The following is a 54,553-nucleotide window of genomic DNA, read 5'->3' as shown; positions in this document are numbered from 1 at the left end:
GCGTCGCCCTTGGCGGGCGAGGACAGCACGAACGGCTCGATGTCGATGGGCGGTTCGGCCTCGGGCTGGTTCTGCTGGACGCGGTAGAGCATGGGTGCCAGCCATTTGCGCATGAGATCAGCTCCTGTGAACGAGTTGACGCAGGTGATGGTGAAGTTCGGCGGAGATCTCGCCGTGGTGCCGCCAGAGCCGGAGGTAGAGCAGTGCTCTCTCGGCGTTCCGCACATCGGTCAGGCTGAAGATCTGGTCCGTGATCTCCCGTACGGTCGGCCGCTCGCCGTAATAGCGCAGCCATTCGTTCAGCAGCAGGTCCCAGGACTCGGGCACCACCAGGCGCCCCTCTTCCTCGTAGCTGAGCGCGTTGCGCCAGAGCATCACCAGAGAGGGATGGGGATCGAGGTCACTGGGATGCGGCCGCTCGGGGCTCGAGACGGGCAGCGCGGCCAGTCGTCCGAAGGCGAGGGCGGCGCCGCGACGACCGACCGCTCCTCCGTCACGGACCCAGTCAGCGAGATGGTTCATGATGGTGGGCGCGGTGTTCCTGCGATAGAGGTAGGCGATGGACTGGGCCACGTCGCGGTGGAACTTGACGCCCCTGCTCAGGACCAGGGTCCTGAACGCGGCGAGGGCTTGGTCGGGTGCGGAGAGGCCGACGGACGAGGCGTAGGCGCGGATCGCGATCGCTTTCTTCGCGTCGTTGCCATGGATCATCGAATCGAGATGGAGGTGGACGCGGCGGGTCATCGATGGGTTCTCGGCGGCGGCTTCCAGTGCCAGGGCAGCGAGTTGATGGTCCCGGGGTCGGCGGGAGCGGCTCCACACCTCCAGGAACCGTTCGTTGACGAGGGAGAAGTCGAAGGTCGCTAGCTTTCCGACCGCGTGCCCGACCTTGATCCTCGTATGCCAGGATCCCTCGCCGCCGAGCCAGATCAGCCAGTCGACCAGCGAGTCGCGGATGGTCGGCTGGTCCTCCCAGATCACGCGCAGCATGACGGCCGCCAGCTCGGGGCGTCTCAGCCTGATGCTTCGCCCGCCGCCGGGCCCGGCGGGTGTGGCCTCGGCATCCACGTACTTCAGCCAGGCCGGCAGGTTCTCCCAAAGCTGGACCGATTTCGGCGAATGATCACGACGCCACTTCTCGTCGAGCCGTTCGGCCAGGGCCAGGGCCGCGCCGGAGATTTCCGCCTCGGGCAGACCGTGAAGTACGGCGATGCTGGTCATGAAGCACCGGCCCAGAGTCGGCCTGCGCTTTTCGAGGTTCTCGCCCACCTTCGCGCGCATTCGATGGAATCGCTGGTTCAGCATGGTCTCGATGGGGCTGCCGGACTCTATCGTGGCGGCCACCTGCCTGACCAGTTCGACCACCTGCCAGGGCGCGGAGAGGACGCGGAGCTCCTCGTCCAGAATCTGCTGATCGTCTGCGGCAAGCCGTGCGCCCGATGCCTGAACGGACAGATGCTTGGTGAAGATCCGGCGGTTCGGCGGTGGGTCGTGTTCGATCACGGGCGCGATGGAGGACTGGATGTGCTCCGGCACCAGGACGATCATCCTGTAGTCCGCGTTGACACCGGCACGCTTGAGACTCGTGGTCACCCTGTCGACGGCATTGGGCGTATCGACCAGGTCCAGCAGATAGCCGTGACCCGATTCCAGTTTCCAGTCGCGGGGGTTCGGCGTGCTCGCTCCGTACGGCATGATCCAGCTCACCCTGCCACCCCAGTCGAGTAGCGCCGCCAGGGCCGTGGTCGCCTTTCCCGTCTCTGCCGCTCCACCGAGCAGGATCAGGCGCCGGCTGTCGAGCAGCCTGCCTATTTCGGTTTGTGACTGGGTCGGTACCAGCGTTCGCCGTAGGTCCGCGATCTCGGTTTCCGTCAGTTCGTTGATCGTCGCTGTCGGTTGTGGCCGCCCCTGGCCTATGTGGATGTCGCCCTGGGCGAACCAGAGGTTTCCCTTCTTGACGCGGTTGCTCACGCGGCCGCTCAGGTCCCGGGTGCCGGGGCTGGACAGTTCGTCGGCGTACAGGTCGTCCAAGCTCTGCCGACGTTCCTGCCACTCCTGCCGGGAGGTGGCCATTTGATGACGGATTGGTTGGTTGTCGGGTTCCTGAAATGTCTCGTCCTCCTCCTCGGGCGAGGCGTCCTCGACCAGCGGTTCTTCCGGCTGCGAGGCTTCAGGGCCCGATTCCTCAGGCGGGGAGTCGCTCATTTCTTCCTCCGCTCAGGGTCATGAGTGAGGTTGATGTTTCCTTGCGCGAAAAAGATGTCGCCTTTGTTGACCCGGTTCTTGATCGATCCGCTGCCCGACGGAGGTGTGGACGGGGCGTCGTCGCTGGGCAGCGGGGATTCCGGAGGCTCCATGTCGTGGACATCGAAGTGCGGCACGTACAGGTATGCCGGGTACTTCTGTTTCTTCTCCGCCACCGCAACCTCCAGGAACTCCGACGGCCTGGGCCGCCCTGGGCCCTGTGACACGTAGTCGCGAAACACCTCCCGCGAAATGATCAGCGCTAGGTCGGCGTCGCGGAAGATGTCGAGCGCGGCCCGGATCGGTGCCGAATCACGCAACCTCGCGGGCTGTACCGCGTGCTGCCCAGGCCACCCGGCCGCACCGTCCAACTGCAACGGTCCGACGTGGACGGCCAGCCGTATTCTCATCCGGGCCCAGGTGGGATCGGCGCGTCGGCTGTTGTGCGCCGCGATGGCCACATCCAGCTCGGTCAGGAACTGGTCGAGGAGAAGAGGAATCGTGACGAGAGGGCCCGGCTCGGCGGGAAGGACTGCGGTCAGCGAATCACCGCCCACCTGGCGCGACCACGACTCGTGGTCCAGCTGAACGCGATCCGCCGCCGTCTCGATAGCGCTGATCAGGCCGGACTGGAGGGTTCGCTGTTGGGCGTCGGTGCGGCCGCCGTAGTTCTCGATGTCAGCTGTGAGCAGGACGTGGTAATCGTGCATGACCATGGCATCTCCAATGAGCGGGTGGGGCTCTAGCGTGAGGCACCATCCGGCGGGAGAAGCCTTAGAAATATGGCTTGGCGAGGAACGGGAGGTCGGCGAGCGCAGTCAGCCCTGCCAGGTCCTTCACCACTACGTCGCGGTGCCCTCGTCGGATGACCCCCTCCGCGGCCAGTTCGCGCAGCGCCTTCTGCGTCGTGATCTCCTTGGCGCCCACCAGCAGGCCCAGCTCGGCTCTCGTGAGCGGGATGCCTATGCTCACTCCGTCATCCGTGGCGCGGCCGTGCCGCGAGATCAGCGCGATCAGCACGCGTGCCAGGCAGATCTTCGTCTCGTACCCGGCGAAGTCGAGGCGCCGTTGATTGGCCCAACGCAGCCGCTCGGCCACAACCTGCGTCAGCGCCAGCGCCGCGGCCGGGCGCCGGGCCACGAAAGAGCGAAATACCGGGCCCTTGACCTGTTGGCAGACAGCGCGCCCGCAGGTGGTCACAGTCGCCGACCGCGGCGACCCATCCATAGCGGCCATATCACCCACGATGTCACCCGACACCCGAATCGCCAGGGTCGCCTCCACACCGTTCTCAACGCCTCCGGTCACCTTGACCAGCGCGTCCAACAGGATCCAAACCGATGTGCCGCGATCTCCCTGGCTGATCAGCACGTGCCCGGGTGGGAACGAGCGCAAGATCCCGAGCCCCAGGAGCTCCGAGCGCAGCTCGTCCGTCAAACGGTGCATGAAGGTGCCGGTCGGCCATCGGTTGGGTGCCAAAGTTTCCTCCAGCAGGCGATGTCTCACACATATGCCAGCCGGGTTGTCTCGGCAAGGGAGTAATACGTTCGCGGATCGGTGAAGCCTTTGCACGGGAATCCACCTGCGAGCGTCAGCGAGTCGGCGGGACTCCAGGAAAGGCCCGCCCCTTTTGTACGGTGTTCGTCCTGGTCGGCGACTAGAACCGCCAGCCAAGATCGCGTTCCCCCTGCAGGATTCGGACCTACGCACCAGACTCCGGAGAGGATAACAAGGCGGGCGATGACGCCGAGTTCATCATCAAGCTCGGCCGCGCCCTCGGCGTGATCCTGGTGCTGGCCACCCAGCGCCCGGACAAGGACAGCCTGCCCACCGGCATCAGCGCGAACGTCACCATCCGGTTCTGCCTGCGCGTCGCCGGCCAACTTGAAAACGACATGATCCTTGGCACATCCGCCTACAAGAACGGCATCCGCGCCACCGTCTTCCAGCCCAAGATGGACGCCGGTATCGGCTACCTGCTCGGCGCAACCGCGATGCCCAAGGTCGTGCGCACCGCCTACCTGGACACACCCACCACACAACGCATCGCCGACCGCGCCCACGCACTACGGGCCAGCACAGGAGCACTGAGCGGGCACGCCCTCGGCGAGACACCCGAGCAGCTCACGCCCACCTTCGACCTGCTCGCCGACATCCTCACTGTAGTCCCGCCGTCCGAGACCAAGGTATGGAACGAGGCAATCGTGGATCGCCTCGCCGAGTTGCGGCCCGACATCTACGGCGTATGGGCACGACTGGAGGGCGGCGCGAAGACGGCCCAGCTCACGACCGCGCTCAAGCCGTACGGCATCAAGACCATGCAGGTCTGGGGCACGCCGGAGGGCGGCGGCAAGGGCGCGAACCGCATCGACATCACCCGTGATGACATCGTCACCGCAGTCACCCAGCGCGACAGAGGCAAGGCGTCGTAACCCAGCCGATCGCCTCTAGACCTAGAGGCAGACCCCTCTAGGTCTAGAGGCCCACCTAGAGCCTGAAACGGCATCTGACCTGCGACCTAACACCTAGACCCTGACCTGCGGAAACTCCGGAAACGGCCCTGGAGGCCCACATGGCCACCGTCGTCGCCCTTCTAGCCCTCTGCCTACCGATCGTCACGTTCAGTTACATCGGGTTCTGTCTCGCCTCGCCCTGGGGCGTCTGCCTGCGATGCCGCCCCGGCGGCAAGAACCGCACCTGCCGTGCTTGCGACGGCACTGGCATGCGGCCCCGCCTCGGCTGGCAGCTCTACGTCTACGCCCGGCGCCTGTACCGCGACGGCACCCACTAACCCAGTCTCACGCGGAAGGAACCCGCCATGTCCGGCGAGACCACCATCACGATCATCGGCAACCTGACCAACGACCCCGAACTCCGCTTCACCCAGACCGGTACGGCCGTCTCCACCTTCACCATCGCCTCAAGCCCGCGTACCTACAACAAGCAGCTTGAGCAGTGGGAAGACGGCGAGGCCCTGTTCATGCGCTGCTCGGCCTGGCGCGACCTCGGCGAGCACATCTGCGAGTCCCTCACCCGAGGCACCCGCGTCATCGCCTCCGGACAGCTCCGGATGCGCACCTACGAGACCGGCGAGGGCGAACACCGCACCGTCTTCGAGATGACCGTTGACGAGATCGGCCCATCCCTGCGCTTCGCCACCGCCAAGCCCGCCAGAGCGGCCCGCAAGGCCCCTACCAGCCACAACAGCGGCGCACCCGACACGTGGGCCACCAGCGCCCCGACGGGCAACAAGCCGCCGTTCTAGCCACGCTCACGCGGCACCGGGATACGGCCTCGGCGACCAGCCGCCAAGCACAACCGCCGAGGCCACCCACCCCGATCACGAGGAAAGGCACTGCCAGCATGACACCGACCAGCACCCATCCCCACCACTACACCCGAACGACCGCACCACGCCCACACCTGCAAGACCTCAACCACCTCGGCCGGGGTCGGCTCACGCTCGACGCACACAGCGCCACCCCATTGGACGCACTCATCCACGTCCCTGCCGAGGGCTACCGCCCCCGGTTCCTTGCGGCCAAGGAGGCGTCCAATGGGGTGGCCTGACCTGACCCGCGCCGCCCTCAAGGCCGCCGCTCGTGGCTGGTGCGTCTTCCCACTCACCCCACGCGGCAAGAAGCCGTTGCGCGGCTTCACCGACTGGGAGCGACACGCCACCACCGACACCGACCGCATCGCCGCCTTCTGGCCACGCCAGCCGTACAACATCGGCATCGCCTGCGGCCCGTCCAGGCTGGTCGTGATTGACCTCGACCAGCCCAAACCCGGCGAGCACCCGCCCGTCGGCCTCGCCCAGCATCACCCGCAGAACGGAGAGCACGTCTTTCGCCTGCTGTGCGCCGAGCACGACCAGCCATACCCCGACGACACGTTCACCGTCCGCACCCGGCGCGGCGGCACGCACCTCTACTTCACCCCGCCCGAGGGCCTGAGGCTGCGCAACAGCGCAGGCCACAAGGGTGGACTCGGTTGGCTGATCGACACCCGCGCCTGCGGTGGCTACGTCGTCGGCCCCGGAAGCCACGTCACGCAGCCAGACGGCACCGGCCCTTACGAGATCACCCGCGACCTACCACCCGCCCCCCTCCCGGTCTGGCTCGCCGAGGCGCTCACACCCGCCGCACCGCCCTCGCTGAGCGCCGCCGATCTGCCGGCCTGCCTACCCAGCCACCGCCTGAGCCGGTACGTCGAGGCCGCGCTACGCGGCGAGCTCGAACGCGTGGCCACCGCCCGGCGCGGTACCCGCAACCGCAGCCTCAACACCGCCGCCTTCAACCTCGGCCAGCTCGTCACGCGCGGCGTGCTGACCGCCGAGGTCGTCATCACCGCCCTCCAGTCCGCCGCCGAGACCGCCAACGCCGAAGGCGACCCGAACCCACCCCGCGAGATCGCCGCCGTCATCGCCTCGGGCCTGTCCGCAGGCATGCAAGTCCAGCCCCGCCGTCGCAGGGCCGCATGAACACCAACCAAGGAGCACCACCCATGAACGACCGCACGCCCGCCGGCGCCACCCTGCTCGACCGACTACGCGCCGCGCTCACCCGCTACGTCATCCTGCCGAGCCCCGAGGCCGCCGACGCCGTCACCCTCTGGATCGCCGCCACCCACGCCCAGCCCGCGTGGGCACACGCGCCCCGCCTGGTCATCCGAGGCCCGGAAAAGCGCTGCGGCAAGTCCCGGCTCCTGGACGTGGTGGAAGCCACCTGCCACGAGCCGTTCATCACCGTCAACTCCTCCAGCGCCGCCGTCTACCGCTCCATCACCGAAGACCCGCCGACCATGCTTGTGGACGAGGCCGACACCATCTTCGGCCCCAAGGCCGACGGCAACGAAGACCTCCGCGGCCTGCTCAACGCCGGCCACCAGCGCAACCGCCCGGCCAAGCGCTACGACGCCGCCACCAACCGCGTCGAAAGCATCCCGACCTTCGCCATGGCAGCACTCGCCGGCATCGGAGCCATGCCCGACACCATCGAAGACCGCGCCGTCGTCATCCGCATGCGCCGCCGCGCCCCCGGCGAGAACGCCGCTCCCTATCGGCATCGCCGAGACCGGCCCGCTCTCCGCGAACTGGCCACCGACCTGAATCTGTGGCTCCGCGCTGACCTGTCCGTCTTGGAAGCGGCCGAACCCAGCATGCCGGTAGAAGACCGCGCCGCCGACACCTGGGAACCCCTCGTCATCGTTGCTGACCATGCGGGCGAGAACTGGCCTGATCGCGCCCGCACCGCCACGTTGACCCTCACCGCCGAGGCCGACGAGAACGACCAAACCTCGGCCCGAGTGCGACTGCTGGCCGCCTGCCGTACTGCGTTCGGCCCCGACACCGCCCTACCTACCGCCGTCTTGCTGGAGCGCCTCAAGAGCGACTCTGAGAGCGAATGGGCCGATCACGGCCCTGCCGGACTGACCGCGATGAAGCTCGGCACGATGCTGCGCGAGTACGACATCCGCTCGGGCAACATCCGCTTCCCCAACGGCCAGCAGGCCAAGGGCTATCAGAGGGCGGACTTCGCCGACCCGTGGGCGCGCTACTGCCCAGCCCTCGGCCCTATCCCAGAGGCCGATGTGGTGCCGATCGAGAGGGACAGCCGTCCCAGCCGTCCCAGCCTCGTCACCGCAGGTCAGAGCGGGACGGCTTCCATCGCCGGGACGGCATGACCCGTCCCACCAAATCAAGCCGTCCCAGGCTTGACCTGCGGAAATGACCCTGGGACGGCTGGGACGGCTCACCCCCGCCCAACCACCCGCGGGCACCCTCGGCGACCAGCCGCCAAGCACAACCGCCGAGGCATCACCCAGCACCGATCACGATGCCCGAAAGGCAGCCACCACCATGACAACGCGTCCCAAGGCCCTGCTCACCATCGCCGAGGTCCTCGACGAGATCGACGTCCCGAAATCCACCTTCTACCGCTGGCTGAACACCGGCCGCGGCCCAAGGTCCCTGAAATTCCCCAACGGCAAGCGCAAGGTCCGCCGCTGCGACCTGGACGCCTGGCTCAGCACCTTCGAGCAGACCGCAGCCTAGGAGGACAGCACATGGAAACCCTCGACGTCGTCATCTGGACCATCCGCCAGCGCAAGGGCCGCGCCAAGCCCTACGAACTCCGCTGGAAGGTCGGCACCGAACCCAAGTCCAAGTCCTTCCTCACCCGCGCCCTCGCCGACCACTTCCGCGCCGACCTGCTCAAGGCCGCCAAGAAGGGCGAACCCTTCGACACGCTCACCGGCCTGCCCGCCTCCATGACAAAGACGGAAAAGGTCAGCCTGAGCTGGTACGACTTCTCCCGCAAGTATGTCCACATGAGGTGGAAGGGCGCTGCCGCCAAGACCCGCGAGAGCATCGTGGATAGCCTCACCGTGGCCACGTTCGCCCTCCTGACCGACGAGGCTGCCGGCCTCGGCAAGAGAGAGATCAGAGCTGCGATGCAGTGGGCCCTCATACCTCGCGAGGAGGACGAGGTGGCCCCGCTTCGCCTTAAAGACGCCGTTCACCTGCTCAGCAAGAGCACTATCAGGGTGAGTGACCTCGCCGACCCCATCGTGACCCGCAACATCTGCGAGGAACTCACCCTCACGCGCGACGGCAAGCGAGCGGCCGCGGACACGACAGCCCGCCGACGCCGCGGCCTCAACACCGCTCTGGAATACGCTATCGACCTCGGCGAACTGATCGAGAACCCGCTCAAGCGCGTCAAGCAGAAGAAGGTGGCCAGGGACAACACCGTTGACCGGCGATGCGTGGTCAACCCCGCCCAAGCTCGCGAACTGCTCGTAAGCCTCTCCTACGTCGGAAGCTGGCACCGTGGGAGAGGCCGCCGCCTGGTGGCATTCTTCGCCGCGCTGTACTTCGCCGGTCTTCGGCCGGCTGAGGCAGTGGGCCTTCGCAAGACTGACTGTCACCTGCCCGAGGAAGGGTGGGGATTGCTCACTCTCGAGATCACCCGCCCAAGCAGCGGCAAGCAGTGGACGGACAGCGGGACCGTACACGATCAGCGCGGGCTCAAGCAGAGAGAGGAACGGGATGTCCGGCCCGTGCCAATCCCGCCAGAACTCGTTCACATCCTAAGGTCGCATCTCGAAGAGTTCGGCACGGCCCCTGACGGACGGCTATTCCGCAACGAGCGCGGTGGCGTTCTCGGTGCTTCTACCTACTCACGGGCCTGGGAAGAGGCTCGCCGTTTCGCCCTAACTACGCAACAGATGGCCTCACCCCTCGCGGGCAAGCCTTACGACCTGCGTCACGCTGCCCTGTCCACATGGCTAAATGCAGGCGTTGACGCGACGGTCGTAGCGGAGCGCGCAGGCAACAGCGTTGAAGTTCTCCTCAAGCGTTATGCCAAGTGCCTCGACGGGCGCGACAGCCAAATCAATCGCCGAATTGAAGCCGCCCTTGAAGCCTGATCAGGTTCAGACCCCTCAGCAGCATCGTCGTAGGCCAGGACCATCGGGGTGACATTCTGCGGAGGCCGAAGTGTCGGCCCTTACGGCCTCTGCCGATCACTCTGTAAGTCATTCGGGCTGCGTAGCGTAGGGGTTGTCGGAAGCTCGAAGCGTTCCGTTAATCTGAAGTCGAGGCGTTGGATTGCTTCGAGTAGTATCTTCATTGCCTCGCCAACAGCTTCAGTTGATTGCGTCTGTTTGGCTAGTTCGCTCCAGGCATGCATGAGAGGAGCCCACCAACGCTCCGCTTGCTGCACCTTGTTCGCAAATTCGAAGAACTTGTGGACATCCAGATCGTCGATCTCGATACTCTCTGGATTACGTTCGAGGAACTCGATTGCCAAGAGGACGGGTTCGGTATATAGGTGCTCCTTGAGAAAACGAAGCCGTTCGACCCGAGCTTGATCGTGCCGCAGTTGGATAAAAGCGTGAAGGGTTTCGCTGCTCAAACTAAGTACACCACATGCAGTGAGATCGCGAAAAATTCTGTCCTTGCATTTAGCTGGCTTTCCAAGCACAGCGTTGATCGCAGATTCCGCCGCTGCAGCCTCATCTACATCCCATTCCTGGGCGATCTTGCGGGCCATGCTTAAGACATAGTCATGCACGTAGCTTTCCCGGCTGACATGTTTAGTGCGGCCTCGTTTATACCTTCCTCTGATACGCGCCTGGAAGTGGAATCCGCTTGTGGCGGACGGAAGCTGCAGCTGCTCGATTGCGAATCCTATGAATCCTGTACGATACATCATCATTGAGCGACAGTGGGTGGGATTGACTGATCACGTCTACTCACGGCCACTTGATGCTCTGTGCGAATTACTGCATCAATGTCCCGGATAGGATTGCGTCCAACTTTAGCGCCAGCCTCGTTAAGCCTATAGCTCAGGTTGAAAATCGATTGGAGAAGGCCGTAGGTCATGGCGGCAGCTGCTATCCGCCGGATCAAGGCGTGATATAGGTCATCGTCGGGCCCCGCTCTAACGACCAAAGCTGCTAGTGACTTGTCTGCACCGTGGATCTCCGTGAGTTCCGATATAACCTCTCCCAACATGCGGTCCACGTCCGAACCCCGCGCATCATTGGAGAGAAGCCATGGTTCACCCTCGACCTCGGTGTCCATGGCCGCCGCGAATGCCAACTTAGCCGATTTTGGAATCGTCGCAGCAGCAGTCTTCGGAAACCATGATCGTATGGCGTTCAGGAACCACTTCTGAAGTTCGTCATCTCGTGCGACTTCTCGAAAGATTTCAAGGAGTCCCTCTTGCGCGCCGGCAGACAGCTTTGGTGCGTCAGCGACGCGTTTTAGCCGTATCAGTGCAATGCTCTTGCGGTCAGTGCGCAGAAGTCGTGCACATACAGAGAGAACTGTCCTTTGGCGGTCGACCTGCCATGCCCAGTCATAGAGGAGCCTTTCGCAACGACGCTGCATGTGAGGATCCAAAGCAGCATCGCGGAGAACGTCAGCCAAAATATTCCGCTGTTTATGCTGATGGGCTACCTTTGCAAGACTGCCTTTGATGAAATCTACGTCTTGATGTCGACGAACAAGAGAGGATAGCCAGTCCCTGGCTATAGTTTTCCATTCATCGTCTTCAGAGGCCTGGCTTGTCATCCAGTCAGCTATAGATTCGCGGATGGCCGCGTAATTGTCCCATACGTATCTGATGGTAGCGGGGCCAAGGCTTGGGCGCTTCATTCGTATTACTTCATGTGCGTCGACTCTCGCATCAATATAGCGTATCCGACCTCGTAGTCCTGGTCCTGCGAGGATATCTCCAGGGGTCGCTGTGTTGCTTGCGGGCGAAGAAACACCGCCTACAATATCTTGAAGGCGCTTACTCTCCATCTCGAATTGGCTGAGCCGTGCCACGCCACGAATGGCTAGCGCAATGAGGAGGCAACGATCTTCTAGGGACAAAGGAAGCAGGTCATCAAGCTTATCGCGCCTACTCGGCACCTGATCGCGCGTACGGTCCCGGGCAGGGTCGGAAAAGAGCAGATCGAGTGTGTCGGCGTGATTGTCTAGTGCTTCTGTAATGCGCTTGTGGATAGGCTCCGTATCGCCATCTGTATAGGATTTATATGTTGAAAGGATTGTGTCGACAGCTTCGAGTGTTTGCACAGCGCTCATTCCCTCGAGATACGAGGATAGGTCATCCCATCTGATCTCCTCGCGCAGTTTCTCGTCACGCAGACTGAGATAGTGCTCTGCCAGCCTCCGCGGGTTTGGCGACGTATCGATATTAATGACGCAGAGATGAGGGATCTGTCTGATGCCTCGCCCTCGCCATAGGTCGCTCGATATAGTGATTATTAGCCTAGACTGTAGCGCCAAGTATTCTTCTGCAACATTACTCAGGTCTTGTATGAAGGCTATTGAAGGGCGGTCATGTTCCGGGTCGCTTAGATCTAGTATGTAAGCGCGCTTTGACCGTCGGGGAAGGGCTTCTGAAGACGGTTCGTCCCAGTCGCCCGGTTCCAGTCTCGCCATCTGTAGTTCGGTGTCAGTGCTGCGGGCAAGGAGTTGTTCAGCGAAGGTTGTTGCCCCGACTCCAGGTAGCGCAGTGACTATAATAACGTCCCCACGTGCCAGGGCGCTTACGCCCTCGGCCCATTTCTTCTCCCACTCGTCCGGTTGAATAAAATAGGGATCTGCTTGGCACTTGGATCGGTCAAACTTAGCCTCCTGGAGCCATTTTTGTCGATCACTATCGGTGTAGGGAGAGCTGCGCTCGATTGCAACCGATAGGTCCTTAGGCAGTAGTGGTTCTAGATCTTCTATCCTGCCTATCGATATCCGGCCTGCTGACCATGCGCTATCTGTGTTGTAGCGGTTGCTAAGTATGCCGACGACTGCGCCATCTGATGTGCGCAGTACCGGACATCCACTCATTCCAACTGCTGTGCCGTCAGCCCGGGCTTGGGCCATCAGTACGCCACTGGGAGACTCCCTCGCCACACCTTCCCATGTGCCCGTTGTTCGACGAAAGTCGTATTCGGCGTATCCAGACGGCCTCGTGGCGTCGGGTATCTCTGCAAACCCCGTAAGGTGGATTGGTGTATCTGGCCTTTGTGCATCAGACAGTGCAAGGAATGGAACGTTCCTTGCGAATTTAGTATGAGTCTTCAGGACAGCGATGTCGTGCTCGCTGTCGAAGCGCTCCAGAAATGCAACGGAGCGCATATGACCATCCATCGACTCATATTGAACAGAGTCGCCTTCCGACGCTGACTCGATAACGTGGTACGCCGTAACGAGATATCCGTCGGCCACCTGAAAACAGGTTCCCGTTCGCCTGCCCGTGCCGTCAAGAATGCGGCCGAGGAAGAGCAGTGGCTCATTGAATTGCTTCCCAATTGCCGCCGAAATCTCATTCATCGCTATCCACCCTTAGCGTCTGGGCGTTTGCGGAGCTAGTGTCATCATCATCCACGATGGCGGGTCCATTGAAGATGAGTTTTACGGCTAACGAGGCCTCCATGCCGGCGCTCGCAATAACTATTTGTCCCTGCGTGGAAAACTTGACTCCGAACTGGACTTCAACCTGGTCCGGTGGAATCACATGAGATGCAAGCTTCTTCCTAACATCCATCGCCGATAAGGCGACGCTTTCAATTACTGTCTGAGCGCGCGCAAACATATCCTCTAGGAGCTCAGTCCGGCGCTCGCTGCGGGAAGTCGGTTCTCTTCCTGGCCCTGCGACGGCCTCGATCAGTACGGGAACTCCACCTATCTCAGCGGGGATGAGCACGTGCGAGCCCTTCTCTTGTCCGGCGGCCACACTGAGTCTACTAGTTTTTATTCAGAAGTCAGGGGAGAACTTTAGCGTGCAGGATGAGCTGTTTACGCTTTTTGGGCTAGCCGAAATTCACGTTCGTGGCTCATCCAGATTGCTGGAGCTTCCGCACAGGTTGTCTACGGTCTCCGAGCGGCTTGCTGAGTCCGGTCTTTCCCCTGCGGTCCTCGCACACCTGTCGATAAGCCTTGAAGCTGACCGGGCGGTGCTGCTGGCTACGCAGCAACTGCTCGGTGTGCTACCGGCCACCGGCGGCGGCAGTAATCCTGAAGATCGCGTAAGAGAGATTCCTGCAGGCGGTCTGTGTGAGGGGCGTTGTGCCAGGCACGGCTGCGCTCCCGGGGCGGATCGCAGCGCGGAGGCTGCCTATGAACCGGCCGTCGTTCAGGTCCTGACGTCACATCGTGCTTTGGCATGCAAGTGCCGGGGACGCTTCCGAGCAGTTGCGGGTGCTCGGAGGCCGTGAGGCTTGTCAGGCACCTCGACATCAAGGCTCTGATGAGCTCGCTGATAGCGGCCCACAACTGGCCCACGACCAGCGAGCGTCAACGAGAACGGGCGGGACTCCGTGAGACTGGAGGCCCGCCCGTACCTGCGATGTTTGCCCTGGTCAGCGGCCGGAACCGCTGATCAAGATCGTGTGCCCCCTGTAGGATTCGAACCTACGCACCCGGCTCCGGAGGCCGGTGCTCTATCCCCTGAGCTAAGGGGGCTCGACGAGTGATAAGGCTATCAGCATCCCGGCACCACTCGGCACACGATAAAGGTCCTTGAACACATCCAGCGAAAACCACCCGTGACGACCCCGCTACAGGTTACCTTGGCGCCCGTGGGCGAGGTTCTTGGGAAAGTACTGGTCGTGGACGACGACGAGGTCATCCGGCAGCTCATCGCGGTCAACCTGAACCTGGAGGGGTTCGAGGTCGCGACCGCCACCGATGGGCAGGACTGCCTTGATCGCGTGCTCGACGTCATGCCGGACGTCATCACGTTGGACGTGATGATGCCGTGCCTGGATGGATGGACGACGGCGCAGAGGTTGCGGACCGAGGAGGCCACCAGTCACATCAAGGTGGTGTTGATCACGGCGCGGGCACAGGACGATGATAGGCGGCGGGGGTTGGGGATCGGGGTCGACGCTTATCTGACCAAGCCGTTCGATCCGGCCGAGTTGATTCAGGTCGTACGGGATCTGGCGACGGCGGCCGGCAAGGGATAGGGGCGGCCCGATTCCCTCGCTCCCCCGGATCTGATGGGAGTGGTGGGCATGGACGGGCGGCTTGAGCGGGCCAAGGAGCTCTATGAGCGGGCCGTTTTCGGCGGGGATGTGGCCGGGCTGGAGGCCGCCGATCGGGGGCTGGACGGCGTGGAGGCCGATCTGGCGCTGGTTCGAGGGCGGATCATGCACGGCCGGTTTCTCGATGGGCAGGGCGAGCAGGGCGACGAAGAGCTGAGGCTGTTCGAGAGGGCCGCGGAGCTTTACCGGGCGCTCGGAGATGTCCGGGGTGAGGGTGAGGCGCTGCTCTGGGTCGGGACCTTCCATCAGGTCGTCCGCGGGGACGAGGCGCCCGCGGCGGCGGCTCTGGAGCGGGCCCATGAGCTGGCGACGCAGGCCGGCGACAAGCTGACCCTCTCGTACGTCCTGCGCCACCTGGGCATCGCCGAACACATGGCCGGACGGCTGCCGGCGGCGCGCGAACGGCTGGAGGAGTCCGTACGGCTGCGCCGGGAGCTCGGGTTCATGGCCGGGGTGGCGGCCAATCTGGTGGGGCTGGCGTATATCGCTGCTGCGGAGGGGCGGCGTGAGGACGCCGTGGCGGTGCTGGACGAGGCCGCTGAGATCGCCGGCGCCGAGAAAGCGGCAACCGTCCTGGCGTGGGTGGAAGAGGCCCGAGGGCAGTTCTAGCCGGCGGCTTCTTTTGTGAAAAGTTTGCGTACGGTGGGCCGTAGCGTCCCCTCCCGAGCCTAGGAAGGTCCAACCGTGCGTAGCTCCATTTTCGGCAATCTCGAGTCCCAGCAGTTGCCCCCCGGCTTCGCGCTCCAGAACGGCAAGATGCTGCGCGTGCAGCTGCCGCACGAGGTCCTGGCCAAGCAGGGCTCCATGGTCGCCTTCCAGGGGAAGATGGACTTCGACTACGAGGGCGGCGGGCTCGGCAAGCTGTTCAAGAAGGCCGTGACGGGCGAGGGCGCGTCCCTCATGCGCGTACGCGGCGAGGGGCTGCTCTACCTCGCCGACAACGCCGACGACATCCACCTGTTCTACCTGGAGAACGAGGGGATCACCGTCAACGGGCGCAATCTGCTGGCGTTCCAGCCGCAGCTCACCTGGGATATCCAGCGCGTGCAGGGGGCCGGGATCGCGGCGGGCGGGCTGTTCAACACGACGGTCACCGGGACCGGGTGGGTGGCGGTGACCACGCACGGCACGCCGGTGCTGCTCGATGCCGCCCGCATGCCCACATACGCCGACGGCCAGTCCGCCGTGTGCTGGAGCACGGGGCTGCACGTCGGCGTCAACCGGACGATGAAGGCGGGAGCGCTGATCGGGCGGGGCAGCGGGGAGGCCATGCAGCTGGCGTTCAGCGGGCAGGGGTTCGTGCTGGTGCAGGCCAGCGAAGGGGCGCCCGTCGTGACCCAGTCCTAGGTAGACAGGTAATTAGCTAATTGCCATAATACCTTTGTGCTGGACGTCGACCTGGTCAAGGCACTGGCCAATGACAAGCGGCTGCTGATCCTCGATTGGCTGCGTGATCCCGAGCGCCACTTCCCGCCGCAACGCGACGGCGACCTCGTACGCGACGGAGTCTGCTCGCTCTTCATCGCCGAGAAGCTCGGCGTGAGCCAGCCCACCTGCGGCGAGCACCTCAAGGTGCTCGCCAAGGCGGGCCTGATCCGCGGCAAGAAGATCAAGCAGTGGGTGTTCTACCAGCGCGACGAGGACCGGATCGCCGCGGCGAAGGAGTTGTTGAGCAGTGGCTGGTGAGCTGTACGAGCGGCTGATCTCCGACATGGACGCCGCCGGCGCCCGCTACCGGGTGATCGAGCACGCGCCGGAGGGGCGGACCGACGAGGTCAGCGCCCTGCGCGGGCACGACGTCGCGCAGGCCGCCAAGTGCCTCGTCGTGATGGTCAAGATCGGCAAGAAGCAGACCCGGCACGTGCTGGCCGTCGTGCCCGGCAACGCCCGGCTCGACCTGCAGGCGGTCAAGTCGCTGCTGGACGGCACGTACGTGGCCTTCGCCGCCAAGGACAAGGCCGAGGAGCTGGCCGGCAGCATGAGCGGGACCGTGCTCCCGTTCAGCTACGACCCCCGGCTCGAGCTGATCGCGGACCCGACGCTGCTCGACCAGCCCGAGCTGTACTTCAACGCCGCCAGGCTCGACCGGTCCGTCGCGCTGGTCACCGACGACTACGTGCGGCTGGCCGAGCCCAGAGTGGCCCCCATCACAGCGAACTAGGAGCAGGTGGGCGTGGGGGCGGTGTTCGTGCCGCTCCACGAGGCGATGAAGCCGAACGTGGTCGAGGCCCCCGGCGCGAGCGAGCCGTTCCAGGCCACGTTGCGCACGGTCACCGCGGAGCCGTTCGCGCTCAGCGTGCCGTTCCAGAGCTGGCTGATCCGCTGCCCGTTCGCGAACGTCCACTGCACCGTCCACGCGCTCATAGCCGAGGCGCCGGTGTTCTTGACGGTGACCTCGCCCTGGAAGCCGTCCTGCCACTGGTTGGCGTTCTTGTACGTCGCCGTGCACCCGCCACCGGGAGTGGGAGTGGGGGTGGGAGTGGGAGTGGGAGTGGGAGTGACGGTGGGCGTCGAGGTGGGGGTGATCCCCGACAGGGCGCTCACCAGGGGCGGGTACCACTTGTCGGACATCTTCTGGTCACCGGCCGAGTTCGGGTGCACTCCGTCGTAGGTGTCCGTGCTCGTGCTGAACCCCGTCCACTGGTCCACCACCGTGATCGGCGACTGCTGCGTGGTGGTCGCGGCCGCCCAGGCGGGGATGGCGTTGTTGAAGTTCACGGCGCGCTGGCCGCAGTCGGCGCAGGTGGACGGGTTCATGGGGATGATCTTGGCGACGAGGATCTTCATGTTGGGGTTGCTGCCCCGCATCTGGTTCACGAGCGTGGTGAACGCGCTGAGGATCGTCGCCGGCGCGATGTTGCTCCACACGTCGTTCGTCCCGAGGTGCATCAGCACGATGTCGGGTTTGGTCGCCGAGAGCCAGCCGGGCAGCTGGCTCTGGTTGGCGATGTTGGTGGCCAGGTAGCCGCCGTGGCCCTCGTTGTCGCCGTCGTACGCGACGCCGCAGCCCTGCGGCGGGAGGGTGCCGACGAAGTCGATGTTGGTGTAGCCGGTGCTCTGGAGCCGGTTCCAGAGCAGGGCCCGCCAGCAGCCCGGAGAGCCGGTGATCGAGTCGCCCAGGGGCATGATCCGGGTGGCGGCGGCACCGCTGGCCTGCGTGGTCGTCACGAATAACACCGCCGCGGCGAACGCCAGCATCGCCGCCAGCAAGGTGCTGGTCCTGCGCATCGTCTGCTCTCCCGTCGTAGCCTGCGCAGATCGTAAGGACGGCGCCGGTACGACGGGAAGGCGGCGAGCCCCGCGCGAGGCGGCGGCCTGCGCGAACGCCGGGATCGGCGTGTAACTTTCAGACCCGCTCCCTGCGGACCACGGCGAGCGGGCAGGGGGCGTGGTGGAGCATGGCCTGGCTGATCGAGCCCATGAGCATCCCGGCGAACTGGCTGCGCCCGTGCGTGCCGACCACCAGCAGATCCGCCTCGGCCGCCGCCTCCCGCAGCACCTCGACGGGGTGGCCGTGCACGACCTCCGGCACCACCTCCACCCCCGGATGCCGTTCCCGGTGCCCCGCCAGGAGCGCGTCCAGCTCGCGCGACTGGTCCAGCTCGCCGTCGCGGTCGGCCGGCTCGAACCCGCTCGGATGTGGCCAGGCCCACGCGTGTACGGCGCGCAGCTTCGTACCGCGCAATTCGGCCTCGGCGAACGCGAAGCCCAGCGCCCGTACGCCCCCGGGAGAACCGTCGACCCCCACCACGATCTCGCCGCGCGGGGTCGAGGGGCGGGCGCGTACCAGGACGACGTCCGTGACCGCGTGCGCGGCGATACCGTACGCGACGGACCCCACCAGCAGCCCGCGCACGCCGCCGACGCCCCGGCTGCCCGCGACCAGCAGTTCGGCGTTCTCCGAGACCTTGACCAGGGCGGAGCGGGGGTCTCCGGGCAGCAGGACGGTCTCCACCGTGATCTCCGGCCGCTCCCGCAGAGCGCGGTCCCGCGCGGAGATCAGCACCGATTTCGCGCCCTCGCGCAGCCACCGCCCGACCTCGGCGTAGTGGCCGTCGGTCTCCTCGCAGACCCACTTCGGAACGGCGTGCGCCACGGTAAGCGGCACCTGTCTCAGCGCCGCCTCCGTGGCGGCCCAGCCGGCGGCGTCCAACCCGGTTCTCGAGCCGTCAACGCCGACGATGATCATGGAACTGGCTCCTCAGGTGAAGGCGTAGCACTCCACCTCGGCGCGGCGGTACGTCAGCCCCGCGGAGACGGATTCGCGAACGCACTGGCGTTCGGCCTTACTGAGCTTGAGCGTGCCGCATACGGTCACGCCGGAATACGTGCGACAGTCGAGCGTCTTGTCGTATTTGCCGATGCGGTACATCTCCTTGACCGCCTCACGGCACTTCGCCTTGCCCTGGTCGGCATAGCGGCACTGGGAGATGAGGGTGTCGTACTGCTGCTGACTCACTTCGTGTTGGGCGGTACCGTCTCCGAAGGCGGCGGTCACGCCGGACGTGGCCATGACCACGAGTCCTGCGACAGCGGCGATCTTTTTCATATGTCCCCTGATGGGAGCATACCGCCCAGGGCCCTCGCCAAACCTCGTGCGATCTCCCGCAGGCGGGGTAGGGCTCAGATTGAAGATTCCTTCGACCCCTCTCGGAGGAGGTAGAAATGGGCACATCGGGAGTCGGAAAAACAGTCCAGGACGTGATGCACCGCGGAGCGCAGTGCGTCGGCGAACACGACAGCCTCCGCACGGCCGCGCAGATGATGCGTGATCTTTCGGTCGGCGCGTTGCCGATCTGCGGGGACGACGACCGGCTCAAAGGGATCATCACCGACCGCGACATCGTGATCAAGTGTTGCGCCGAGGGCAAGGACATCGACCAGACCACCGCGAGCGAGCTCGCCCACGGGCTGGTCTGGGTCGACGCCGCCAGCAGCGTCGAGGAGGCGCTGCAGAAGATGACGCAGCACCAGATCAAGCGGCTGCCCGTGATCGAGAACCACCGGATCGTGGGCATGGTCACCGAGGCCGATCTGGCGAAGGAGCTGCCGGACAACAAGCTCGCCGAGTTCGTCCACCGCGTGTACGCACCCGCGTAGACGCGACCTATCAGATGCGAGGGGGTCCCAGAGCGGGGCCCCCTCATCATGTGAAAGCAGAGACGGATGTGCAACCTTTCGTCCCAGGACCGCATTGGTAAGGGGCGAGAGGAGACAGCACATTGGATCGTCACGACGGCTTCCGCGAGTTCGTGCTCGCCCGCCAGCAAGCGCTGATGCGGACCGCGTACCTGCTCGTGGGGGACGCCCACCTCGCCGAGGACCTGTTGCAGAGCGTCTTGACCAAGATCGTGAAGCACTGGCCCAAGCTGGCCAAGGAGGGCAATCCCGAGGCATATACGCGCAAGGCCCTGGTCAACCAGTACCTGGCCTGGCGGCGCCGCCTCCGGCCCGAGGTGCTGAGCGCCGCACCACCGGAGCAGGGCACCTCCCATGACAACGCCACGCTCGACCGGATCGTCCTGCGCCAGGCGCTGGCCAAGCTGACCCGCAAGCAGCGGGCGGTGATCGTGCTGCGCTACTGGGAGGACCTCACCGAGGCGCAGACGGCCGAAGCGCTCGGCTGCTCGATCGGCAACGTCAAGAGCCAGACCCATCACGCCCTCGCCCGCCTGCGCGCGCTCGCGCCCGAGCTGGCTGACCCGTACCTGCAGGAGGTAGTTCGATGACCAGGCTGCGCGAGGCGCTGAGCGGTCTCGCGGAGGAGGCACCGCTGGTGAGCCTGGCCGACGCGGCCATCGCCGGTCACCGGCGCAGGCGGCGCGGCACGATGGCGGCGACCACCGTCGCGACGGTCGCGGCGCTGGTGGCGTCGGTGGCGGTCGGGACGGTGGTCTGGCCCCGCGGGGCCCACCCGGCCGCCCCGCAAAGCGCGGACCCGGTGGCCGACCTGCCCGACGGGAAGGTGGGGGCGGTCGAGTACGGGTACAAGACGCCCTGCGACGTGTCCGCGGACCTTCAGGTCACCAACTGCCGCGTCCAGGAATGGCGGGTGGTCACCCGCGCCGGCACGACGTACCGGGTGCCGCAGGCGCTGGCATCCACCCGCAAGGGCGGTTACAGCCCCATCGCGATCAGCCGGGACGGGCGCATGCTCGCCTACTACAGCCGCGAGGCCCAGGCCCACGTGGTCCGCGACCTGACGACCGGCGCCGTGTCGACCTCCCCCTTCAAGGTGAAGGAGGAGCGGATCCAGATCGGCACCCAGCTCGTCGTCTCCGACGACGGCCGGTACGTGGGCTTCGATCCGCGGGTGGGGAGCAAGAGGGACACCGGGCTGCTGATCGACGTACGCACCGGCAAGACGGTGCGGGTCCCCGACCAGTTCGAGATCATCAGCATCAAGGCCGGCATCGCTCAGCTGCTCCGCAACGTCAAGACCGACATGTGGCTGATGCCCGTCACCGGCGGGGGCAAGCCGGTGCGCTTCGACGGGACGTTCATCCTCTTCAGCGAGCTCGCTCCGGACGGCCGCACGGTGGTCGCCCGCGACTACAAGGACAAGGAGCCGGCGCTCACCGTCCTCGACGCCAAGACCGGGCGGATCGTGCGGAAGGTGCCGATCCGCGGTCTGCCGAAGGGCGACGGCTTCCACGGCGCCACCATCTGGCAGAGCCCGTCCGAGGTCGTGATCCTCAGCGCCCGCAAGCAAATCAGCACGTATGCGGTCAACATCGAAACCGGGAAGGCCCGGCGCCTGGCCGACTACGCCAGCGGGCCCTGGACCAGCCTGGTCCTGCCCGGAAAGGGCGCCGGGAAGTAGCCGCCGCGAGGGCGAGACAGGTCTCGCCCTCGCCTGAGGCGGAGATCAGTGGATCCTGGCGAGGTCGATGATCACGTACTGGTCCTTGAGCGCATAGGACACCAGGCCGCCGTCGAGGATGCCCGGCTCCACCCCGGTCATCCGGCCCTTGTCGCTCGGCCGCAGGCCCAGGTCCCCCTGCTTGCCTGTGGCCAGGTCGAGCAGCACCTGACCGCCTGCGGCACCAGGCGGATCGGCGGCCATGAAGCGGTCGTCGCCCAGCCCGAGCACCGGGGAGCCGGGCAGGTCCCGTTCCCGCGAACCGTCGCGCAGCCGGTAGAAGCGCGTGTCGTCGGGCCTCATGCCGACGCACGTCGTCACGCCGCACCTGACGTACCTCTCCCCCGGCCGGACGACCGCCCTGCTCGCCTGCCCGGTCTCGGCGTTGAGCAGCTCCCGGAAGCTGGGCTCGCGGTCCTGCGTGTACTCGCTCGGGGTCGCCACCCACGGCCAGCGCAGGATGTGGTGCCGCTCCGCACCGGCGACGGGGGTCACGCGCCCGCCCCTCAAAGGGAACGTGAAGACCCCGCCTTGGACCAGTGAGAACGCCACCCGGTCGCCGACCACGGTCAGCTTCTCACCGCGCCCCTTGACCGGGCCGCCGGTGTCGATGGCGGCGGGCTTCCCGCCGGAGACCGGCACCGACCAGAACCGCGTGTGGTCGTCCTTGTCGATCGTCTGCCAGACGATCCGGCCCGCGCCGACCGTGAAGGCGTACCCGGAAGGGGCGTCCGCGATCTTTCGGGTCCGGCCGGTGCCGAGGTCGTAGGCGTAGACGGCGTCGGTCCGCTCGCCGCTCTTTTCCGTCCACAGGAGCACCGTGCGGTCGTCGATGAAGATCGCCGGACGAAAGTCCGGGACGCCCGGGAGCTGCCGGGGAATCTTCCAGACCGCGCCGGGCCAGACTGTCTCGACGGGTGCGGGCAACCTGGTCTGCGCCACCTGCGCCCCGTCGATGCCGCGTACCGTCACGCCGGCGATCACCATGGCGACCGCCGCCACCAGCGCCTGCGTACGCGTCCTGCGGCGGCGGGAGCGGGCCGCGATCCGGCCGGGGAAGCCGGTCGGGGCCTGCGGCGCCCCCTCGGCGGCACGGCCGAGCACCCGGCCCAGGTCGTCTTCCAGATCCGTGCTCATGGGACGCTCCTCCTCGCGGGCGTACGGTGGGCGATCGCGGAACGGAGCTTGGCCAGACCGAGCGACGCGTGGCTGCGTACGGTCCCCTGGGAGATGCCGAGGACGCCGGCGATCTCCGAGTCGTGGAGCTGCTCGTAGAAGCGCAGGACGAGGACGGCGCGCTGCTTGCGTGGCAGCCCTTCGAGCGCCTGCCAGAGCTCCTGGTCGGCGTCGGAGGGCAGCACGTCCTCGATCGGCCTCTCCGGGAGGGCCCAGGCGAGCTGCTCGCGGCGGCGGCGCCGCCAGGCGCTGATGTGCAGCCTGGCCATGATCGCCTTGGTGTAGCGCTCCGGATCCTCCTTCCTGCGCACGCGCGCCCACGCCCGATGCAACCTGACCAGCGCCTCCTGCGTCAGATCCGCCGCGTCGTGCGGATTGCCGCTCAGGGCGTAGCCGTAGCGCAGCAGCGCGTTGGCGCGTTCGGCGACGAACTCCGCGAACCGGGGGTCGTCTTCCACTTACCATCGCCTTTCCGTGATCGGTCTCCCCTCAGACGGACTTGGCGGTGGATTTGTTGAATGGAGGGGGAATCACCGTCAGATGCGGTCGGCGGCGATGAGCAGGTACTGGAAGCTGCCGTCCTTGTACGCGTCGAGGAACGCCTGCTCGATCCCCGTCGCGAGGTGGGTCTTGGCGCGCAGCTCCCAATAGGGGATGGTCGCGGCGGTGAGGTCGATGACGTCGATGGGGACGAGGCGGTTGGCCGCCATCTCCTTGAAGTAGGTGCTGCGGGGGTGGATGTCGCAGATGTAGTGGGCGTTGATCTGGCTCACGGCACGCGAGGGCAGGCCGTAGGCGTCGTTGTAGCAGCCGGTGATGCACACGTACCGGCCGCCCCGGCTCAGGAGGCGGGCGTGCGCGGCGAACAGCAGCGACAGCTCGACGTACATCGTGCTCTCGTTGTTCCAGATCGCCTGGAACGTTCCAGGTTCGAAACCGGTGTCGAGCATGTTGCGGAAATGGAAGCGCACCTTGTCGGACACACCGCGCTTCTCCGCCTGTTCGTTGGCGAAGGTCACCTGGGACTCGGAGATGGACACACCGTCGACCTGGCAGCCGTACCTGCGGTTGACCAGGAGGCTGGAGCCGCCACGGCCGCAGCCGGCGTCCATGGCCCGGTGCTCGGGCCGCAGCGCGCCGAGCTGGCCGATGAGGAGGTCGGCCTGCGCGTGCTCGAGCCGGTGAAGCTCCTCGATGATGCGTTTCTCGCGGGTGTCTTCCGGGCCTTCAAGGACCGACCAGTCCACCTCGCCGATGCCATAGTGGTGGTGGTAGATCCCGTCGACCTCACCCAGTCGGAGGTTGACCGGGTTCTTCTCGGTGTTCCAGTAGTCGGCGACGGAGTGCTGGTAGTAGGTGCTGAGTACGGGACTGGCCGTCATCGGCAATGCTCCTCTCTCTAGGACTTGTAGCGGCTGGTGGTGTCGTGCCATTCGACGCAGCCGGCCATCCAGCCCTGCGCCCCGCGCAGGAACCGCTTCAGCTCGACGGACGGTACGGCGTCGAGCGCAAGCCGGCTGGCCTCGAAACCTCTGACGAAGTCGTTGTGCATGGACACGGCGCGTTCGGTCGCCTCACGGATGGGGCAGCCCTCCTCGGCGGCGATCAGCAGGATCACGTTGGAGTCGGGGAGCTCGTCGGCCGCCTCCTTGGCGACGGAGTGCAGGTCGTTGACGAGGACGCTGGCGGTGCCTGCCTGCATGAGCGCAGTGTGGAACCTCCTGTCGAAGAAGAGATTGGCGGGGAGTTCGTACGCGCCCACGATGTCGATGAGTGTCATGGACGTGTAGAAGCTGTCGTGCTGCCGGGCCGCGAGGTAGCGCCACACGGGCGGCGGCGTCTCCAGGTAGCGCCAGGCGGCGTAGGCGGCCCAGCTCACGTACATCTGGGAAGTGATGTTGCAGATCCGCATGACCTGCGACGGGGTGGCGTGGCGGGTGATGTGGCTGACGGACGCCCGCAGGGAGACCAGCACGGGGTCGGCCTCGATCGCCTCCTCGAGCTGGCGCGTGTAGTCGCCCGCGGGCGGAGGCGGGTCCATGGCCGAGGTCACGAGGGCGAGCCGCGGCGGCAGCTCCGTCGGCGTGGCGCCCAGCTCGGTCTCGTCGGCGTAGTAGTCGTCGGCCGCCCACCAGGCGGCGTTCGTCTGCGCCGCGATCAGCAGCAGGTCGGGGTCGTCGGCGTCGGGGTGGGCGAGCATGGCCAGCCGCCCGTAGCCGGTCGCGCCGAACTCCTCCATGCGCCCCTCGTGCAGGCCGATCCGCTCCGCCCACGCCACCAGCCGCCGGTCCACCTCGTCGCCCAGCTCCTGGTCGTTCCTGACGAGCTCGGGGCAGTAGAGCGGCGGATAGGTCCCGTCGCCCCACTGCCGTTCCCGGTAGGGCAGCGGGGCGAGACTGTGGCGGTAGGCGGCGCTGCGCGCCGCCTGCGCGGGATCCATCGGAGCGGGCCTGGGCGGCTCGTGCCCGTCCCTTTCGTCGGGCCGTGGCACGGGATGGCGGTCGAAGAGCGGCAGGCGCAGCGCGGAGGTGCCCAGACCGGTGGGACCTGCTGCGATCTCGGGCATGACGCGCCCCTTCCTGGAGTCGAGCCGGAGTCGGGCGGTCAGGAGCGCGGCGCGGAGACGTCGACGTTCTCGAGGATGCCGATGGCGTCGGGCACCAGGATCGCCGCCGAGTAGTAGGCGCTGACCAGGTACGACATCACGGCCTGGGAGTTGATGCCCATGAAGCGGGCGTTGAGCCCCGGCTCGTGCTCCTCCGGGAGGCCGGTCTGGTAAAGGCCGACGACCCCCTGGTCCTCCTCCCCCGTGCGCAGGGCCAGGATGGAGGTGGTCTGGTGCTCGGAGATCGGGATCTTGCCGCAGGGGAAGATCGGGATGCCGCGCCAGGCCGGGATCTCGTGGCCGTCCACGTCGGCGCTGCCCGGCACCAGCCCGCGCCTGTTGCACTCCCTGAAGAACGCGGCGATCGCCTTGGGGTGGGCGAGCAGCATCTTGGTCTTGCGCCGCATGCTGATCAGGTCGTCCAGGTCATCGGGGGTCGGCGGGCCGGACCAGGTGCTGATCCGCTGGTCGTAGTCGGTGTTGTGCAGCAGGCCGAACTCGCGGTTGTTGACCAGCTCCCACTCCTCGCGCTCGCGGATCTCGTGGACCGTCAGGCGCAGCTGCTGTTCGAGCTGGCTCATGGGGTCGTTGAAGAGGTCGGCCACGCGGGTGTGGACCCGCAGGATGGTCTGCGTGACGCTGAGCTCGTACTCGCGGGGCCGGATGTCGTAGTCGACGAACGTGCCGTCGATGACCGGCTCGCCCACGTGCCCCGAGGCGAGCGCGACGGCCGCCTCGCCGCGGCGGTTGACCGGCTTGCGCGTCTCCTCCAGGTAGCGGACGACGTGCTCGCGCAGGGCGGGGGTGTCGCCGAGCAGCTGCTGGATCTCGTGGCGCGGTGCCACCAGGATCGTGCCGGAGGTGGCGGCCCTGACCGTGAACGGCCATCGGGGGCTCTCCTGCACGAGTGCGTCGTCGCCCAGGTGCGCGCCGTCGGTGATGACGCCGAGGGCCTGCGCGTCACCGTACGCGCCGGCGGCCAGCCGTTCGAGCCGGCCGTGGGCGATCACGTACGTGTCGGTGACCGGCGTGCCCGCCGCGGCGATGACCTCTCCCGCCTGGAACTCCCGCGGCGCGAACGTCGAGGCGATCGCCGCCAGCGCGTCGAGGTCGTCGAAGCCGCGCAGCAGGGGGATCTCCTGGAGCGTCTGCGGGACGATGAGCACGTCGTCCGCCCCGTTGAGCACCACGCTCACCCGGCCGCGCCCGATGTGGTGCGTCAGCCGGCGGTTGACCCGGTAGGTGCCGCCGCGCACGTCGACCCACGGCAGCCTGCGCAGGAGCCAGCGGGAGGTGATGGCCTGCATCTGCGGGCGCGTCTTGGTGGTGGTGGCCAGGTTGCGCGCGGCCCGGGTGTCCAAGCTCAACCGAGGCTCCGTCGACATGTTCCCTCGCAATCGCTCGCCTGTGACAGCAGATGTCCGTGAGGCATTCACCACTGAACGTAGTCAGGCTGACACAATCCGTAGAGTGTCTTGATGGTCACGTACTGCTAACCCCGCTGCGGTAACGATCTAACGGCGGCGGGAGCGGGCCAGGAGCCACAGCAGGAGGGGCGCCCCCAGCACGCCGGTGACCACGCCGACCGGCAGTTCGACGTCCGGGATCAGCAGCCGCGCGACGACGTCGGCGGCCAGCACGATGAACGATCCGGCGAGCCCGGCGGCCAGCGGCGGCGGCCAGGCGGTGCGGGCCAGCCGCTGCGCGATCTGCGGCGCGGCCAGCGCCACGAACGCCACGGGACCGGCCGCCGCGGTGCCGAACGCGACCAGCGCCACCCCGGTCAGCAGCAGCGTCAGCCGCGCCGCCTGCACCGGCGCCCCGAGCACGACGGCCACCTCGTCACCGAGCTGCAGCGCGCGTGTCCAGCGGCCGAGAAGGAGCGCGGCGGGCACGAGGACGGCCAGGGCCGGCGCGAGCGGCGCCACGTGGCCCCAGTCACGCCCGTTCAGGTTGCCGAACAGCCAGCCCAGCGCCTGCTGCGCCTGGAAGTTCCCGGTGGTGACCATGAGGTATTCGGTGGCGCTCGTGCACATCCACGACACGCCCACCCCGACGAGCACGATCCGGTAGCCGCTCGCGCCGCGCCGCCAGGCCAGCAGATACGTCAGCAGCGCCACGACCACCGCGCCCGCGAAGCCCAGCATCTGGAGCCCGCCGGCACCCATGACGATCCCCGCGACCACGGCCAGGCCCGCCCCCTGCGTGACACCGATCATGTCGGGGCTGGCGAGCGGGTTGCGCGTCATCGTCTGGAACAGCGCGCCCGACACCCCGAAGGCGGCGCCCGCCAGCAGCCCGGTCAGCGCCCTGGGCAGGCGCAGCTCGCCCACGACGAACGCGGTGCCCTGGTCGCCCGCGCCGACGAGCGCCTGGATCACCTCGCCGAGGCCGAGCGGGACCTCGCCGAGCCCGATGCCCAGGCAGAAGGCCAGGAACGCGGCCCCGGCCAGGGCCAGGCAGACCATGATGACGCGCGGGCGCAGCACCCCGGAGACGGGCGGCACGGACAGCCTGAAGGTCAGCTGGGTCATAGCTCCGCCAGGTGCTTACGCCGGGCCAGGACGACGAAGAACGGCCCACCGATGAACGCCACGAGCAGCCCGGCCTGCACCTCGATCGGCGGCGCCACCACCCGGCCCACCACGTCGGCCGCGATCAGCAGGCAGGGCCCGAGCAGCGCGGCCAGCGGCAGCAGCAGCCGGTGGTCGGTCTCGGAGCCGCCCGGCCGCGCGACGAGCCGGGCCAGATGCGGCATGACGAGCCCGACGAAGACCACGGGCCCGATGGCCGCCACGGCGGCCCCGGTGAGCAGCATCACGGCCGCCGCCGCCCGCGCCCGGACCAGGCCCACCCGGCGGCCCAGCCCTCTGGCCACGTCGTCGCCGAGCGCGAGGCTGTTGAGCGCGGGCCCGCAGGCCAGGGCGAGCGCCGACCCGGCGAGCACGAACGGCAGGAGCTGCGGCAGCACGTCCGCGCCCGTGCCGGACAGCGACCCCGCCGACCAGAACCGGTAGCGGCCCAGCGACTCCGGGTCCACGAGCACGAACGCGCTGGTCACCGAGCTCAGCAGGAACGTCACCGCGACCCCGGCGAGGGCCAGCTTGACCGGCGTGCTCCCGTCGCGGCCCAGCCCGGCCAGCGCGTAGACGAGGACGCTCGCGACCAGCGCCCCCGCGAAGGCGAACCAGACGAATCCGGCCAGCGCCGAGACGCCCAGCACGCCGATGGACACGACGACCGCGAACGCCGCCCCGGCGCTGACGCCGAGCACGCCCGGGTCCGCGAGCGGGTTGCGGGTCAGCGCCTGCATGAGGGCGCCCGACAGGCCGAGCGCCGCCCCCGCCAGCACGCCGACCAGCGTGCGCGGCACCCGTACCGACCAGATCACGTCGAGGACGTCGCGGTCGGTCACGGTCCCCGCCAGCGCGCCCACCACCTGGTCGGGCGGGATCTGGCGGGCGCCCAGCGAGAGCGACAGCAGGCAGACCAGGACGAGCGCGCCGGCCGACAGTGCCAGAGGTCTCACGCCTTGGTCGCCGGGTCGCCGTCGGCGGCCGCGGCGAGCCGCGGCACCAGGCCGTCGAGCATGTACGGCAGGCTCAGCACGGTCACGAAGGAGACGGCGTTGCCCTGGTCGGTGTTCTCCTGCAGGAAGACCTCCCGGCCCTCCTTCACCACACCGAGCCCCTTGTAGACGCTGTCGGCGTGCAGCGTGCCCTGGTCCTTGGCGACGTCGGCGGAGCTCCAGACGATCACGCCGGTGTCGACCAGGTCGAGGCGCTCGCGGCTGATGTTCGCGCCGAACTTGTCGCCGATCGCCTGGTCGAGGCCGTCGGGCAGCTTGAACCCGAGCGAGGCGAGCAGGCGGGAGCGCGGGTCCTGGCTGCCGAAGACGAAGTAGCCCTCGTAGACGGTGGCCATCAGCGCGGTCTTGCCCTGGAACTCCGGATGCTCCTTCCGCACCTGCGCGAACCGGTCCTCGACCTGCTTGACCAGCGTGTCCGCCTCGGTGGCGCGGCCGACGGCGACGCCGACCTTCCTGGTGAGCTCCTGCCAGGGGATGCCGTAGTCGATGTACTCCTTGGGCTGGGCCACGGTCGGCGCGATCTTCGACAGCGTCGTGTACTGCTCCTGGGTGAGCCCCGAGTAGAGGGCCAGGATCAGGTCGGGCTTGAGTGCCGCGATCTTCTCGAACCGGGGGCCGCTGCCGGTGTCCTTGAGGACCTGCGGGAGGGGCGCGGTGCCCAGCTCGTCCTTGGCCCAGGGGCCGATCGCGCCCGGATAGTCGCCGATCCACGTCGTGGCCCCGACCGGGGTGACGCCGAGGGCCAGCAGGGCGTCCTGTTCGAGCAGGCCGACGGTGACGATGCGCTTGGGGGCGGCGGGGACGGTGGTCTCGCCGTACTTGTGCGCCATCTTGACGGCGGCGGCGGACGGTGGGGCGGCGGCGGGGCGCGTCGAGCCGCAGCCCGCGATGGTGATCAGGACGAGTGCCACGAGGGCGAGTGTGCGGGTCATGGAACGCTCCTCACTCGTTGTGCTCGGCGCGGCCCTGGCGCCAGTAGCCCATGAAGGCCACCGCGCGCCGGTCCATGCCGCGCTCGGCGACCAGGTATCGCCGCAGGGACCTGATCACCGCCGCCTCGCCGGCCAGCCAGGCGTACAGCGGCTCCGTGCTCTCCTCCTCCGGCACTTCCCACAGCTCCTCCACGTCGACGTCCACGTCGTCGAACGTGTCGGGCACGGGCAGCGGCGGCAGCAGCGTGCCGGCGGCCGACCGCAGGGCCGGCTCCAGCAGGGCGCCGCGCTCGGCGTCGTCCCTGGCCAGCCACTCGATCTTCACCTGGCTGGCGGTCCGGATCTCCAGGAAGTCCTGCTCGCAGGGCACCTCCATGAGCGCGGTGCCCGTGAAGCCGTCGGGGAGCCTTTCGAGGATGGAGCAGATCGCGGGGACCGCCGTCTCGTCGCCGGCGATCAGCACCGTGCCGGTGCCGGCCGGCGGCTGGAACACCACGTTCCCGTGCGCTTCGGGGTGCCGCGCGTCGCCGCCGAACAGCACCGCGACGTCATCGGGCCGCACCTCCTGCACCCACCGCGCCACCGGCCCGTCGCCGCCGGGGTGCATCACCACGTCGACGTCCACCTCGCGCTCGGCCTGCCTGACCAGCCTGGCCGTGTACGTGCGGATGGGGTTGCGCCTGTCGTCGTCCAGCTCGCGCCACCGCGGGAACCAGTCGGAGCCGGTGGGAAGGTGGGCGAGGCCGTGGCCGGGGAGGGGGAGGATGAGCTTGATCCGCTGGTCGTAGCCGTTGTCGGCGAATATGCCCAGGTCCTCCCCTGTGAAGGTGACCCGGAGGAACGATGGGCTCAACCGTTCCAACCTGGCCACACGCACGTCGAACATGCGATAGGGCTCCACCAGCGCCAGCCTCCCGCCGCAGCCATTAGGTGAGGCTAACCTAACCCATCACGATCGCGAACGCCACGCCGGGCCCGCGTCCCGGTCAGCGGCGCAGGAACTCCCGCAGGTGGGCGAGCAGGGCCTCCGGGCGTTCCTCGGCGATGAAGTGCCCGCACTCGGGGATCTCGGCGGCGGTGACGTCGGCGGCGTACTCCCGCCAGATCTCCTCCGACGGCAACCGCGCAGGCAGCCCCACCGACCCCCACAGGGCCAGCACGGGCATGGCCAGGCGGCGCCCCGCGGCGGCGTCCTCGTCGTCGAGCGCGAGGTCGCGCTCGTGCGCCCGGTAGTCGTCGAACCCGGCGCGCAGGGCCCCCGGACGGCCGAACGCCTGGACGTAGACGTCGACCGCCTCAGCGGGCAGGCCGTGCCGGTTGTACGTCCAGCGCTCGAAGAAGTACTCCAGATAGCCCCGGACGTCGTGCCCCACCAGGCGTTCGGGCAGGTCGGGCTGCAGGTGGAAGAGCCAGTGCCAGTAGCCCGCGGCCACGGTCGCGTCCAGGCGGCGGAACATCTCGCGCGTGGGGACGATGTCCAGCACCGCGACCTTGCCGACCTGGTCGGGACGGTCGAGCCCCCAGCGGTGGGCCACCCGCGCGCCGCGATCGTGCCCGACGACCGCGGCCCGCCCGAACCCGAGCGCGTCCACCAGCTCCGCCATGTCCGCGGCCATCCGCCGCTTGTCGTAGCCGCCGACCGGCTTGTCGCTCAGCCCGTACCCCCGCAGGTCGGGGGCCACCACCGTGAACTCGGCGGCCAGCGGCTCGACGACGTGCCGCCAGCAGTGACCGGTCTGCGGCCAGCCGTGCAGCAGCACCACCAGGGGCCCGTCGCCGGCTCGCGTGTAGTGCAACCGGATGCCGTCGACCTTTGCCACGCCCGTCGTATTCATTGGCTCAGTAGATCATGGGACGATCCCGTGACCCCATAAAGCGCCAAAAATAGGGGCATTGACGAAAAATCCTTACATGGTACTCATAGATCGAGTCGGAAAGTTTCAGGACCCCCCACCGAGACCGTCCAGAGCTCACCCGAGGAGGACGCGCATGGCGCGCACCCAGCCCCCCGAGACCCCCATCGACTTATACGCCGCCGTCCAAGGAGAGGTCTCCTGGTTCTGCTGCGGCACCGCCTGGGGACCGTGCAGCACCACAGGCAAGGGCGCCTGTGGCACCTGCAACTCCGGCAGCCTCCAGCACGCCTGGCCCAACACCTCCGACGCCTGCTGGGCCATCACCCACCCCGACACCTGCGGCTTCAACCTCTCCCGCCGGACCTGCGGTTTCCAGCACCGCACCACCAACCTGTGCAGCGGCGTCAGCGTCGTCACCTCCATCGCCGACTGCGGCCCGCAGACCGACCTGTTCTGCGGCGAGCGCAGCTGCTGCGGCTCGACCTGCGCCACTGACCGGATCATCGACCTCACGCCGGCGGCGTACAGCAAGATCGCCAGCCTCTCCACCGGCCTGCGTCCCTGCTCGATCGACGCGGCGTGAGGGGGCGACGATGACCACCAGAAGAGACATGCTCAGGTCTGCCCTGCTCGGCGGCGGCGCCACGGTCGTGGCCGCGAGCGCGATGGGCTCGCTCGGCCCCGAGGCGGCCTTCGCCAACACCGCGCTCGACGTCGACCCGGGTGCCCCCGACCCCAACTTCGCCGAGGGCCGGATCCGTTCGATCAAGGACAACACGCTGCTCGTCCTCGGCTCGAACATGGTCATCCACAACATCAAGGTCGTGGACGGCACGAGCCTGTGGAAGCTCGGCCCCGTGGCGTTCGACGCGGCCAAGCCCGGCGACGGCCTGTACGCCCGCGGCGTGCGGATGCCGGACGGCACCCTCGCCGCCGAGTCGGTCTGGCTCAACATCGTCAACATCAAGGGCCACATCAAGAACATCACCGACAAGACCATCCACCTCGACCACAACGGCAAAGAGGTGCTGTGCCACGTCGTGGCCGGCAAGTCGGTCGCGATCCACTCCGAGTCGCCGGCCACCTCGGACCTGTCGATGCTGAGGGTCGCCCAGCACGTGCAGATCCTCGGCGCCTGGCGGCCTGACACGAACGAGGTCGACATCGCCACCGTCTTCTCCCCGCACTAGGAAGGAGCATTGAGCATGCACGGGATCGCCGCGACGCAGCCGTACGTGATCGCCCTGTTCCTCGCCTGGGCAGGCCTGATGAAGCTGTTCAGCCGGCGGATGCAGGTACAGGCGGGGCAGACCGCCCTGGCCCGGCTGGTCGGCGCGGCGCGCGCGGTCCCGGCGCTCCGGATCGTCGGGGTGGCCGAGCTCGCGGTGGCCGCCGTCCTGCTGCTGCCGCCCGTCTCGCCCTGGGAGGGCGCGATGGCCGCGCTGCTCTCCGCCGGGTTCCTGGCGTATCTCACCTATTCGTACGTGGCCGCGCCCACCTCGTCGTGCGGCTGCCTCGGCGCCCACTCCAGGCCGGTGGACGTGCGGGCCTTCGCCCGCGCGGGGCTCCTGCTGGCCGCGAGCCTGCTGGCCGTCCCGGCGGACCCGGGCCCGCCGCTGGTGGCACTCGGCCTGGCGGAGGCCGTGGCCCTGATGGCCCTTTCGGCGGAGCTGGACCGCTACTGGCTGACGCCCTTGCGGCAACTGCGCGTACGGCTGCGCGGCCCGCTCGTCGCCCAGCCGTCGGAGCACGTCCCGCTGGGCGCCTCGCTGCACCTGCTCTACCGCAGCCCCGCGTACTGCTCGGCGTCCGCGCAGATCACCTCCGACGTCCAGGACACCTGGGACGAGGAGGGCCTGCGCTTCGTCGTCTTCGGGGCCCGCGAGCGCACGGCGGTCTTCGCCGTCCCCCTTGCCGGGAACGACCCCTCGCGCGTCCTGGTCACCCTCGTGGGCGCCTGACCCGGCACCACCATCCATCACCCGAAAGGTCGACGCCATGCGATTACGTGCTTGGCTCGCGTCAGGGGCGGTGCTCGCCGCCGGCCTGCTGACGGCTCAACCCGCGATCGCGGCCCAGGCCGCGGTCACCTTCCACGCCGATTCCGGTGACCAGTGCCTGCGCGGGGTCACGGAGGGGACGCTGGAATGGGCCGAAGCGCCTGTCGTCAAGGTAGACGGCTTCCTGGCCGACGACGCGCCGATCTCGTCGTGCGCCCCTGACGGGATGTACTCGCTGGCCACCTTCTCCGCCTACAAGGGCACCGCCCTCGTCGACTCCGAGGCCGTCAAGGCGGACGACGCCAAGGTCGCGATCGCCTTCGCGCTGTCCGACCCGGCGGGGGTCACGGCCATCGATCGCGTGGTCGTGCAGGTGTGCCGGTTCAGCAGCACCCCGATCGGGATCAGCTACTGCGGCAAGGCCGCCGAGTACAAGGCGCCCTGAGCCGTGGGACGACCCGTGCCCGTCCGCGCGGGGACGGGCACGGGTGATCGTCAGCTCAGGGTCACGGGGCCGCGGGGAGTGTCCAGCACCGCCCGCAACGCCGCTTCCGGCCCCTTCGAGACCTCCAGCTCCGCGTCGATCGCGGCCAGCTCGCGGCGCAGCGCGTCGGGGTCGGGGTGGGCGGCGGTGAAGGAGGCCAGCCGCAGTTGCGGCAGCCCGGAGGCGGCCGGGTGCGCCGTCCGGCCCCAGTCGATGAGGAACGGCACCGGGTTGATCGCCGCCGGGTCGGCCCACCTGGTCAGGCGCCACTCCAGCAGCGTGCCCGCGGGCGTGCGGCGCGAGAGCGGCTGGACCTCGCCGGGGTCGACGCCGAGCGCGCGGGCCCGCCGTACCGTCTCGTCGATGTCGTCGGGCCGCACCGCCCACCCGGCGAGCCGGGGCGCGGTGAGGGTCTCCAGGCCGAACGCGCGTGGCCGCGCGCCCGGCGCCGCCGGATCCGGGCCGATGATCTCCAGGTACGCGGTGGGGCCCAGGCCGACCAGGTAGTTGGCGGTCCCGCCTGGGTGAGTCCCGCCCGGCGCCGGGGTCACCCCGGTCGCCTCGGCGAACGCGATGACACCCGCGGCCAGGTCGGGCACCGCGTAGACGAGGTGGTCGAGCTCCGCCGTCATGACGCGGGCTCCTCGACGGGCTCGCCGAGCGAGAGCATGAGGCGGTTGGCCCAGTTGAAGAACGCGGCCGCGTGGATGACGTCGCTGATCGCCAGGTCGTCGAGCCCGGCCGCGCGCAGCGCCTCGACGTGGTTCGCGCCGAACTCGGCCGGGGTGGCGGCCAGGGCCACCGAGGCGTCGATGATCGCCTGCCACTCACCGTCCTGGGGCGCGTTGACCCCTTCGTCGAGCAGCCGCTGCACGTCGTCGGCCCGCTTGGAGTAGTGGGCGGCGAAGCGGGCGTGCACCGAGGCGCAGAACACGCACCCGTTGCGGCGCGAGGTCGCCGTCGCGGCCAGCTCGCGCCCGGCCCGCGGCAGCCCGCCGTCGGCGTTGTAGAAGATGTCGTTGTCGGTCCTCGTCCTGGCCTGCAGGATCGCCGGGTCCCTGGCCAGGAGCAGGAAGTACGGCGACTTCGCGCGGGCCTTGTCGACCAGCGCCTCGTAGTGCTCGTCGGTCAGCTCGTCCGTCTCCAGGGGCGTCAGCCAGGGCTCCCACCCGAGCTGATCCCGCGTGAACGCCAATGGGGTCATGAGGTCACTCCGTTCTGCAGGTGACGCAGCCCGGCCACCACGCGGATCTGGAAGGTGAGGAAGGCGACGAGCTGCGACAGCGTCACGACGCCCGTGGCGCTCCAGCCCGCCCTGGCCAGCGCGTCCAGGGACTCCCGCCCGGCCTCCCTGGGGCGGAACACGAGCAGGTGAGCGTGCTCGAACGCGGCGGCGAGCCGTACGCCGAGGTCGCCCGGGCGCCGCGCCCGGTAGCGCAGCCCCTCGTCGCTCTCCACCGACAGCGGGCCCTCGCCCGGGTAGACCCCGTACGGCCCGGTCGTGGCCCCGGCCGAGACCTCCGACTCGACCGCCGCGAGCAGCCCGGGCGAGAGCTCGGCCAGCCGGTCGGCGTAGAAGCGGGCGATGCCGGGGTCGTCGTGCAGCCCGGCCACGAAGGCGGCGACCGCGTCCCGCTCGACGAGCGTGATCTCCTCCTCCGTCTCGGGGCTGAACAGCGCGTCGTAGCTGCGCTGGGCGTGCTCGCGGGCGGCGGGCCGGCGGGCGCGCAGCCGGTCGAGCGACGAGCCGGGCTGGATGCCCGCCAGGTGGTCGATGACGTCGGCGATCATGTGGTGCTCAATTCTGTGGAGGGGACCCAGCCGAGCGCGGGCGCGACCTCGGTCGCCAGCAGCTCGATCGAGCGGAGGACGAGCGGGTGCGGCGGGTCCACCGAGTGCACCTGGAGGACCAGGTCGGTGACCCGTTCGAGGGTCGGGTCGGCCTTGAGGCTCTCGATGACGTCCTGCGGCGTGCCCACGTGCACGTCGAACGCGGCGATGCGCCGGTCGAGGTCGCTGTCCGGCAGCTCGAACGGCAGTCGCCCCCGCCCGAGCCCGAGTTCGGCGTAGCGCAGCGCCTCGGCCCGGCTGTCGGCCACGAACGCGGTCCGGGAGGCCATGATCCGCGGGGCCGCGCCGGCCGGCAGGTGTTCGAGGTAGGCGTCCACGATGGGCCGCTGGATCTGGGCCAGCGTGGCCTGCGGGTCGTCGGCCGGGCGGGGCTGCGTGCGCGAGAGCATGAGCCCGTGGCCCGCCTGCCCGGCGCGTACGCCGCCGCCGACCGAGAACGTCGCCTGCCAGACCGCCTCCAGCAGCCTCGGCGCGGGCGGGTAGAGCCGGTTGCCGCCGCCGAGTTCGCCCCCGGACCAGGCGTTGAGCAGCACCGCCAGGTGCTCGGCGTAGACGGCCGAGCGCTCCGCGCTGTCGTGCCCGAACGGCGCGAACGACGCGGGCGTCCCGCCGCTGCCCACGCCGACCTCCAGCCGCCCGCCGGTGAGCAGGTCGAGCACGGCGGTGTCCTCGGCCACCCGCACCGGCTGCTCCAGCGGGAGCGTGATGATCCCGGTGCCGAGCCTGATGCGGCTGGTCCGGGCGGCCACGTGGGCGAGGAACACCAGCGGCGCGGGCAGGCCGCCCTCCGCGCCGTCGAAGTGGTGCTGCGCGACCCAGGCCGTGTCGAACCCGTACGCCTCGGCGTGCGCGATCTGCTCGGTGGCCAGCCGGTAGCGCTCGCCCGCGGGAACGTCGTCCAGCAGCCGGGTGAAGAAGCCGAGCCTCATATCGCGGGCTCCGGGATGGCGGCCAGGAGCTCGCGCGTGTATTCGTGCCGGGGGTCGGTGAAGACCCGCCGGGTCGTTCCTGATTCCACGATTCTTCCCTTGTTCATGACGGAGACGGTGTGCGAGATCTGCCGCACCACGGCCAGGTCGTGCGAGATGAAGAGATAGGTCAGCCCCAGGTCGCGCTGGAGCTGTTCGAGCAGGTCGAGGATCTGCGCCTGCACGGTGACGTCGAGGGCGGAGACGGCCTCGTCGAGCACGACGACCTCGGGCCCGGCCGCCAGCGCGCGGGCGACGGCCACCCGCTGCCGCTGCCCGCCGGACAGCTCGCGGGGCCTGCGGGTGAGCACGTCCCGCGGCAGCGCGACCCGGTCGAGCAGGTCGAGCACGCGGGCGCGCCGCTCGGCCCGGTCCCCCAGCCGGAAGTTGCGCAACGGCTCCTCCACGATGTCGCCGATCGGCTGCCGGGGGTCGAGCGACCCGTACGGGTTCTGGTGGACGAGTTGCACGTGCCGGCGGAACCCGCGGCCCTCCCCCGCCCCGGCGATGGTGACCGTTCCCGAGGTGGGCTCGGCGAACCGCACCACCATCCGGGCCGTGGTCGTCTTGCCCGAGCCGGACTCGCCCACGAGCGCGTGCGTGGTGCCGCGGGCCACCTCGAACGAGACCCCGTCGACCGCCCTGAACCCCTTGAACTCCTTGACCAGGTCGCGCACCACGATCGCGGGCTCGCTCCCGAGAGGGGGGTCGCGGAACGGGGACGCCGACAGCGACGGGGCGTCGTTCAGCAGGCGCTTGGTGTAGTCGGCCGCCGGGGAGGCCAGCACCTCCGGTGTCGGGCCCTGCTCCTCGATCCGGCCGCCCTTCATGACGACCAGCCGGTCGGAGCGGGCGGCGGCCACGCCCAGGTCGTGGGTCACCAGCAGCAGCGCGGTGCCGGACTCCGCGCGCAGGTCGTCGATGAGGTCCAGGATGCGCCGCTGCACGGTGACGTCCAGGGCGCTGGTGGGCTCGTCGGCGATGATCAGACGGGGTTCGAGCGCGATCGCGATGGCGATGAGCACGCGCTGGCGCATGCCGCCGGACAGCTCGTGCGGGTACTGGCGGGCCCGCGCCTCGGGGTCCGGCAGGCCCACGCGGGCCAGCAGGTCGACGACCCGGCTCCGGATCGCCCGCCGGTCGCCGCGCTTGTGGATGCGCAGCACCTCGGCGATCTGCGCTCCGACGGTCTTGACCGGATCCAGCGAGCTGGACGGGTCCTGGGGGATCAGGCCGATCTGCGCGCCGCGTACCGATTCCATGCGCTTCGACGACCAGGACGCCAGGTCGGCGTCGCCCAGCAGGATCCGGCCCGCGTCCACGGCGCCGTTCGAGGGGAGCAGGCCGATGACGGCGTGCGCGGTGGTGGACTTGCCCGATCCCGACTCGCCGACGACGGCGACGACCTCGCCGGGCTCCACGGTGAAGGAGACGCCCTCGACCGCGCGCCTGCCGTCGTAGGAGACGGCCAGGTCGCGGACCTCCAGCAGGCTCACTCGTGCCTCCCGATCGAACGGCTGATGCGGCCGGCGGCGAGCACCACCGCGACCACGACGGCGCCCGGCAGCGTGGTCAGCCACCATGACGTCGCCAGGTAGTTGCGTCCCTCGGAGATGAGCAGGCCCCACTCGGGCGTGGGCGGCTCGGCGCCGTACCCGAGGAAGCCGAGCGTCGAGATGGCCAGGATGGCCATCCCGAACTGCAGCGCCGCGAGCGCGATGACCGGGCCGAGCGAGTTGGGCAGCACGTGCCGCCACAGCACGGCCGGGAACCGGCCGCCGCTGCCGAACGCGGCCTCCACGTAGTCGGTGCGCCGCACCCGGACCACCTCCGAGCGCGACAGCCTGGCGAAGGCCGCGACCGAGCCGACGCCGACCGCGATGGCCACGTTCACGGTGCCGGGGCCGAGCAGGATGATCACGGTCAGGGCCAGGAGTAGGCCGGGCACCGACAGCAGCACGTCCACGATCCGCATGACGGCCTCGTCCGGCACCCCGCCGACGGACCCGGCCAGCAGCCCGAGCAGCGTGCCCAGCACCAGGCCCACCGCCACGGCCACGAACGCGCCCGACAGGGAGTGCACGGACCCGTGCACCACCCGCGCGAACAGGTCGCGTCCGACCGCGTCGGTGCCGAACAGGTGGTACGCGCTCGGCGCCTGCAGCTTCTCGGCCGGGACGCCCGCGATCGGGTCGAACCCGGTGAACAGGCCCGGCACCACGGCCCAGAACAGGGCCAGGCCGATCACCGCCCACGCGAGCGCCAGCCCGCCCCTGCGCTTCACGAGGCCGCCTTGAGCCGCGGGTCGAGCACCGGGAACAGCACGTCCACCACCAGGTTGACCAGCACGAACACGGCCGCGGCGAGCACCACGACGGCCAGCATCACCGGCGTGTCCTGCGCGTTGACGGCCTGCTCGGTGAGCCGTCCGATGCCGCCGCGCCCGAAGACCGTCTCGGTCACGACCGACCCGGCGATCAGCTCGCCCAGCGTCAGCCCCGCCACGGTCAGGGTCGGCAGCACGGCGTTGCGGGCCACGTGCCGCCACAGGATCCACCACCGCGAGGCGCCCTTGGCCGCCACCACGGGCACGAACGCCTGCGTGGAGACCTGGTCCATGCTGCGCGCCAGCACCTGGGCGATCGGCGCGGAGATGGGCACGGCCAGCGTGAGGACCGGCAGGATGAGTTGCTGTACCGGCCCGCCGCCGATGACCGGCACCAGCTTGAGCCGGAACGAGAACACCTGGATGAGCAGGATGCCCAGCCAGAACGCCGGGACCGACACGAACACCGACGGCACCGACAGCAGCGCGTTCCTGATCCAGGAGGTCCTGCTGTAACCGGCCGCGAACGCGATCAGCACGGCGATCAGCACCGCCAGCGCGAACGCGGCCGAGGCCAGCTTCGCCGTCTCCGGCAGCGCCTCGCCCAGCCGCTCGACGACCGGCGTGCCGGTGTCGATCGAGTAGCCGAACGAGCCGCGCAGGAAGCCGAGCAGGGTGTTCAGGTAGTCGAGGAGCGGCGGGTCGCCGGCGCCGTAATAGGCCCGGATCTCGGCGATCTGCTGCGGCGACAGGCCCAGCTCGGGGTTCTGGAACTTGATCAGGATCGAGTCGCCGGGCAGCAGCTGCAGCAGCACGTAGCTCGCCGTGAAGGCGATCCAGAGCACGAGCGCCGCCTGCCCGACCCGGCCGAGCAGGTACCTGGTCACTGCTGCGACTTCCACACCGAGTAGAACCACGGCCTGGCGACCGCCTCGAAGGCCACCCCCTGGACGTACGGCGCCCCACCGTAGACCTGCGGCTCCTCGAAGAGCGGGATCGCGTAGCCCTGGTCGAGCACGTACCGCTGGATCTCGGCGACCTTGGCGTTGCGCTTGGCGACGTCCGGCTCGGCCGACTCCTCCTCCAGCAGCTTGTCCAGCTTGGTGTCGTCGGACAGGATGACGTCGCGGTTCTTGCTGTGGAAGTGGCTCTTGATCACGTCCTGGTCGGCGCGCCCGACCATGCCGTGCTGGATGGCGGTCTTCTCGGCGTTCTTGATGTCCACGGCCTGGGTGCCCGCGTCGGCGGGGCGGATCTCCAGCTTCACGCCGAGCTTGGCCCACTGCTGGCCGACGAGTTCGAGCGTCTGCTTCGACAGCGGCTGCGGGCCGGAGACGAACACTCCGAGCTGCAGCGGCACGCCGTCCTTCGCCCGGGTGCCGTCGGCGCCCCTGGCCCAGCCCGCCTCGTCGAGGAGCCGGTTGGCCTTGTCGGGGTCGTAGGCGAGGTCCTTCGACAGGTCCACGTAGCCCTGCGCCAGATGGCTGAGCACCGAGGTGGCCGGCGGGTAGCTCGCGGTGAAGAGGGTGTCGACGACCTCCTTGGCGTTCGTGCCGGCCTGGAGGGCCTTGCGGACCTTGACGTCCTTCAGGATGCTGTTGCGCGGCCGCAGGTAGAGGCCGTTGTTGACGCCTCGCGTGGGCTCGGCGTAGATCTGGAAGCCCGCGTCCTTGACGGTCTTCTCGTCGTACGCCTGGACGTACCTGACGAAGTCGGCCTGGCCGGAGGTGAGGGCGCCGACGCGCACGTTGTCCTCGGGCGTCACGATGATCTTGATTTCGTCCAGGTACGCGCGGCCCTGGTGCTTCGACGACGGCGGCGCCCAGTTGTAGTCCTTGCGCGCGACCAGGTCCACCTCCTTGTCGACGACCTGGTTCTTCAACGTGAAGGGGCCGGAGCCGACGATGTTCTTGAGCTGGCACTGCTGCTCGTACGGCAGCGAGATCGTCTTCTTGGACACCAGCCCGGCACCGATGACCGAGGTGCCCTGGAGGAAGCCGGGCGACGGCTTGTCGAAGTGGAAGCGCACGGTCAGCGGGTCGACGACCTCGCTGCGCTGGTAGTTGTTGACGAACTCGGCGACGGGCAGCTTGAGCTTCTCGTCGCCCAGGCCGTACACGTCGAAGTTGGCCGCCACGGCGGAGGCGTCCAGCGGGCTGCCGTCGCTGAACGTCACTCCGTCGCGCAGGTGGAACGTGTACTCGGTGGCGTCCTTGTCGACCTCCCACTTGCTGGCGATCCACGGCTCGATCTCGAGCGTCTTCGGGTTCTGCCAGGTGAGCTTGTCGGTGATCTGGTTGAGGATGCCGCCGTTGGGATAGAACCCGGCTGCCGGCAGGTAGAGGCAGGTCGGGGGCTGGTGCTCGAGGTAGGTGAGCGTGCCGCCGAAGACGGGCTGCCCGCCGCTCTTCGCCGTCTGGGCAGCTCCGCCACCGCCACAGGCGCCGAGAAGCCCCACGACGGCGAGCATCGCGGTGCTCGCCACGGCTGTGGTGCGCAGTCTGGAGGATGACATGGGAGATCTGCCCTTCGTTGTACGGGAGCCATCGGCGCAAACCACTATAACCTACCTATAAAGCAGGAAATAGTGAGATAACGCACCCGGGCATGCCCGCCTCAGGAGTGCTATGCGGGCTCGGCGGAGTCCACGACGTCGGCGAGGGTGATCTCGCCCAGCAGGGCGTCCTCGTGGCTGCGCAGCTGGGCCCAGATCTCGGCCAGCGGCGCGGCGGCCTTCGGGAAGGGCCGGGTCGCCTGCTCCACCCCTTCGGTGACGCGGATGATGTCGGCCAGGGCGATCTCCTTGGCCGGGCGGGCGAGCCAGTAGCCCCCGTCGGGGCCGCGCTGGCTGTTGATGAGGCCGGCCCTGCGGAGCTGGAGCAGGATGTTGTCGCAGAAACGGCGCGGGATTTCCTGGCTGGCGGCGATCCATTCCGCGTGCACCGGGCCGTCCGCCACGGCCAGGGCGAGCATGGCGCCGAGAGCGTACTGGGTACGGGCAGAGATTCTCATAGGCATCAAATGCGTCGGGCTCGGCTCCCCCGCGGGAAGCCGAGCCTGCGCGCGTGGCCTCAGGCGGAGGCCGTCTCCTCCTCCGCCGTCGTACGGGCCTGCAGCTCGGACTCGACCGCCTCGACCGACTCGTTGGCCTTGTCACGGCGGTACTCGCGGACCGACCAGGCGATGGCGGCCACCCAGATGAGGGCGATGACGATGTACGCGACCGTCTGGACGCCGCCGGAGGCCTTGATCCAGTCGCTGCGCAGCAGGCTGCGTACGTTGGTCAGCACGATGACGCCGCCCACGGCCGAGCCGAGGATGCGCGGCGGGATGTGCCGGACGAGCCAGGCGGCGATCGGCGCGGCGATGACGCCGCCGAGCAGCAGCACGGCCACCCAGGCGAAGTTGATGTTCTCGGAGCCGATGCCGACGAAGAAACCGATGCTGGCGGCAATGGCGACGAGGAACTCGCTCGCGTCGACCGAGCCGACCACCTTGCGCGGGGCCAGGCGGCCGCTGGCCAGGATGGCGGGGGTGCCGACGGGACCCCAGCCGCCACCGCCGGTGGCGTCCACGAAGCCGGCCACCAGGCCGAGAGGGGCGAGGAAGCGCCTGCGCAGCGGCTTGCCCAGGTTGCCGCGCGGCAGCCCGAAGGCGGTGAAGCGGATGAGGATGTAGACGCCCAGGCTGAGCAGGATGAGCGACATGACCGGGGCGGCGACCTCGGTCGAGAGGCTGGACAGGAACGTCGCGCCGGCGAAGGCGCCGACCGCTCCCGGGATGCCGATCTTGGCGACGACCTTCCAGTCGACGTTGCCGAAGCGCCAGTGGGAGATGCCCGAGGCGAGAGTGGTGCCGATTTCCGCGAGGTGGACGGTCGCCGAGGCGGCCGCCGCATTGGTGCCGATGGCCAGCAGAAGCGTGGTCGACGTGACGCCGTAGGCCATGCCCAGGCTTCCGTCGACGAGCTGGGCCGCGAAACCGACCAGCCCGAGCAGGATGAGCGCTCGCACAACCGCCCCTTTCCCTATCTTTCCTACTATCCAAGTAGGGTTAAGGATTTATGAGTTTCAAGATCGAGTCAAGTCATGGATCGCTCTTCGTGCATAAGCCCGTACGTCGGCGTCCGGATCGTCAATGACGGCGCGCAGTCCGGCGGCCGCCTCGGAGGTGGTCGCCCAAGGGGTGAGGGCGAGCACGGCGGCCTTGCGCACGTCCTGGTTGGCGTCGGAGAGGGCCGCGACCAGCGCTTCGATCGCGGTGGCCGGGTCGGCGGCGGCCAGGCAGCGGGCCGCTCCCACGCGTACCTGCCAGTCGGGGTCCTCCAGCCCCTTGACGGCCGGCGACTCCAGCGGGACGCCCGCGGCGCCGGACGCCTCCAGCGCGGCGGCCCTGACCAGCGGGTCGGCATCGTCCGCGAGCACCGCCAGCGACCCTGTCGATCTGCCGATGAGGCCGAGGCCCTTCGCCACCCATACGCGCACCTCGCGCGACGGGTCGCCGACGGCCGTGGCCACCAAGGCAGCCTCGTCGAGCGAGACCAGCCCGCGGATCGCCTCGATGCGCACCCGGCGGTCGGGGTCGCCGATCCCCGCCGCGAACGCCTCCCGGTCGCCGAGCCGCAGCGCGCGCAGCACGTCGAGCGCGGTGGCCCGGACGACGGCGTCCGCGCCGGTCAGGCAGCCGGCCAGGGCCGCGCCCAACGAGGGGGTGGCGGGCAGCACCTCCACCAGCTCCCTCAGCCCGGTCGCCGCGGCCCGCCGCACCGTGCCGTGGCCGTCCCCGAGCGCGGCGACCAGCGCCTCCCCCGCCCCCTCGGGGACGGTCTCGGTCAGCGTGGCGATGGCGGCCCGCCGCACCTTGGGGTCGGGGTCGGCGAGGTAGGGGGCGAGCCGCTCCACGTCGGGCTGCTCCTCGGCCAGCCGGTGCAGCTCCAGGATCCGGGGCGAGCGCCCCACGGCCGCCCGCTCCTTCCGCACGCCGTCCGTGCGCCGCACGGTGGCGGCCGACTGCGCGCCCAGCAGCACCGGCTCGCCCGCGACCGGCTCGAACTCGGGCACGGGCACCAGGTACGGCTCCACCGGCCGCTTGACGAACTCCATCGCGCCGTCGGCCCTCTTGCGGAGGTTCAGGTGGTAGAGCCACGTGCCGTCGTCGCGACCGGGCAGGTCGGCGCGCTCGTGGTAGAGACCCCACCGGCTCTCGGTGCGGGTGAGCGAGGACCGGGCGGCCATCTCGGCGCAGTCGCGGATGAACGTGACCTCCGCGCAGCGCATCAGCTCGTGCGGGGTACGCGCGCCCATCGCCGCGATCTCCTCGCGCATCCGCTCGAACGACTCCAGAGCGATGTCCAGCTTGGCGGCCGTCTTCGGCGGGGCCACGTAGTCGTTGACGAAGCGGCGCAGCTTGTACTCCACCTGCTGCTGCGGCGGCCCGTCGGGGTTGGCCAGCGGGCGGTAGACCAGCGCGTGCGCCTCCGCGATCTGATCCTCGGGCAGGGCCCGCGGCCGGACGTGGTGCTCGGCCGCGTGCGCCCCGGCCAGGTCGCCGAACACGAACGCGCCGATCATGTAGTTGTGCGGCACGCAGGCCAGGTCGCCGGCCGCGTACAGGCCCGGCACGGTGGTGGCGCCGTGCTCGTCCACCCAGACCCCCGAGGCGGAGTGGCCGCCGCACAGCCCGATCTCGGAGATGTGCATCTCCACGTCGTGGGTGCGGTAGTCGTGGCCGCGCCCGGCGTGGAAGGTACCGCGGGTGGGGCGCTCGGTGGTGTGCAGGATGCCCTCCACCGCGGAGATCGTCTCCTCAGGCAGGTGGGTGAGCTTCAGGTAGATCGGCCCGCGGGCCGACGCGATCTCGGCGGCGACCTCGGACATCATCTGCCCCGACCAGTAGTCGGAGTCGACGAACCGCTCCCCCTGGTTGTTGACCTGGTAGCCGCCGAACGGGTTGGCCACGTACGCGCAGGCCGGGCCGTTGTAGTCCTTGATGAGCGGGTTGATCTGGAAGCACTCGATGCCGCTGAGCTCGGCGCCCGCGTGGTAGGCCATGGCGTGGCCGTCGCCGGCGTTCGTGGGATTCTCGTACGTGCCGTAGAGGTAGCCGCTGGCCGGCAGCCCGAGCCGCCCGCTGGCGCCGGTGGCCAGGATCACGGCACCGGCCCGCACCGTGACGAACCGTCCCGACCTGGTGTCGAACCCGGCGACCCCGACCGCCCGGCCGTTCGAGGTGAGGACCCTGACCGGCATGACGCGGTTCTCGATGCGGACCCGTTCCCTGATGTCACGGCGGCGCAGCACCCGGTAGAGGACCTTCTTGACGTCCTTGCCCTCGGGCATCGGCAGGACGTAGCTGCCCGAGCGGTGCACCCTGCGCACCGCGTACTCGCCGTACTCGTCCTTCTCGAACTTCACGCCGTACCGCTCCAGGCGCCGGACCATCGCGTGGCCCCTCGTGGCGGTCTGGTAGATCGTCTTCTGGTTGACGACGCCGTCGTTGGCCCTGGTGATCTCGGCGACGTAGTCCTCGGGGGTGGCCTTGCCGGGGATGACGGCGTTGTTGACGCCGTCCATGCCCATGGCCAGCGCGCCGCTGTGCCGTACGTGCGCCTTCTCCAGCAGCAGGACGTCGGCGCCGCGCTCGGCGGCGGTGATCGCGGCCATCGTGCCCGCGGTGCCGCCGCCGACGACGAGCACCTCGCACTCCAGGCTCAGGCGGTCCTCGATCGGGGGGATCTCCATCTACAACTCCTCCAGGATCCTGGCGCGCAGGTCGTTCCGGTCGCCGTCGGCCACGCCGAGCACCGAGCGGACGTCCTGGCCGCCCAGCACCACCACGCGGTCGGCGAGCAGCAGCGCCTCGTCCACGTCGTGGGTCACGAAGATCACGGTGGCCCGGGTGCCGCGCAGCACGTCGAGCAGCAGGCGCTGCATCTGTGCCCGGGTCTGGGCGTCCAGCGCGCCGAACGGCTCGTCCATCAGCACGGCCCTGGGCGCTCCGGCCAGCGCGCGGGCGAGCTGGACGCGCTGCCGCATGCCGCCGGACAGCTCGCGGGGCAGGTTGTCCTCCGCCCCAGCGAGGCCTACGCGCTCGATCCACTCGCGTGCCTGCTCCGCGCGCTCGCGCCGCGCCACTCCCCGGATCTTCAGCGGCAGCTCGACGTTGCGCCTGACCGTTCGCCACGGCAGCAGGCCGTCGTCCTGGAAGACCATCGCGCGCTCTCCCGACGTGCCCGCGACCTCGGCGCCGTCCGCGAGGATCCGCCCCTCGTACGGCGCCAGCAGCCCGGCCAGCGCCCGCAGCAGCGTGGACTTGCCGGAACCCGAGGCCCCGACCACGACCAGCACCTCGCCCGGTACGACCTCCAGATCGACCTCGCGCAGCACCAGGCCGCCGCCGTAACCGAGGGACAGCCCGTCGAGGGCGAACCCCAGCCCCGCGGTCATCGCCCGCTTCCTTCCGCCCGCGGCAGCCAGCGGGTGATCCGGCGGCCGACCAGCTCGACCACGGCCGAGGTGAGCCAGCCGAGCAGGCCGATGGTGATCATCCCGACGATCACCGCGGGGTAGTCCACGAGCGTGTACGACTGCCAGGTCCGGTAGCCGATCCCGAACTCGCCGGAGATCATCTCGGCCGAGATCACGCAGATCCACGACACGCCCATTCCGACCGACAGCCCGCCGAACACGCCCGGCAGGATCCCGGGCAGCACGACGTACCGGAGCACGTGGCGGCGCCCGCCTCCGAGCGTCCTGACGGCGTCCTCCCAGAGCGTCGGCAGCGCCCGTACGGCATGGCGCGTGCTCACCATGATCGGGAAGAACGCGGCCACGAACGTGATGAACACGATGCCCTGCTCGTCCGTCGGGAACAGCAGGATCGCCACCGGCACCAGCGCGATGGCCGGGATCGGGCGGACGGCTTCGAGCAGCGGGAGCAGCACGTCACGCGTGCGGCCCGACCTGCCCACGAGCACGCCCACCCCGATGCCCGCCACCGTGGCCAGGCCGAAGCCGGTGAGGATGCGGATCAGGCTCTGGAGCAGGTCGAGCAGGTAGACCTGGGTGGCGAGCTGCCTGGCCGCCTCGCGGGCGATCTCGTCGAGCGTCGGCAACCGGTCGAACCTGAGCCACAGCCGGGCGTCGGTGACGGTGAGCAGCTGCCACAGGCCGGCCGCCGCCGCCACGGACGCCACCCTGACGGCCCACCGCCCCTTCCCGGCCCGGGGCGGCGCGGTGACCTTCCGCGCCTTCCGGGGGCCGGTCGTCTCGCGTGGGAGTACTTCGGCGCTCGTCATGCGTCGCCGCCCCGCCCGGCCGCCTTCAGCGCGGCCTCGTAGGTGACAGGCTCGGTCCCGGGGTGTGCCTTCCGGTAGGCGTCGGCGCCGTCCTGCGTGGTGAACGGCAGGAACCGCGACCGCTCGGGTGCCGCCGGGTCCCGGAGCCAGACCGAGCCGTCGGCGAACCACCGGGTGCCGGTGGTCGTGTCGGGCACGTACGCGGCGCGCACCGCCGTACCGGCCTTGGCGATCTGGCGCAGCAGGCAGGTGGGCGTGGCCGCGGGCCGCGTCGTCGCCGCGCCGGCCGGCCACAGCTCGGACGCCGTCCTCGGGTCGGTGATCTGGCCGCCGCAGGCGGGGTCGGTGCCGGTGATCCGGGCGGGGTTCGCGGTGGAGGCCAGGTCCTTGTCGTACGAGGGCCCGTACGCCTTGCGCAGGTACGTGTCGTTGACGAATGCGGAGACGTCCACCCCGGCGAAGTCGGTGCCGATGCGCTTGAGGAACGGCACGTCGTGCTCGTGCGCCGCCTTGAGCTGCGGCTTCAACGTGACGTCGAACGTGGAGATGCCGCCGGGGCCGTTGTAGAGGTAGACCACCTCGGCGGGCAGGCCCGTGGTCCCGGCCACGGACTCGGCGGCCTCCAGCGGGTGCTCGTGCAGGTAGCGGGTGGCGTCGATCTGCGCCTTGAGGAAGGCGTCCACGACCTCCGGGTGCTCCTTCGCGTACGCCTGACGCACCACCACACCGTGGAACGTGGGCACGTCCAGCGCGGAGCCGTCGTAGATCAGCCGCCCCTTGTGCTGGAAGACCAGCAGCCCCGGCCAGGCCACGAACTGCGCGTACGCCTGCACCCCGCCCGACTCGAGCTGGGAGGCGCCCACCGCGGGCTGGTGGTTGACCACTTCGACACCCGTGACCCCGGCCTTCTCCAGGGCCTGGACCAGCGTGCCGTGCCCGGCCGAGCCCAGGCTGGCGGAGATCTTCGCGCCCTTCAGGTCCGCGAGGGTCTTCGCCTTGGAGCCGGGCGGGACGACGACCATGTTGAGCCCGCCGCGCAGGTTGTAGCCGGTGACCGAGACCAACTCCGTACGGGCGGCCGGGATCCCCTGGGTGCGGGAGGCGTTGATCAGCAGCGGGTAGTCGCCCATCGAGCCGATGTCGATCTTCCCGGCCACCATCTTCGCGGTGATGGGCGCGCCGGTGTCGTAGTCCTGCCACTCGACGGAGTACTTGCCGCCGAGTCGCTTCTCCAGATAGCCGAGCGAGCGCAGCAGCGTGCCCGCCGTCACCGTGTTGATGGTCTTCGACTGGTAGCCGATGACGATCTTCGTCTTGCCTTCGCCGCCCGCCGCGCCGGTGACCGAGCACCCGGCCGCCGCCAGCAGCGCGACGGCCGCCAGGGCCTTGCGCATCGTGCTCTCCCTCATCGCAGCAGGTAGGGGATGTTGATGGTGACCGCGTCCACGGGGCACCGCGCGGCGCAGGGACCGCAGTACCAGCACTCGTCCACGTGCATGTACGCCTTGCCGGTCTCGTCGCTGATCGCGAGCGAGTCCAGCGGGCAGGCCTCGACGCAGAGCGTGCAGCCGTCGATGCAGAGCGCCTCGTCGATGGTCACGGGGACCTCGACCCGCTGGGTGATCAGGGCCATCGTCACTCCTTGTCCGCGGCGCGGTTCAGGTGCCCGCGCATGGTCAGCCGGTCGCCCCTGAAGCGGATGAACTCCAGGTCGACCGGTCGGCTGTCGGCCAGGTGGGTGAGCCGTTCGACCATGAGCAGCGCGGCGCCGGGCGGCGCGTCGAGCACGGCCGCGGTGTGCGCGTCGGCGTTGACCGCCTCCAGGGTGAGCTCCGCCGTGCCGAGCGGCTGGCCCGTGATGCTCTCCAGCAGCACGAAGATGTCGTTGTGCTCCAGGTCGGCGTCGAACAGCGGCTCTCCGACGTCCCGCACCAGGTAGGTCAGGTCCAGGGAGAGGGGCAGGCCGTTGAGGCGGCGCAGCCGTTCGAGGTAGACGACCTGCTCGCCGGCGGGCAGGTCGAGCCGGTGGCTGACCGCCCTGGGCGGCTCCATCAGGGTCATGGTCCTGATCTGGTTGGTGACCTCGCCGTGCTCGTGCAGGGTCTCGGCCAGACCGAGCAGCCGGTGCAGGCCGTGCGGGTACTTCTCCCTGGCCACCGTGGTGCCCACGCCCGGACACCGCTCGACCAGGCCCTCCTCGCGCAGCAGCCCGAGCGCCTCACGCACGGTGTTGCGCGAGGCGCCGAACTCGCGCGCCAGCGCCGCCTCCAGCGGCAACTGGCCGCGCGGGAAGTGCCCGTGGACGATCTGCCTGCGCAGCAGGTCGGCCACCTGCCGGGCATGGTCGGCCCGGCGCCGTGTGGGTCCCACTTGTGCCTCCCGGCGGTCCTCAATCGGCCTCCGACAAGCACAACCTAGCAATCCGGTAGGGAAATAGGGATAACGGTCGGGTTGCGCCACCCGACCGCCCCGCCGCCCCATCCCCGATCAGCCGTTCCCCCAGAACGCCCCCAAGATCTGCCACCCCGCCGCCACCCAGGAAACGACCGAGCCCCCACCCCCGGCCACCGCACCGCGCGCCCCCCCTGCCACGGCACCGACCGGCCACGCCCTCGCCCGCTCCCCAGGCGCCCAGGCCCGCCATCACCCCCAGCGCCGTCGCCGCGACACCGTCGCCCCCACGCCGTCACCCCAGCCCCCCTCGAACTGCGGGTGCCGGGGTGCGGTGGCTCGTCGGTGGTCGGTGGTCGGCGAGCTCGCCGGGTCGTAGCCGAACCACCGAGAGCCGGGCGCGAATGCGTGGTCAGGCCGCCCGCAGCGGGCGGAGGGCGCCGCCCCAGGCGAGGACCTGGTCGAGCATGACGCCGAGCTTGTCCTCGTGCACGGCGGCGGGCTTGAACGCGGTCATGTTCTCGAAGTCCGTGAAGATCGAGAGTGCGACCTGCTGCTGCACAGTGGCCACGCCGACATTGGAGAGGACGTCGCGCAGGTGCCCGACGGCCTGGACCGCGCCGCCCACCCCGCAACCCACGAAACCGGCCGCCTTGTTGGTCCACTCCGCATACAGGAAGTCGATGGCGTTCTTCAGCGAGCCCGGGATCGAGTGGTTGTACTCGGGCGTCACGAAGACGAACGCGTCGAAGGATGCGATCTTCGCCGCCCACTGCTTGGTGTGCTCGTGCGCGTAGTTCCCCGCGGCGGGGTGCTGCGGCTCGTCCAGGTTGCCCAGGGCGTAGTCCTTCAGGTCCACCAGCTCGTACTCGGCGTCGCCGCGCTTGGCCGCCAGCTCGTGGACCCACTGCGCCACCGCCTCGGCGTTGCGGCCGGGACGGGTGCTCCCCAGGATGATGCCAACCTTGATCATGTCAATCGGTCCTCTCAGCGAGTCAGGAAGTGCCTGACCAACAGTAGGAGCCGAGATTGAGATATCCAATGCTCCAAACACTACTTTTTATACGCAAGAGTCTCTGGCCTTAGACTGGTGACATGGATGTGCTGAGCGACGTCGTCGCCCTCATGCGTACCGGCCGCCCGACCTCCGTGCGCATCTCCTGGCGGGCCCCCTGGGGCAAGGAGTTCCCGAAGGTGCCGGGGTCCGCCGGCTTCCAGATAGTGCTGCGCGGGTCCTGCTGGCTCATCCCGCCCGGCGGCGAGCCCAAACCGCTGAGCGTGGGCGACGTGGTCTTCTTCCCGCACGGCGACGGGTACGGCCTGGCCGACACCCCCGGTACGCCGCTCGCCGCGCCGGTCTGCGACCCGTACCTGGAGGCCGAGCTGTTCGCCTCGACCATCGAGGGCGGCGACGGGGCCGAGACGGTCACCCTCTGCTGCGGCTACCAGCTCGACCCCACCAGGACCCACCCGATCCTGAACGCGCTGCCCGACGTGATCCACCTGCCGACCACGCTCGGCCACCACCCCGAGCTCCGGGCCGCCGTCGAACTGCTCGCCGGCGAGATCGACAACCCCCGGCCGGGCGCCGACACCGTCGTCACGTCCCTGCTCGACGTCCTCCAGCTCTACATCCTGCGCGCCTGGTTCGACCTGGAGTCCGACGCGTGCAGGGAATCGGGCTGGGCCGCCGCGCTGGCCGACCCGGCCATCGGCCGCGCGCTGGACGCCATCCACCGCGCCCCCGCCCACCACTGGACGGTCGAGTCGCTCGGCGCCCACGCCGGGCTCTCGCGCGCCGGCTTCGCCCGCCGCTTCACCTCCCTCGTCGGGCAGCCGCCGCTGGCGTACCTCACGTGGTGGCGCCTGGCCACGGCGGCCCGCATCCTGCGCGAGTCCGACGTCTCGGTGGCGGAATTGGCGCAGCGGGTCGGGTACGGGTCGGAGTTCGCGTTCGGGAACGCGTTCAAGCGGCAGCACGGGCTGGCGCCCGGGAAATACCGCCGCCAGGTGTGCGAAGAGGCTCGTACGGCCTCCTGAGATTTGGGGGGGGTGGCTGGGGCAGATGGGGATCAGCTACCCCACAATGGAGCAATGGCATACCCTCCGCAGCCTCCCCCGCCCCAGCCCCAGCCGGAAGGCCCGTGGGGCGCGCAAGGAGCGCCGCAGGGGTACGGCCCGCAGCAGCAGCCCTATGGCCCGCCACCCGGCCAAGGCGGCCCTCCGCAGCCCGGCTACGGCCAGAGCCAACCGGGATACGGCCAACCCGGCCACCCGGCCCCACCCGGGCAGGGCGCCCCACCACCCGGATACGGCCCACCGCCTGGGCAGGCAGCCCCACCACCCGGATACGGCCCGCCGCCTGGGCAGGGGGTCCCGCCGCCCGGATACGGCCCACCGCCTGGGCAGGGAGCCCCTCCACCCGGATACGGCCCACCGCCTGGGCAGGGAGCCCCTCCACCCGGATACGGCCCGCCGAATGGGCAGGGGGTCCCGCCGCCCGGGTACGGGCCGCGGGACGGGCAAGGTGGCTATGGGGCCGGGCAGGGGCAGCCGCCGGGATCGGGCGGGCCGCCGTACGGCAACCCGACCGGGCCCCAAGGCACGCTGCTGCTCCCGGCCCCAGGCCCCGTCCCAGGCCCGCCGCCCCCGGCTCCGCCGCAGAAGAGCACCAACGCCCTGGTCATCGGCCTGGTCGTGGGCCTGGTCTCGGTCCTCCTGATCGGCGGCGGGGTCGTCGCGTTCCTCTACATGCGCGACTCCGGCCAGAACCCGCCCGTCGCGCTGCCGACCGCCGACCCGGTCCCCACGACCACGACGGCACCGCAGTCCGACCCGCCGTCGGCCGCCCCGTCGGACCCGCCCACCTCCGAGCCCGCCGAGCCCACCCCGGCCCCCAGCGACACCAGCTCCAGCACCTCGAAGCGGGTGGATCCCGGCTCGCCGCTCACCGACGACGAGTTCGAGGACTGGGACTTCAAGCTGGGAGACGTGAAGCTCCAGGCCAAGAAGGTCGCCGGGTGGACGTACGACAGCTGCGACCCGGTGGACGGCCAGGGCGTGCTGGCCAAGAACAACTGTCAGCGCGCCGTCCAGCTCGCGTACTCGGCGGACGGCGGGCACATCAAGGCGGTCCAGCTCCTGCTGTCCTTCCCCAGCGAGGGTGCCGCCAAGACCATGGCCACGCGCCTGGCGTCGCTCACCTCGGACGCGGTCAAGTGGCACACGGACAGGACGCTCAAGAGCTACGCCTACGGCAAGATGCGCTCGAGCGCGTCCAAGAAGTACGTGGTCATCACGGTCCTCACCGCGGACAAGGCCGCCAAGCCCATGGCCACGTACTACCACCAGTACCTGCAGAGCGACATCGCGAGCTACTTCCTCTTCCGCGACCTGACCATCACCAGCTGACTGGAGCAACGCTAGGACTCCTAGTCATGCTAGCGTGCGAGGTATGTCGATAGCCGCCCGCCGGGCACGCGAACGCGCGCAGCGCCACCAGCTGATCATCACCGCAGCCCGCGAACTCGCCGAGTCCGAGGGCTGGGACGCCGTGACGACCCGGCGCCTGTCGGAGCGCGTCGAATACAGCCAGCCGGTGCTCTACAGCCACTTCAAGGGCAAGGACGCCATCGTGCGGGAGGTGGCGATCGAGGGGTTCGTGGAGCTGGCGAACAAGCTCCGGGCAGCGCGGACGGCGGGCGGCGACCCCCAGGCGGTGCTGCGCCGGGTGGCGACGGCCTACCTCGACTTCGCCCGCATCCACAGCGCCCTGTACGAGGCCATGTTCGTCATGCCCGTCGCCATCCCCTTCGCCACCGACGAGACGCCGGAGGAGCTGCGGGCGGCGTTCGGCGAGTTCGTGCTCGCGCTGGAGCCGGTGGCCGGTGAGCACCATCCCGGCGTCTTCGCCGAGGTGGTGTGGGCCTCCCTGCACGGCCTGGCCACCCTGGCCCACGACCGGCGGATCCCGGCCGAGCATCAGGAGGCCAGGATCGACCTGCTCATCGACCACCTCACCCGGCCTGCCTGACCCCGCGCTAAGCCAGCAGCCCCAGCCGCCGTCCGGCCGCGGCCGCCTGCGTGCGGGTAGAGACCTCCAGCTTCCCCAGGATGTTGGACACGTGCACGCTGACCGTCTTCTGCGCGATGAACAGCCGTTCCCCGATCTCCCGGTTGGTCAGGCCCTCGGCGACCAGCCGCAGCACCTCCGCCTCCCGGGCCGTCAGCCCGCCGTCGCCCTGGCCGCCGCCGTGCCCGCCGGCGGGCACGAACCGGGCCCGCCGCCCGAACTCCTGCAGCGCGTCGGCCAGCGGCGTGGCCCGCAGCCGCTCCGCCGTCTCCCGCGCCAGGGCCCACTCCGCCTGCGCCGCCTCCCGGTCGCCGGCCGCCAGCAGCGCCTCGGCCAG

Annotated in this window: 60 protein-coding genes and 1 tRNA gene (2 of these 61 running past the window's edge); 22 read left to right on the top strand and 39 right to left on the bottom strand. The window is 69.1% G+C overall.

Features of this window, described 5'->3' with window-relative positions; all coding sequences use genetic code 11:
• The 4 genes in view from ABZX61_RS03165 to ABZX61_RS03150 are tightly spaced (at most 58 nt apart) and all read right to left on the bottom strand, a layout consistent with a single transcriptional unit that may run on beyond the window.
• A protein-coding gene (locus ABZX61_RS03165) for a hypothetical protein (RefSeq protein ID WP_355191072.1) crosses the window boundary here: on the bottom strand, positions 1–113 show its 5' portion. 658 nt of this gene lie to the left of the window's left edge; the window shows 113 of its 771 coding nt (coding positions 1–113); the start codon lies at positions 111–113; its stop codon lies off the left edge, out of view.
• 4 nt (positions 114–117) lie between these two features.
• Entirely contained in the window at positions 118–2,205 is a 2,088-nt protein-coding gene (locus ABZX61_RS03160) for a hypothetical protein (protein WP_355191070.1), read from the bottom strand.
• On the bottom strand, positions 2,202–2,960 hold the full coding sequence (locus ABZX61_RS03155) for a hypothetical protein (protein ID WP_355191068.1): 759 nt from the start codon (positions 2,958–2,960) through the stop codon (positions 2,202–2,204). Before ABZX61_RS03155 ends, ABZX61_RS03160 begins: the two co-directional genes overlap by 4 nt.
• A gap of 58 nt (positions 2,961–3,018) precedes the next feature.
• Positions 3,019–3,690 (bottom strand): Crp/Fnr family transcriptional regulator, encoded by a 672-nt coding sequence (locus ABZX61_RS03150; RefSeq protein WP_355191454.1) that lies wholly within the window; start codon positions 3,688–3,690, stop codon positions 3,019–3,021.
• 335 nt (positions 3,691–4,025) lie between these two features.
• Between ABZX61_RS03150 and ABZX61_RS03145 the strand changes: the two genes are divergently transcribed.
• From ABZX61_RS03145 to ABZX61_RS03115, 7 genes are all read left to right on the top strand, one after another.
• Positions 4,026–4,676 (top strand): hypothetical protein, encoded by a 651-nt coding sequence (locus ABZX61_RS03145; RefSeq protein WP_355191066.1) that lies wholly within the window; start codon positions 4,026–4,028, stop codon positions 4,674–4,676.
• A 140-nt stretch (positions 4,677–4,816) separates the two neighbouring features.
• Complete coding sequence (locus tag ABZX61_RS03140; protein WP_355191064.1) at positions 4,817–5,035, top strand: hypothetical protein; 219 nt, start codon at positions 4,817–4,819, stop codon at positions 5,033–5,035.
• A gap of 27 nt (positions 5,036–5,062) precedes the next feature.
• The gene (locus tag ABZX61_RS03135; RefSeq protein ID WP_355191062.1) at positions 5,063–5,509 is read left to right on the top strand and encodes a single-stranded DNA-binding protein; all 447 of its coding nucleotides are present in this window, start codon (positions 5,063–5,065) and stop codon (positions 5,507–5,509) included.
• A 291-nt stretch (positions 5,510–5,800) separates the two neighbouring features.
• On the top strand, positions 5,801–6,727 hold the full coding sequence (locus tag ABZX61_RS03130) for a bifunctional DNA primase/polymerase (protein ID WP_355191060.1): 927 nt from the start codon (positions 5,801–5,803) through the stop codon (positions 6,725–6,727).
• A 23-nt stretch (positions 6,728–6,750) separates the two neighbouring features.
• Positions 6,751–7,929: a DUF3631 domain-containing protein gene (locus ABZX61_RS03125; RefSeq protein ID WP_355191058.1), complete on the top strand. Its 1,179-nt coding sequence runs from the start codon at positions 6,751–6,753 to the stop codon at positions 7,927–7,929.
• 175 nt (positions 7,930–8,104) lie between these two features.
• Positions 8,105–8,299, top strand: coding sequence for a helix-turn-helix domain-containing protein (locus ABZX61_RS03120; protein WP_355191056.1), 195 nt, complete (start codon positions 8,105–8,107; stop codon positions 8,297–8,299).
• An 11-nt stretch (positions 8,300–8,310) separates the two neighbouring features.
• Positions 8,311–9,675 (top strand): tyrosine-type recombinase/integrase, encoded by a 1,365-nt coding sequence (locus ABZX61_RS03115; protein WP_355191054.1) that lies wholly within the window; start codon positions 8,311–8,313, stop codon positions 9,673–9,675.
• An 80-nt stretch (positions 9,676–9,755) separates the two neighbouring features.
• Here ABZX61_RS03115 and ABZX61_RS03110 read toward each other — a convergent pair whose 3' ends face one another.
• The 4 genes from ABZX61_RS03110 to ABZX61_RS03095 form a co-directional block, all read right to left on the bottom strand.
• On the bottom strand, positions 9,756–10,466 hold the full coding sequence (locus tag ABZX61_RS03110; protein ID WP_355191053.1) for a hypothetical protein: 711 nt from the start codon (positions 10,464–10,466) through the stop codon (positions 9,756–9,758).
• The gene (locus ABZX61_RS03105; protein ID WP_355191051.1) at positions 10,463–13,093 is read right to left on the bottom strand and encodes a serine protease; all 2,631 of its coding nucleotides are present in this window, start codon (positions 13,091–13,093) and stop codon (positions 10,463–10,465) included. Before ABZX61_RS03105 ends, ABZX61_RS03110 begins: the two co-directional genes overlap by 4 nt.
• Positions 13,086–13,466, bottom strand: coding sequence for a CU044_2847 family protein (locus ABZX61_RS03100; protein ID WP_355191049.1), 381 nt, complete (start codon positions 13,464–13,466; stop codon positions 13,086–13,088). The genes ABZX61_RS03105 and ABZX61_RS03100 overlap by 8 nt, the downstream gene beginning before the upstream one ends.
• 686 nt (positions 13,467–14,152) lie before the next feature.
• A tRNA-Arg gene (locus tag ABZX61_RS03095) sits at positions 14,153–14,224 on the bottom strand.
• Positions 14,225–14,340: 116 nt separating this feature from the next.
• Here ABZX61_RS03095 and ABZX61_RS03090 point away from each other — a divergent pair.
• From ABZX61_RS03090 to ABZX61_RS03070, 5 genes are all read left to right on the top strand, one after another.
• Positions 14,341–14,730 (top strand): response regulator, encoded by a 390-nt coding sequence (locus ABZX61_RS03090; RefSeq protein WP_350728568.1) that lies wholly within the window; start codon positions 14,341–14,343, stop codon positions 14,728–14,730.
• Between the two features lie 48 nt (positions 14,731–14,778).
• Complete coding sequence (locus ABZX61_RS03085; protein ID WP_350728567.1) at positions 14,779–15,417, top strand: hypothetical protein; 639 nt, start codon at positions 14,779–14,781, stop codon at positions 15,415–15,417.
• Between the two features lie 75 nt (positions 15,418–15,492).
• Positions 15,493–16,155, top strand: coding sequence for an AIM24 family protein (locus tag ABZX61_RS03080; RefSeq protein ID WP_350728566.1), 663 nt, complete (start codon positions 15,493–15,495; stop codon positions 16,153–16,155).
• Between the two features lie 36 nt (positions 16,156–16,191).
• Positions 16,192–16,494 (top strand): winged helix-turn-helix domain-containing protein, encoded by a 303-nt coding sequence (locus ABZX61_RS03075; protein ID WP_185071156.1) that lies wholly within the window; start codon positions 16,192–16,194, stop codon positions 16,492–16,494.
• On the top strand, positions 16,484–16,969 hold the full coding sequence (locus ABZX61_RS03070; RefSeq protein ID WP_350728565.1) for a YbaK/prolyl-tRNA synthetase associated domain-containing protein: 486 nt from the start codon (positions 16,484–16,486) through the stop codon (positions 16,967–16,969). Before ABZX61_RS03075 ends, ABZX61_RS03070 begins: the two co-directional genes overlap by 11 nt.
• Here ABZX61_RS03070 and ABZX61_RS03065 read toward each other — a convergent pair.
• The 3 genes from ABZX61_RS03065 to ABZX61_RS03055 all read right to left on the bottom strand — a co-directional run bounded on the left by ABZX61_RS03065 (position 16,966) and on the right by ABZX61_RS03055 (position 19,357).
• Positions 16,966–18,036 carry a cellulose binding domain-containing protein gene (locus tag ABZX61_RS03065; protein WP_355191046.1) on the bottom strand — a complete coding sequence of 357 codons (1,071 nt, stop codon included), beginning with the start codon at positions 18,034–18,036 and terminating at the stop codon, positions 16,966–16,968. The two genes, ABZX61_RS03070 and ABZX61_RS03065, sit on opposite strands and share 4 nt — an antisense overlap.
• Before the next feature lie 118 nt (positions 18,037–18,154).
• Complete coding sequence (locus ABZX61_RS03060; protein WP_350728563.1) at positions 18,155–18,997, bottom strand: universal stress protein; 843 nt, start codon at positions 18,995–18,997, stop codon at positions 18,155–18,157.
• Between the two features lie 12 nt (positions 18,998–19,009).
• Positions 19,010–19,357: a hypothetical protein gene (locus ABZX61_RS03055; RefSeq protein WP_225963971.1), complete on the bottom strand. Its 348-nt coding sequence runs from the start codon at positions 19,355–19,357 to the stop codon at positions 19,010–19,012.
• Between the two features lie 155 nt (positions 19,358–19,512).
• Between ABZX61_RS03055 and ABZX61_RS03050 the strand changes: the two genes are divergently transcribed.
• The 3 genes from ABZX61_RS03050 to ABZX61_RS03040 all read left to right on the top strand — a co-directional run bounded on the left by ABZX61_RS03050 (position 19,513) and on the right by ABZX61_RS03040 (position 21,631).
• Positions 19,513–19,908 (top strand): CBS domain-containing protein, encoded by a 396-nt coding sequence (locus ABZX61_RS03050; RefSeq protein ID WP_355191452.1) that lies wholly within the window; start codon positions 19,513–19,515, stop codon positions 19,906–19,908.
• Positions 19,909–20,030: 122 nt separating this feature from the next.
• Positions 20,031–20,537 carry a SigE family RNA polymerase sigma factor gene (locus ABZX61_RS03045; protein WP_355191043.1) on the top strand — a complete coding sequence of 169 codons (507 nt, stop codon included), beginning with the start codon at positions 20,031–20,033 and terminating at the stop codon, positions 20,535–20,537.
• Positions 20,534–21,631, top strand: a complete 1,098-nt coding sequence (locus ABZX61_RS03040; protein WP_355191041.1) for a hypothetical protein — start codon at positions 20,534–20,536, stop codon at positions 21,629–21,631. Before ABZX61_RS03045 ends, ABZX61_RS03040 begins: the two co-directional genes overlap by 4 nt.
• Positions 21,632–21,676: 45 nt before the next feature.
• Here ABZX61_RS03040 and ABZX61_RS03035 read toward each other — a convergent pair whose 3' ends face one another.
• From ABZX61_RS03035 to ABZX61_RS02990, 10 genes are all read right to left on the bottom strand, one after another.
• Entirely contained in the window at positions 21,677–22,807 is a 1,131-nt protein-coding gene (locus ABZX61_RS03035; protein ID WP_355191039.1) for a hypothetical protein, read from the bottom strand.
• Positions 22,804–23,304, bottom strand: coding sequence for a SigE family RNA polymerase sigma factor (locus ABZX61_RS03030; protein ID WP_355191037.1), 501 nt, complete (start codon positions 23,302–23,304; stop codon positions 22,804–22,806). The genes ABZX61_RS03035 and ABZX61_RS03030 overlap by 4 nt, the downstream gene beginning before the upstream one ends.
• Before the next feature lie 78 nt (positions 23,305–23,382).
• Positions 23,383–24,228 carry a geranyl diphosphate 2-C-methyltransferase gene (locus ABZX61_RS03025; RefSeq protein ID WP_355191035.1) on the bottom strand — a complete coding sequence of 282 codons (846 nt, stop codon included), beginning with the start codon at positions 24,226–24,228 and terminating at the stop codon, positions 23,383–23,385.
• A 17-nt stretch (positions 24,229–24,245) separates the two neighbouring features.
• A complete protein-coding gene (locus ABZX61_RS03020) occupies positions 24,246–25,412 on the bottom strand; it encodes a family 2 encapsulin nanocompartment cargo protein terpene cyclase (protein WP_355191033.1) in 1,167 nt (388 codons plus the stop codon).
• Between the two features lie 38 nt (positions 25,413–25,450).
• Entirely contained in the window at positions 25,451–26,836 is a 1,386-nt protein-coding gene (locus ABZX61_RS03015) for a family 2B encapsulin nanocompartment shell protein (RefSeq protein ID WP_355191031.1), read from the bottom strand.
• Positions 26,837–26,965: 129 nt separating this feature from the next.
• Entirely contained in the window at positions 26,966–27,985 is a 1,020-nt protein-coding gene (locus ABZX61_RS03010) for an iron chelate uptake ABC transporter family permease subunit (protein WP_355191029.1), read from the bottom strand.
• Complete coding sequence (locus ABZX61_RS03005; RefSeq protein WP_355191028.1) at positions 27,982–28,980, bottom strand: iron ABC transporter permease; 999 nt, start codon at positions 28,978–28,980, stop codon at positions 27,982–27,984. The genes ABZX61_RS03010 and ABZX61_RS03005 overlap by 4 nt, the downstream gene beginning before the upstream one ends.
• Positions 28,977–29,972: an iron-siderophore ABC transporter substrate-binding protein gene (locus ABZX61_RS03000; RefSeq protein ID WP_355191026.1), complete on the bottom strand. Its 996-nt coding sequence runs from the start codon at positions 29,970–29,972 to the stop codon at positions 28,977–28,979. The genes ABZX61_RS03005 and ABZX61_RS03000 overlap by 4 nt, the downstream gene beginning before the upstream one ends.
• Positions 29,973–29,982: 10 nt before the next feature.
• Positions 29,983–30,858, bottom strand: coding sequence for a siderophore-interacting protein (locus ABZX61_RS02995; protein WP_355191024.1), 876 nt, complete (start codon positions 30,856–30,858; stop codon positions 29,983–29,985).
• A 100-nt stretch (positions 30,859–30,958) separates the two neighbouring features.
• Entirely contained in the window at positions 30,959–31,792 is an 834-nt protein-coding gene (locus tag ABZX61_RS02990) for an alpha/beta hydrolase (RefSeq protein WP_355191022.1), read from the bottom strand.
• Positions 31,793–31,961: 169 nt separating this feature from the next.
• On the opposite strand from ABZX61_RS02990, the gene ABZX61_RS02985 reads away from it, so the two are divergent.
• The 4 genes from ABZX61_RS02985 to ABZX61_RS02970 are packed head-to-tail and all read left to right on the top strand — an operon-like array spanning position 31,962 to position 34,273.
• Complete coding sequence (locus ABZX61_RS02985; protein WP_192790359.1) at positions 31,962–32,411, top strand: hypothetical protein; 450 nt, start codon at positions 31,962–31,964, stop codon at positions 32,409–32,411.
• Positions 32,412–32,421: 10 nt separating this feature from the next.
• Positions 32,422–33,018, top strand: coding sequence for a cell wall protein (locus tag ABZX61_RS02980; RefSeq protein ID WP_350728549.1), 597 nt, complete (start codon positions 32,422–32,424; stop codon positions 33,016–33,018).
• 15 nt (positions 33,019–33,033) lie between these two features.
• Complete coding sequence (locus ABZX61_RS02975) at positions 33,034–33,789, top strand: MauE/DoxX family redox-associated membrane protein (RefSeq protein WP_355191019.1); 756 nt, start codon at positions 33,034–33,036, stop codon at positions 33,787–33,789.
• A 37-nt stretch (positions 33,790–33,826) separates the two neighbouring features.
• Entirely contained in the window at positions 33,827–34,273 is a 447-nt protein-coding gene (locus ABZX61_RS02970) for a hypothetical protein (RefSeq protein WP_355191017.1), read from the top strand.
• A 50-nt stretch (positions 34,274–34,323) separates the two neighbouring features.
• Here ABZX61_RS02970 and ABZX61_RS02965 read toward each other — a convergent pair whose 3' ends face one another.
• The 17 genes from ABZX61_RS02965 to ABZX61_RS02885 form a co-directional block, all read right to left on the bottom strand.
• Entirely contained in the window at positions 34,324–34,944 is a 621-nt protein-coding gene (locus ABZX61_RS02965; RefSeq protein WP_355191015.1) for a VOC family protein, read from the bottom strand.
• Positions 34,941–35,516, bottom strand: coding sequence for an alkylhydroperoxidase domain protein (locus ABZX61_RS02960; RefSeq protein WP_355191013.1), 576 nt, complete (start codon positions 35,514–35,516; stop codon positions 34,941–34,943). Before ABZX61_RS02960 ends, ABZX61_RS02965 begins: the two co-directional genes overlap by 4 nt.
• Positions 35,513–36,103, bottom strand: a complete 591-nt coding sequence (locus ABZX61_RS02955) for a CMD domain protein (protein WP_355191011.1) — start codon at positions 36,101–36,103, stop codon at positions 35,513–35,515. Before ABZX61_RS02955 ends, ABZX61_RS02960 begins: the two co-directional genes overlap by 4 nt.
• Positions 36,100–37,092, bottom strand: coding sequence for a putative FMN-dependent luciferase-like monooxygenase (locus ABZX61_RS02950; protein WP_355191009.1), 993 nt, complete (start codon positions 37,090–37,092; stop codon positions 36,100–36,102). The genes ABZX61_RS02955 and ABZX61_RS02950 overlap by 4 nt, the downstream gene beginning before the upstream one ends.
• Positions 37,089–38,627: an ABC transporter ATP-binding protein gene (locus ABZX61_RS02945; RefSeq protein WP_355191007.1), complete on the bottom strand. Its 1,539-nt coding sequence runs from the start codon at positions 38,625–38,627 to the stop codon at positions 37,089–37,091. The genes ABZX61_RS02950 and ABZX61_RS02945 overlap by 4 nt, the downstream gene beginning before the upstream one ends.
• Positions 38,624–39,415, bottom strand: a complete 792-nt coding sequence (locus ABZX61_RS02940) for an ABC transporter permease (protein WP_350728541.1) — start codon at positions 39,413–39,415, stop codon at positions 38,624–38,626. Before ABZX61_RS02940 ends, ABZX61_RS02945 begins: the two co-directional genes overlap by 4 nt.
• Positions 39,412–40,359: an ABC transporter permease gene (locus ABZX61_RS02935; protein WP_350728540.1), complete on the bottom strand. Its 948-nt coding sequence runs from the start codon at positions 40,357–40,359 to the stop codon at positions 39,412–39,414. Before ABZX61_RS02935 ends, ABZX61_RS02940 begins: the two co-directional genes overlap by 4 nt.
• Positions 40,341–41,972, bottom strand: coding sequence for a TIGR04028 family ABC transporter substrate-binding protein (locus ABZX61_RS02930; RefSeq protein ID WP_355191004.1), 1,632 nt, complete (start codon positions 41,970–41,972; stop codon positions 40,341–40,343). Before ABZX61_RS02930 ends, ABZX61_RS02935 begins: the two co-directional genes overlap by 19 nt.
• A 110-nt stretch (positions 41,973–42,082) precedes the next feature.
• Positions 42,083–42,469 carry an Rrf2 family transcriptional regulator gene (locus ABZX61_RS02925; RefSeq protein WP_350728538.1) on the bottom strand — a complete coding sequence of 129 codons (387 nt, stop codon included), beginning with the start codon at positions 42,467–42,469 and terminating at the stop codon, positions 42,083–42,085.
• A gap of 59 nt (positions 42,470–42,528) precedes the next feature.
• Positions 42,529–43,470 (bottom strand): sulfite exporter TauE/SafE family protein, encoded by a 942-nt coding sequence (locus ABZX61_RS02920; protein WP_355191002.1) that lies wholly within the window; start codon positions 43,468–43,470, stop codon positions 42,529–42,531.
• A gap of 57 nt (positions 43,471–43,527) precedes the next feature.
• Positions 43,528–46,197 (bottom strand): fumarate reductase/succinate dehydrogenase flavoprotein subunit, encoded by a 2,670-nt coding sequence (locus tag ABZX61_RS02915; RefSeq protein WP_355191000.1) that lies wholly within the window; start codon positions 46,195–46,197, stop codon positions 43,528–43,530.
• Entirely contained in the window at positions 46,198–46,902 is a 705-nt protein-coding gene (locus tag ABZX61_RS02910; RefSeq protein WP_355190998.1) for an ATP-binding cassette domain-containing protein, read from the bottom strand.
• A complete protein-coding gene (locus ABZX61_RS02905; RefSeq protein ID WP_355190996.1) occupies positions 46,899–47,753 on the bottom strand; it encodes an ABC transporter permease in 855 nt (284 codons plus the stop codon). The genes ABZX61_RS02910 and ABZX61_RS02905 overlap by 4 nt, the downstream gene beginning before the upstream one ends.
• Complete coding sequence (locus ABZX61_RS02900; protein WP_355190994.1) at positions 47,750–49,147, bottom strand: ABC transporter substrate-binding protein; 1,398 nt, start codon at positions 49,145–49,147, stop codon at positions 47,750–47,752. Before ABZX61_RS02900 ends, ABZX61_RS02905 begins: the two co-directional genes overlap by 4 nt.
• An 11-nt stretch (positions 49,148–49,158) precedes the next feature.
• Positions 49,159–49,386 (bottom strand): 4Fe-4S dicluster domain-containing protein, encoded by a 228-nt coding sequence (locus ABZX61_RS02895; protein ID WP_192790340.1) that lies wholly within the window; start codon positions 49,384–49,386, stop codon positions 49,159–49,161.
• Between the two features lie 2 nt (positions 49,387–49,388).
• Entirely contained in the window at positions 49,389–50,123 is a 735-nt protein-coding gene (locus ABZX61_RS02890) for a GntR family transcriptional regulator (protein ID WP_355190992.1), read from the bottom strand.
• Positions 50,124–50,556: 433 nt separating this feature from the next.
• Positions 50,557–51,117: an NAD(P)H-dependent oxidoreductase gene (locus tag ABZX61_RS02885; RefSeq protein WP_350728531.1), complete on the bottom strand. Its 561-nt coding sequence runs from the start codon at positions 51,115–51,117 to the stop codon at positions 50,557–50,559.
• Positions 51,118–51,239: 122 nt separating this feature from the next.
• Between ABZX61_RS02885 and ABZX61_RS02880 the strand changes: the two genes are divergently transcribed.
• The 3 genes from ABZX61_RS02880 (at position 51,240) to ABZX61_RS02870 (ending at position 54,177) form a co-directional block, all read left to right on the top strand.
• The gene (locus ABZX61_RS02880) at positions 51,240–52,184 is read left to right on the top strand and encodes an AraC family transcriptional regulator (RefSeq protein WP_355190989.1); all 945 of its coding nucleotides are present in this window, start codon (positions 51,240–51,242) and stop codon (positions 52,182–52,184) included.
• A gap of 657 nt (positions 52,185–52,841) precedes the next feature.
• On the top strand, positions 52,842–53,555 hold the full coding sequence (locus ABZX61_RS02875; RefSeq protein WP_355190987.1) for a hypothetical protein: 714 nt from the start codon (positions 52,842–52,844) through the stop codon (positions 53,553–53,555).
• 43 nt (positions 53,556–53,598) lie between these two features.
• Complete coding sequence (locus tag ABZX61_RS02870; protein WP_355190985.1) at positions 53,599–54,177, top strand: TetR/AcrR family transcriptional regulator; 579 nt, start codon at positions 53,599–53,601, stop codon at positions 54,175–54,177.
• Positions 54,178–54,184: 7 nt separating this feature from the next.
• On the opposite strand, the gene ABZX61_RS02865 is transcribed toward ABZX61_RS02870, so the two are convergent.
• On the bottom strand, positions 54,185–54,553 hold the final stretch of the coding sequence (locus ABZX61_RS02865) for an AAA family ATPase (protein WP_355190983.1). It continues 2,388 nt past the right edge of the window; the window shows 369 of its 2,757 coding nt (coding positions 2,389–2,757); its start codon lies beyond the right edge, outside the window; the stop codon is at positions 54,185–54,187.

This window comes from Nonomuraea sp. NPDC003709, assembly GCF_040610775.1.
Lineage (GTDB): Bacteria > Actinomycetota > Actinomycetes > Streptosporangiales > Streptosporangiaceae > Nonomuraea > Nonomuraea angiospora_A.
Note: the sequence above shows the minus strand (reverse complement) of the source record. Positions and strands in the feature narration are given on the sequence as shown.

Coding starts and splice junctions, on each gene's coding strand:
- ABZX61_RS03060 (WP_350728563.1), bottom strand. CDS start 18,997: ATGATCATCGTCGGCGTTGACGGCTCGAGAACCGGGTTGGACGCCGCC.
- ABZX61_RS03105 (WP_355191051.1), bottom strand. CDS start 13,093: ATGAATGAGATTTCGGCGGCAATTGGGAAGCAATTCAATGAGCCACTG.
- ABZX61_RS03110 (WP_355191053.1), bottom strand. CDS start 10,466: ATGATGATGTATCGTACAGGATTCATAGGATTCGCAATCGAGCAGCTG.
- ABZX61_RS02930 (WP_355191004.1), bottom strand. CDS start 41,972: ATGTCATCCTCCAGACTGCGCACCACAGCCGTGGCGAGCACCGCGATG.
- ABZX61_RS02910 (WP_355190998.1), bottom strand. CDS start 46,902: ATGACCGCGGGGCTGGGGTTCGCCCTCGACGGGCTGTCCCTCGGTTAC.
- ABZX61_RS02880 (WP_355190989.1), top strand. CDS start 51,240: ATGGATGTGCTGAGCGACGTCGTCGCCCTCATGCGTACCGGCCGCCCG.
- ABZX61_RS02900 (WP_355190994.1), bottom strand. CDS start 49,147: ATGCGCAAGGCCCTGGCGGCCGTCGCGCTGCTGGCGGCGGCCGGGTGC.
- ABZX61_RS02870 (WP_355190985.1), top strand. CDS start 53,599: ATGTCGATAGCCGCCCGCCGGGCACGCGAACGCGCGCAGCGCCACCAG.
- ABZX61_RS02970 (WP_355191017.1), top strand. CDS start 33,827: ATGCGATTACGTGCTTGGCTCGCGTCAGGGGCGGTGCTCGCCGCCGGC.
- ABZX61_RS03015 (WP_355191031.1), bottom strand. CDS start 26,836: ATGTCGACGGAGCCTCGGTTGAGCTTGGACACCCGGGCCGCGCGCAAC.
- ABZX61_RS02980 (WP_350728549.1), top strand. CDS start 32,422: ATGACCACCAGAAGAGACATGCTCAGGTCTGCCCTGCTCGGCGGCGGC.
- ABZX61_RS03115 (WP_355191054.1), top strand. CDS start 8,311: ATGGAAACCCTCGACGTCGTCATCTGGACCATCCGCCAGCGCAAGGGC.
- ABZX61_RS02885 (WP_350728531.1), bottom strand. CDS start 51,117: ATGATCAAGGTTGGCATCATCCTGGGGAGCACCCGTCCCGGCCGCAAC.
- ABZX61_RS02995 (WP_355191024.1), bottom strand. CDS start 30,858: ATGTTCGACGTGCGTGTGGCCAGGTTGGAACGGTTGAGCCCATCGTTC.
- ABZX61_RS03025 (WP_355191035.1), bottom strand. CDS start 24,228: ATGACGGCCAGTCCCGTACTCAGCACCTACTACCAGCACTCCGTCGCC.
- ABZX61_RS03065 (WP_355191046.1), bottom strand. CDS start 18,036: ATGCGCAGGACCAGCACCTTGCTGGCGGCGATGCTGGCGTTCGCCGCG.
- ABZX61_RS03120 (WP_355191056.1), top strand. CDS start 8,105: ATGACAACGCGTCCCAAGGCCCTGCTCACCATCGCCGAGGTCCTCGAC.
- ABZX61_RS02905 (WP_355190996.1), bottom strand. CDS start 47,753: ATGACGAGCGCCGAAGTACTCCCACGCGAGACGACCGGCCCCCGGAAG.
- ABZX61_RS02960 (WP_355191013.1), bottom strand. CDS start 35,516: ATGACCCCATTGGCGTTCACGCGGGATCAGCTCGGGTGGGAGCCCTGG.
- ABZX61_RS03135 (WP_355191062.1), top strand. CDS start 5,063: ATGTCCGGCGAGACCACCATCACGATCATCGGCAACCTGACCAACGAC.
- ABZX61_RS03010 (WP_355191029.1), bottom strand. CDS start 27,985: ATGACCCAGCTGACCTTCAGGCTGTCCGTGCCGCCCGTCTCCGGGGTG.
- ABZX61_RS03035 (WP_355191039.1), bottom strand. CDS start 22,807: ATGAGCACGGATCTGGAAGACGACCTGGGCCGGGTGCTCGGCCGTGCC.
- ABZX61_RS03150 (WP_355191454.1), bottom strand. CDS start 3,690: ATGCACCGTTTGACGGACGAGCTGCGCTCGGAGCTCCTGGGGCTCGGG.
- ABZX61_RS03155 (WP_355191068.1), bottom strand. CDS start 2,960: ATGGTCATGCACGATTACCACGTCCTGCTCACAGCTGACATCGAGAAC.
- ABZX61_RS03055 (WP_225963971.1), bottom strand. CDS start 19,357: ATGAAAAAGATCGCCGCTGTCGCAGGACTCGTGGTCATGGCCACGTCC.
- ABZX61_RS03085 (WP_350728567.1), top strand. CDS start 14,779: ATGGACGGGCGGCTTGAGCGGGCCAAGGAGCTCTATGAGCGGGCCGTT.
- ABZX61_RS02925 (WP_350728538.1), bottom strand. CDS start 42,469: ATGAGAATCTCTGCCCGTACCCAGTACGCTCTCGGCGCCATGCTCGCC.
- ABZX61_RS02915 (WP_355191000.1), bottom strand. CDS start 46,197: ATGGAGATCCCCCCGATCGAGGACCGCCTGAGCCTGGAGTGCGAGGTG.
- ABZX61_RS03020 (WP_355191033.1), bottom strand. CDS start 25,412: ATGCCCGAGATCGCAGCAGGTCCCACCGGTCTGGGCACCTCCGCGCTG.
- ABZX61_RS02950 (WP_355191009.1), bottom strand. CDS start 37,092: ATGAGGCTCGGCTTCTTCACCCGGCTGCTGGACGACGTTCCCGCGGGC.
- ABZX61_RS03050 (WP_355191452.1), top strand. CDS start 19,513: ATGCACCGCGGAGCGCAGTGCGTCGGCGAACACGACAGCCTCCGCACG.
- ABZX61_RS03000 (WP_355191026.1), bottom strand. CDS start 29,972: ATGACCCGCACACTCGCCCTCGTGGCACTCGTCCTGATCACCATCGCG.
- ABZX61_RS03140 (WP_355191064.1), top strand. CDS start 4,817: ATGGCCACCGTCGTCGCCCTTCTAGCCCTCTGCCTACCGATCGTCACG.
- ABZX61_RS02975 (WP_355191019.1), top strand. CDS start 33,034: ATGCACGGGATCGCCGCGACGCAGCCGTACGTGATCGCCCTGTTCCTC.
- ABZX61_RS03160 (WP_355191070.1), bottom strand. CDS start 2,205: ATGAGCGACTCCCCGCCTGAGGAATCGGGCCCTGAAGCCTCGCAGCCG.
- ABZX61_RS03125 (WP_355191058.1), top strand. CDS start 6,751: ATGAACGACCGCACGCCCGCCGGCGCCACCCTGCTCGACCGACTACGC.
- ABZX61_RS02985 (WP_192790359.1), top strand. CDS start 31,962: ATGGCGCGCACCCAGCCCCCCGAGACCCCCATCGACTTATACGCCGCC.
- ABZX61_RS02955 (WP_355191011.1), bottom strand. CDS start 36,103: ATGATCGCCGACGTCATCGACCACCTGGCGGGCATCCAGCCCGGCTCG.
- ABZX61_RS03040 (WP_355191041.1), top strand. CDS start 20,534: ATGACCAGGCTGCGCGAGGCGCTGAGCGGTCTCGCGGAGGAGGCACCG.
- ABZX61_RS03130 (WP_355191060.1), top strand. CDS start 5,801: ATGGGGTGGCCTGACCTGACCCGCGCCGCCCTCAAGGCCGCCGCTCGT.
- ABZX61_RS02895 (WP_192790340.1), bottom strand. CDS start 49,386: ATGGCCCTGATCACCCAGCGGGTCGAGGTCCCCGTGACCATCGACGAG.
- ABZX61_RS02965 (WP_355191015.1), bottom strand. CDS start 34,944: ATGACGGCGGAGCTCGACCACCTCGTCTACGCGGTGCCCGACCTGGCC.